We start from the raw sequence: 56,878 nt of genomic DNA, 5'->3' as shown, positions 1-56,878 counted from the left end.
CGACCACTAGGCTGGGGGGCCATGTATGCGCATCGCCCGAGCGTGCGCCAGAGCATCCAGTGCTGACATCCACCCCGGCATCGAGCAGGTCCGAAGGAGTTCTCCGTGGCAGAGTTCATTTACACGATGAAGAAGGTGCGCAAGGCGCACGGTGACAAGGTCATCCTCGACGACGTCACCATGTCCTTCTACCCGGGCGCCAAGATCGGCGTCGTCGGTCCCAACGGTGCGGGTAAGTCGTCGATCCTGAAGATCATGGCGGGCCTCGACCAGCCGTCGAACGGCGAGGCCTTCCTCGACCCCGACGCCACCGTCGGCATCCTCCTGCAGGAGCCCCCTCTCAACGAGGAGAAGACGGTCAAGGAGAACGTCGAAGAGGGTATGGGCGACATCAAGGTCAAGCTCGACCGCTTCAACGAGATCGCCGAACTGCTCGCCACCGACTACTCCGACGAGTTGATGGAGGAGATGGGCAAGCTCCAGGAAGACCTGGACAACAACGACGCCTGGGACCTCGACTCACAGCTCGAGCAGGCGATGGACGCGCTGCGCTGCCCGCCCGCGGACTCCCCGGTCACGCATCTCTCCGGCGGTGAGCGTCGCCGCGTCGCGCTGTGCAAGCTGCTGCTGCAGAAGCCCGACCTGCTGCTCCTCGACGAGCCCACCAACCACCTCGACGCCGAGTCGGTGCTGTGGCTCGAGCAGTTCCTCGCGAGCTACCCGGGCGCCGTCCTGGCCGTGACCCACGACCGGTACTTCCTCGATCACGTCGCGCAGTGGATCTGTGAGGTCGACCGCGGCAAGCTGCACCCCTACGAGGGCAACTACTCCACCTACCTGGAGAAGAAGGCCGAGCGGCTCGAGGTCCAGGGCAAGAAGGACCAGAAGCTGCAGCGCCGCCTGAAGGAAGAGCTCGCCTGGGTTCGTTCCGGTTCCAAGGCGCGCCAGACCAAGAACAAGGCCCGCCTGTCCCGCTACGAGGAGATGGTCGCCGAGGCGGAGAAGACGCGCAAGCTCGACTTCGAGGAGATCCAGATCCCGACGCCGCCGCGTCTCGGCGACGTGGTGGTCGAGGTCTCCCACCTCGACAAGGGCTTCGAGGGCCGCGTCCTCATCAAGGACCTGTCCTTCACCCTGCCGCGTAACGGCATCGTCGGCGTCATCGGCCCCAACGGCGTCGGTAAGACCACGCTGTTCAAGACCATCGTCGGTCTCGAGCAACCCGACTCGGGCACCGTGAAGGTCGGCGAGACGGTCAAGCTGAGCTACGTCGACCAGACGCGCGCCAACATCGACCCCAAGAAGAACGTCTGGGAGGTCGTCTCCGACGGACTCGACTACATCGAGGTCGGCCAGAACGAGATGCCGTCGCGCGCCTACGTCAGTGCCTTCGGCTTCAAGGGGCCGGATCAGCAGAAGAAGGCGGAGGTCCTCTCCGGTGGTGAGCGCAACCGTCTCAACCTCGCGCTCACCCTGAAAGAGGGCGGCAACCTGATCCTCCTCGACGAGCCGACCAACGACCTCGACGTCGAAACCCTGGGTTCGCTTGAGAACGCCCTCGAGAACTTCCCCGGCTGCGCCGTGGTCATCAGCCACGACCGCTGGTTCCTCGACCGCACCTGTACCCACATCCTGGCGTGGGAGGGCAACGTCGAAGAAGGACAGTGGTTCTGGTTCGAGGGCAACTTCGAGGCGTATGAGGCCAACAAGGTGGAGCGCCTCGGCGCCGACGCGGCCCGTCCGCACCGGGTGACCCACCGCAAACTCACTCGCGATTAATCCCATCCCCGTCCGGCACGGGTGACTAGCATCGGCGATGTGACGTCACTCGTGCCGGACGCGGTGAACCACTACTTCAAGTCGCGGGCCGACGGCTCGGCGACGGACAGTGCCGAGCAGGTGGTGCGTCACCTTGACGTCGCGACTCGGCGCGACCCCGGCGAGGCTCTCGTCGAAGTCGCCGTCGACGCCGGCGGCGCGGTCGAGATCGTCGTCGTCAACGACGACATGCCCCTGCTGGTCGAGGCGGTGCTCGCCACCGTCGAGGCGCATGACCTCGCCATCGGGAAGATGGATCACCCGGTGATGCCGGTCCGGCGCGACGCCGACGGCGGACTCGAGGCGATCGACGACGTACCCGGCGCCCGCTGGGAGTCGTGGATCTTCGTCGGCGGACTCGCCGGGCATCCCGATGTCGATCCGCAGGCGCTCCGTTCCGATCTCCTCGAGGTCGTGTCCCGGGTGGGCGACGTCGATCACGACGCCACCCGGATGAGGTCGCGGATGACGTCGTGCGCGGCAGATCTGTCGGTCGCCCCGCTGGGCGGGTCGACCGGCATCTCCGACTCGGATCGTTTCGAATACTCGAAGCTCCTCGAGTGGTTCTCCGGGAACCACTTCCACCCGCTCGGTTACACGCGGGTGGGAACCGACGGTCTCGCCGACGCCGATGAACGACTCGGCGTGTGGCGTACCGACTCGATCACTCGCGACTTCCCGTCGGTCACCGCGCGACCGTTGCTGCCGCAAGCGAGTCGTGTCTACGTCGCCACCGGCATCCAGCGGTCAAATTTTCCTGTGCTGCTCCAGGTCCCGGCGTTCGATCGGCAGGGAAACCACGACGGCGAACACCGCTTCCTCGGCACGCTCACCTCGTCCGGCCTGCACCAGACCGTGCTCGACGTCCCGGTGCTGCGCACCAAGGTGCACGACGTCCTCGCAGGTGCCGGGGTCGACGAGGATTCCTTCGCCGGCCAGTCCATGATCGAGCTGCTGCAGAACTATCCGCTGGTGGAGATGTTCGCCTCCACCACCGAGGAGCTCACCAGACGCGTCACCGAGATGCTCGACGCGGTCGCGACCCGGTCGTTGCGGCTGTTCGTGCGCACGAGCGTCGACGGTAAGACCGCGGTGGCCCTCGTCTACCTGCCGCGAGACCGGTACAACACGCAGAGCCGACTGGCCCTCGAACGGGCCCTGATGGACGAATTGCACGGCAGCGCACTGGAATACACCGCTCGAGTGAGTGAGATGCCACTCGCGCTCCTGCAGGTGCTGGTGTGTATCGAGCCGGCCACCGCGTCCGAGCTCGGTTCGGTCGACACCGGATCACCGGCGCACGCCCGTATGCAGGCGGCGCTCGCGACGGCGATCCGCGGATGGGACGAACGTGTCCGTGAACTGGCCGCGGACCTCGGCGGCCGCTTGGAAAACCTCGGCGGCGGCCCCGAACTCGTTCTGCGACAATTGCCCTCGCTCTCCGACGATTACAAGGAACTCCGTGAACCGCACGATGCCCTCGAGGACCTGATACGAGTCGTCGCACTCGAACCGGGAGCACTGGCGGTGACGCTCGACGCCACCGAGGAGCGCGGGCCGAACGGCCATGCCCGTTGGCGGTTCACCCTCTATCTGTGTGGGGAGTCGGCGACCCTCACCGACGTCCTACCGGTGCTGCACAGTCTCGGCCTCGACGTTCTCGAAGAGCATCCGTACGAGATCCGCCGGGCCGACGGCACCGTCTGCTGGGCGTACGAGTTCATCGTGGAACTGGCTGCCGGGATGTCGGTGGACCTCCATCACGCCGACGACCTCGAGGAGCGTTTCACCGAGGCGTTCCGTCAGATCTGGCTCGCCGCCGCGGAAGTCGACGACTACAACGAACTGATCATCCGGTGCGGATTGGACTGGCGTTCGGCGGCGATGCTGCGCGCATACGGTCAGTACCTGAGGCAGTGTGGATTCTCCTACAGCACAGCCCATGTCGCGAACGTGCTGGGTCGTAACCGGCGGATCACGCGCGGGCTGGTCGAGTTGTTCGTGGCCTCCTTCGATCCGTCCGCCGCCGACCGTGAACGCCGGGAACGGGTGAGTGAACAACTCCGTGCGGACATCGGCACCGTGCTGAGTCTCGACGCCGACCGCGTCGTGTCGGCCTTCGCCGCCGTCATGAGTGCAACATCACGGACGAACTACTTCGTCACGGTCGGCGATCGGGATGGCGGTGACCGGGATTCCGGCGACGGCCGACCAGGCGAGTACTGCCCGGTCATCTCGTTCAAGCTGCGGCCGCGCGAGATCCCGCAGACCCCCGAACCCCGTCCGCTGCACGAGATCTTCGTGTACTCGCCCCGGGTCGAAGGCGTCCACCTGCGGTTCGGCGCAGTGGCCCGCGGCGGCCTGCGCTGGTCGGACCGCAGAGAGGACTTCCGCACCGAGATCCTCGGGCTGGTCAAGGCGCAGGCGGTGAAGAACGCCGTCATCGTCCCGCTCGGCGCGAAAGGCGGTTTCGTCGTCAAACGGCTGCCGGCACCGACCGGGGACGCCGCCGTGGACCGGGATGCGCAGCGCGACGAAGGGATCGCCTGCTATCGCCAGTTCATCGCGGGTCTGCTCGACATCACCGACAACATCGATCGCTCGACCGGGGAGGTCATCCCGGCGCGCGGTGTGGTCCGCCTCGACGAGGACGACACCTACCTGGTCGTCGCGGCCGACAAGGGCACCGCGGCGTTCTCCGACATCGCCAACGAGGTGTCGCGGTCCTACGGCTTCTGGCTCGGTGACGCGTTCGCCTCGGGCGGGTCGGCCGGCTACGACCACAAGGCCATGGGCATCACCGCGCGTGGTGCCTGGGAGTCGGTGAAACGGCATTTCCGCGAGATGGGCTTCGACACCCAGTCGCAGGACTTCACCGTCGTCGGCATCGGCGACATGAGCGGGGACGTGTTCGGCAACGGGATGTTGCTCAGCGAGCACATACGCCTCGTCGCCGCCTTCGACCACCGGCATATCTTCGTCGACCCGGACCCGGTCGCGGACCGGTCCTTCACCGAACGCCGCAGACTGTTCGACCTGCCACGGTCGTCGTGGGCGGACTACGACACCGGCCTGATCAGTGCGGGCGGCGGGGTGTGGTCCCGTGACCGCAAGTCGATACCCGTCAGTGCGGAGATGGCGGTCGCGCTCGGCATCGAGGAGGGCATCGACGAGCTCCCACCGCCCGAACTGATCCGCGCGATCCTGCTCGCGCCGGTCGACCTGCTGTGGAACGGCGGGATCGGCACCTACGTCAAGGCGTCGACGGAGTCCCATGGGAGCGTCGGTGACAAGTCGAACGACGCGATCCGCGTCGACGGTGATCAGGTGCGGGCCAAGGTGATCGGGGAGGGCGGCAACCTCGGGGTCACCGAGCGCGGCCGGATCGAGTTCGATCTCGCGGGCGGCCGGATCAACACCGACGCGCTCGACAACTCGGCAGGCGTCGACTGCTCGGACCACGAGGTCAACATCAAGATCCTGCTCGACTCTGCGGTGTCGAGCGGTGTGCTCGAGCCCGACGACCGGGACCCGCTGCTCGAGTCGATGACCGACGACGTCGCCGATCTCGTTCTCGCCGACAACATCTCACAGAACTCGGAGTTGGGGTTCTGCCGCACCTTCGAGCTGACCCGGGTGGAGGTTCACGCGCGGATGCTCGACCAGCTCTCGCGTGAACGCGGCGTCGACCTGCGGCTCGAAGCCCTCCCACAAGCGCGCGAGCTCCGTAAACGGTTCGACGGGGAGTTGCATCGCGGACTCACCTCACCCGAGTTCGCGACCTTGATGGCGCACGTCAAACTCGAGGCGAAATCGGATCTGCTGGACAGCGACCTCCCCGACAACGATGTCTTCGCCGCACGAGTGGCCCGCTATTTTCCAGAGGCGTTGCGCGAGAAGTTCGGCGAGCAGATCAACTCGCATCGATTGCGCCGCCAGATCGTCACGACCACCCTCGTCAACGACGTCATCGATCACGCCGGGATGACCCATCTGTTCCGGCTCGGCGAGGGCACCGGATGCACCACGGAGGAAGGGGTCCGCGCGTACGTCGTCTCCAACGAGGTCTTCGGTATGCGCGAGGTGTTCGAGAGTGTCAGGCACGCACCGGCGCCGGCGGCGGTCGTCGACGAGATGATGCTGTACGTCCGCCGGCTGCTGTTCCGGTCGTCGCGGTGGCTGCTCGCGTTCCGCCCGCAGCCGCTCGCCATGGCCGCCGAGATCAAGCGCTATTCCGGCCGGATCACGCAGCTGTCCGCGCTGATCGACGGCTGGCTGGGGGAGAGCTCGTTGCGCGAGATCTCCGACCGGGTGGACACATACGTCGACAAGGGCGTCCCCGCCGACCTCGCGCAGGCCGTCGCGGTCAGCCTTCACCGGTTCTGCCTGCTCGACATCATCGACGCGGCCGAGATCTCCGACCGCGGCCTCGAGGAGGTCGGTGAGCTCTACTTCGCCGTGATGGAACACTTCGGCCTCGAGGAACTGCTCACCGCGGTGTCCCGACTCGACTACGGCGACCGTTGGCATGCGCTCGCCCGGCTGGCGTTGCGCGACGACATGCACGGCGCGCTGCGTGCCCTCACGCTCAAGATCCTGGAGGTCAGCGAACCCGACGAACCGAGCGCCGACAAGATCGCGGAATGGGAGTCCTCCCAGTCGAACCGGCTGAGCCGTGTCCGCAGCATCCTGGCGGAGATCGAGGAGACCGGGACGCTCGACCTCGCGACGCTGTCGGTCGCCGCGCGGCAGCTTCGCAGTGTGATCAGGTGAGCGGCTTCGCAGTGTGATCAGGTGAGCGGCTTCGCCGCGGTGATTCGCTGATCCGTTTCGCCCCCGCCGACCCGATCTCCGGGCCTAGCCTGGGCACATGACGCGCACGGCACCGCGAATCTGTCCGCTCTGCGAGGCGACCTGCGGGTTGACCCTCGTGGTCGATTCCCACCACCATCCCGGTGACGGCGGCGAGGAGTTCGTCACCGGTGCCCGCGGAGACGCCGACGACGTGTTCAGCCACGGCTACATCTGTCCGAAGGGGGCGAGCTTCCCGCAGCTCGACAACGACCCCGACCGCCTCCGGAACCCGCTCGTCAAACGCGATGGACGATTCGTCGAAGTCGGCTGGGACGAGGCGCTCGAGCTCGCGGTCGAGCGCCTCGGGCGGGTCATCGCCGATCACGGGGGATCGTCGGTCGGCTTCTACCTCGGCAATCCGTCGGCCCACACGATCGCGGGCACGCTGTACGCGCCCCTGCTGGTCCGGGCGCTGCGCACCCGCAACGTGTTCAGCGCCGGCACGCTCGACCAGATGCCCAAACAGGCCGCCTCGGGCTACCTCTTCGGTCACGCCGGGACCTTCGCCGTCCCCGACCTCGACCGCACCGACCATCTGGTGATCATCGGCGCGAATCCCGTTGTCTCCAACGGCAGTATGACCACCGCCGCGAACTTCCCGGGCAAGCTGGACGCCCTGCGGCACCGCGGGGGTCGTCTCACGGTGATCGACCCGGCGCGGACCCGCACGGCCCGGCTCGCCGACACCCATCTGGCACCTCGACCGGGTACCGACGCCGCGCTGCTGGCCGGTGTCGTCACGTGCCTGTTCGACGAGGGACTCGTCGCCGACGACCTCGGCGGCATCGGGCCCCATGTGCAGGGTGTCGACGAACTGCGCAGGGAGATCGGTGATCTCACACCCGAGCGGGTCGCGCCGTACTGCGACGTGCCGGCGGAGGACATCCGCGGGCTCGCCCGCGCGATCGCGGCGTCGTCGTCGGCCGCGGTCTACGGGCGCCTGGGTACCACGGCGGTCGAATTCGGCACTCTCGGAAGCTGGCTCATCGACGTCGTGAACGTCCTCACCGGCAACCTCGACCGACCGGGCGGTGTTCTGTTCCCGATGGCGCCGACCGCGCCGGCACCCCGTCCGGCACACCCGGGTCGGGGCTTCCGGACCGGACGCTGGCGCAGCCGGGTGTCGGGACATCCCGAGGTGGCGGGGGAATTGCCCGCGGTCGCGATGGCCGAGGAGTTCGAGATACCCGGCGAGGGACGGCTACGAGCACTGGTGACGGTGGCGGGCAATCCCGTGCTGTCCGCGCCCGACGGGGGCCGGCTGGCGACCGCACTCGACGCCGCCGACGTCGTCGTGTGCGTCGACCCGTATCTGAACGAGACCACCCGGCACGCCGACATCATCCTGCCGCCCCCGCGCCCCTCGCAGACGCCGCACTTCGATGCGATCCTCAACAACCTGGCCGTGCGGGCCACCGTCCGCTACTCGCTGCCGGTGCTGCCGCTTCCCGACGGGCGGCCCGACGAGATCGAGATCGTCTGCCGTCTGATCCTGGGCCTGTCCGGAGTCGGCGTCGACGCCGATCCGGGTCTGGTCGACGAGCAGGTCATCGCCGCCACCCTGGCCAAGGAGGTGACCGATCCGCATTCGCCGGTCGCCGGTCGCGACGTGGAGTCGCTGGTGGCGATGCTGCCCGACGCCCCGGGCCACCAGCGCCGCCTGGACATGATGCTGCGCATCGGCGCCTACGGGGACGGGTTCGGCGCCCGGGAGGGCCTCACGTTCGCCGACGTCCTGGCGGCTCCGCACGGCATCGACCTCGGACCCATGCGGCCGCGTCTGCTCACCGTGCTCCGCACCGCCTCGGGGAAGGTCGAGTTGGCGCCGGACCCGCTGATCGCCGATCTCGCCCGGCTGCGCGCCGCCGTCGACGCCGAGAACCCGGCGGACAGCGACCCTGCGTCGCTCCTCCTCGTCGGACGCCGGCACCTGCGGTCCAACAACAGCTGGATGCACAACCTGCCCGCGCTCACCGGCGGCACCAATCGGTGCACGCTGCAGATCCACCCGGACGATGCGTCACGGCTGGGCATCGACGGGCTCGCGACGGTCCGCGGAGCAGGCGGATCACTCACCGTCCCGGTCGAGATCACCACCGACATCAAACCCGGCGTGGCGTCGATGCCGCACGGCTGGGGGCATGACGATGCCGGGTCCCGTCTCCAGGTGGCAGCCGTGGAGCCCGGCGTCAACGTGAACAACCTCAACGACGGCACACGACTCGATCCGCTGTCGGGAACCGCCGTCCTCAACGGCCTGCGGGTCGAGATCGGTCCGGCCTGAGCCGGCGGCGTCCGGCCGCCCATCGGCGAGCGCCGCGGGACGGCGTGCGTAGGGTTGAATCCGCGGCGCCCGGCGGCGTCGTACCAGGAGATCTCGGACCGAACAGGGGATGACGCACGTGCTCAACGAGGACTCGGGAACCGCGACGGCCGACGGCTACGTGGTGAAGGTCCCGGTGCGATGGTCGGACATGGACGTCTACCAGCACATCAACCATGCCCGGATGGTCACGCTGCTCGAGGAGGCGCGCATCCCGTGGCTGTTCCTCGACGGCCGCCCCACCGCGTCACTGCGTGACGGCTGCCTCGTGGCCGACCTGCACGTGAGGTATCAGGCACAGTTGCGGCACTCCGAGGGGCCGATCGAGGTCACCATGTACGTCCAGCGCCTGCGCGCCGTCGACTTCACCGTCGGTTATGAGGTCCGTCCCGCCGGTGCCGACCCCGAATCGAAACCGGCAGTCGTCGCCAGTACCCAACTCGTCGCGTTCGACGTCGGCGCGCAGCGCGTCGCACGGCTCACCCCGGAGCAGAAGGACTATCTAGACCGGTTCCGGCGCGCCGACGACACGTCAGCGACGCCGCGCTGATGGAACGTTTCATCCAGATCGCGGAATCGGATCGGTCCAACGCATCGGCGTTCCTCGCGCATGCCCGAAGGCTCGACGACGCCGCCGTGGTGCGGGTCGTGGCGCGCTCCGACGGCCTGGTCGGCCTGTGGACCCACACGGGGTTCGAGGTACTCGCGACCCGCGCGGTCTCGGGACGCGTGGCGCCGGCCGACATCGTCTGCGACGCCGCGTCGTTGCACTCGGCGCTCGTCGCCGCACCCGCGGGCGCGCAGATCGATCCCGGGTTCTCCCTCGACAGTGCCTGGCGCGGTGCACTTCCCGTATCCGCCGGCTACCGGCACGTCGACGACGTGCCCGCGCGCAGCATCGTCGGTCTGGCACGTGACGGTGCCCGCGTGGCGCGCGACGAGGGCAGCGCTCATGGACCCGCCACGGGATTGCTCGACCAGGACGTGCTCGAGGTCTCGACCGAGGACGGCGCGTTACACGCGGCGGTCACCATGCGGTCGCTCTTCGCCCTGACCGGGATGGGGTTCATCCGTGACCGCGATGGGCGCGCGGTCACCGAGACCTCGCCCGTCGAGGACATCGATGCTGCTGAGCCGGTCCGGATCCGATTGTCGGCGGCGTGGATCCGGATAGACGCCCGGTACGGCTCGGTGTACCAGCGTCGTCATCGCGACCTGTCGGTCACGGTTCTCTGACCGGTCCTCAGACCAGCCAGGCGGCGGCGTCGGGTGCCAGCATGCCGTCCACCAGCGGCGAACTGATCAGCAGCAGTTCACCCGGTGGCAGCGGCACCGGCACCTCGCCCGCGTTCAAGGCGCAGATCAGGAATCCCTCGGACCGCCGGAATGCCAGGCAACCCTCCGGGGCCTCGTACCATTCGATCGATTCGCCGGCGAATTCCGCTCGATCGTAACGCAATTCGATGGCTGCCCGGTACAGCGACAGCATCGAGCCGACATCCTCGAGCTGTGCCTCGGCGGTCAGCGACTGCCACGACTCCGGCATCGGCAGCCAGGTGTCGGCCGACGAGCTGAAGCCGAACGGTGGCTCGGTGCCCTGCCACGGCAACGGGACACGGCATCCGTCGCGGCCGCGTTCGGTGTGACCCGACCGCTCCCACACCGGATCCTGGAGGACCTCCTCGGGTAGGTCGTCGACGTTGGGGAGACCGAGTTCGGAGCCGTTGTAGAGGAAGATCGTTCCGGGCAGGGCCATCTCGACGACGAGCATCGCCCGCGCACGACGCGTCCCGCGTGCGAGGTCGGGTTCACCGGTCTCCGGGTCGACGGGGGCGTAGCGCGTCACCTCTCGTTCCACGTCGTGGTTGGACAGCGTCCACGTCGGGGTGCCGGACACCGAGAGGACGGCGTCGAGCGAGTTCTCGATGGCCTCGCGGATGGCGCCGGACTCGAAGGGCGCCTTGGCGAGTCGGAAGTTGAAACCGAGATGCAGTTCGTCGGGACGGAGGTACTCCGCGAATCGTTCGTTGTCGTTGACCCAGATCTCGCCGACGTTCGCGGCACCCGGGTACTCGTCGAGCACCTTTCGGATCTTGCGGTGGATGTCGTGTACCGCATAGTTGTTGAACCGCGGATCGTCGTCGTCGTTGGTGAGCAGAGCGGTGGTGGTGAGATCCATGTCGGGCAGATCCGCGGGCTTTGCCATCCCGTGCGCCACGTCGATCCGGAAGCCGTCGACGCCGCGATCCAGCCAGAACCGCAGCGTCTTCTCGAGATCCTCGAAGACCTCGGGATTCTCCCAGTTCAGGTCGGGCTGTTCGGCGGCGAAGATGTGGAGGTACCACTGTCCGGGGCTGCCGTCGGCCTCGGTGATCCGGGTCCATGCCGGCCCGCCGAAGATGCTGTGCCAGTTGTTCGGTGGCTCATCGCCGTTCTCTCCGCGACCGTCCCGGAAGATGTAGCGGGCGCGCTCCGGACTGCCCGGACCGGCGGCCAGTGCTGCGCGGAACCACTCGTGCTGATCGCTGGTGTGGTTCGGGACGAGGTCCATGGTGACTCGGATGTCGCGCTCGTGGGCCTCGGCGATGAGCGAGTCGAACGTCGCGAGATCGCCGAAGAGCGGGTCGATGTCGCGCGGATCGGCGACGTCGTACCCGTGGTCGGCCATCGGCGAGGTCATGATGGGACTCAGCCAGATCGCGTCGATGCCCAGCAGCTCGAGATATCCGAGTTTGCCGATGACACCGGCCAGATCGCCCACGCCGTCGCCGTTCGCGTCGCAGAACGACCGCGGGTAGATCTGGTAGAAGACCGCGGACTTCCACCAGGTGGTGTCGGTCGGATCCAGCTGCGGCACGATCGCCGGCGCCAAGTCCTCTTGTGGGTCCGCGGATTCCGCGGGCTCGGTCTCGAACGGTCCGGCTGCCGCGTCGGTTTCGGCGTCGGGATCGAGTTCGGCGTCGGCCTCGGCCTCGATGGCCTCCTCGTCGAGGGCCTCGGGATCGGTCGTCGCGGGATCGATCACCTCGACACCGGCCACGGCATCCGGTGCGTCTCCGGCGATCTCGGGGGTGTCGTCCGACGAGTCACTCACGTTGCCCTCGGTACCCGAGGTCTCCGGTACGACGGTGTGTGCGCCGTCGGGCTGACCCCCGTCAGATGGCTCGGCGGGGACAACATCTGGTGTCTCATCGCTCACCGTGGTCATTCTGCCTTACCTGAGTTTTCGGCGAGAAATCCAGGTCAATCGGCGCGTCGTCGGCGTGTCGAGAGTACGGGTGGCGAACGGCAGAAGGTTTCTGCGAGACCTCAGATCGGCGAGTTCATCATCGACTGGGCGGCCATCTCCATGTAGTCGACGAGCGCCTGCCGATGCGGCGGGTCGAGGGTCTCGTCGTCGATGGCGGCGATCGCGGTGTGCATGCACCGCAGCCAGGCGTCGCGCTCGATCGGGCCGACGCGATAAGGGTTGTGGCGCATGCGCAGCCTCGGATGGCCGCGTTCGTCGGAGTAGGTCCGGGGGCCGCCCCAGTACTGCTCGAGGAACATCCGGAGCCGTCGCTCGGCGGGTCCGAGGTCCTCTTCGGGGTACAGCGGGCGCAACACCTCGTCCTTCGCCACCTCGGTGTAGAAGACCTCGGTGAGCCGTCGGAACGTCTCCGAGCCGCCGATCTCCTCGTAGAAGCTGCGCGGGGACGGGTCGGGGGAGTTGCCGGATTCGCCAGTCACAGCCGCCATTGTCCCCACGACCGCGGAGTGCCTCAACGTGACGCGCTGCCGGCCTGGTCCCCGGCGGGCCGTCTTGCGTCGGATTTTCCCTGCACGACGTCGGCGTCCGTGGTGAACTGTGCAGGTCAACCTGTTCACGCGGGCCTGGCGGGAGGTCGAATGACGCACAGGTCACATTCCACGACGACCGAGGTGACGAGGCTCCACGGCGGACCGGCCTCGCAGGCGGCCGGGTCACGAACGTGGACACGCCGCCGGGTGCTGCTGCTCAACGCCACGTACGAGCCGCTCAGCGCGGTCACCGTCCGCCGCGCCGTCGTCCTGATCCTGCGTGGACGTGCCGACACGGTCCACGCCGACGAGTCCGGGGGAGCGTTCCACTCGCCCGCGACGGCGGTGCCGGTGCCGACGGTGATCCGGCTGCGGACCTATGTGCGGGTCCCGTACCGCGCGACGGTGCCGTTGACCCGCTCCGCGCTGATGCACCGTGACCGGTTCCGCTGCGGATACTGCGGCAGACCCGCGACCACCATCGATCACGTCGTCCCACGTAGCCGGGGCGGCGCGCACAACTGGGAGAACTGCGTCGCCTGCTGTGCGTCGTGCAATCACCTCAAGGCGGACCGGTTGCTCGGCGAACTGGGCTGGTCGTTGCGGACGCGGCCGATCGCCCCGAGAGGCCGGCACTGGGGCCTCATCGCCGCGGTCAAGGACATCCATCCGGCGTGGATGCAGTACATCGACGCGGGTGCCGCGTGATGCGGGGGGAAGCCACTCGAAACGCCGGCCGGAATGTCGCCGGGAAGTGTCTACGACGCGCTGTAGGGGCCCCTGCACCGGTCGGTCTGATGTGGGCTAGATTGATCACCGATGACCTGTGCCGACAACCGGCCGGGTCCGGCGCGACCATCGAAAGGGTGACATGGACAGCCTGATCGTCCCCATCGGAGTGCCAGTCACGATCGTGACGGTGCTCTTCGTCGTGCTCTGCGTTGTCGCGATGGTGTTCTCCGGCGGGGTCAAGTACCCGAAGGTCAAGGAGTACACCCTCGATCAGCAATGGGAGCATGCACCGCTTCTCTTCAGTGCCACCGACATCGAACCGATGGCACTTCCGCGGCACGCGGAACCCGGCGACGTTGATGGGAGCTCGGCAAGTGGCAAGTGGTGAGGTTTCGCACGCGAAAGTGAGTGCAGAGGTCGCGGCCCGGTCGGCGGCGGAACTTCCGCTGGGCGCCGTGGTCACCAACAGCGGACGCATCTCGGCGGCCCGCTACCCGGGTGATGCGCCGTCGACGCCGCCCTTCAGCAAGAAGGACCTGATCGCTCTCGACGACACCCTGAAGGCCGCGAGCGAGAAGGCCCTCGTGCGTTTCTCGGTCTACGTCGGGGACCTCGACGGTGACCTCGACGCGAGTGCCCGGGCCATCCTTGCAAAGTCGCCCGAACCCGCGCACGGAACGCTCATCGCGGTGTCGCCGAACACGCGCGACGTCGTCATCGTCTCGGGTCGCGAGGTGTCGAGCCGCGTCAACGACCGCGTCGCCGCACTCGGTGTGACCGCTGCGGTCACCGGCTTCCGTCAGGGCAACCTGATCGACGGCCTGATCGCGTCGCTGCGTGTGATGGCGACCGCCGCCGCAGCCGGCTGATCCGGCCACCGGAACCACGCACGAGGCCGCCCCACTTCCGGTGGGGCGGCCTCGTGCGTCTGTCTGTGCGGACGCGTCGGTGACGCGTTCGGTGCGGGTCAGCGGTACATACGGACCAGCGGGCAGGTGAAGGGGTCACGGTCGCTGAGCCCGACCTGGTTGAGGTAACGGATCACGATCCCGTAGGACGCGATCAGTGAGGTCTCGGTGTACTGGACGCCGTGACGCTCGCAGTGGGCACGAACGAGCGGTTGCACCTTGATGAGGTTGGGTCGAGGCATGCTGGGGAACAGATGGTGTTCGATCTGGTAGTTCAATCCGCCCATCATGAAGTCGGTGAACCGTCCTCCCCGGATGTTGCGCGACATCAGGACCTGCCGGCGTAGGAAGTCGACGCGCATGTCCTTGGGCACCAGCGGCATGCCCTTGTGGTTCGGGGCGAACGACCCGCCGAGCAGGAGTCCGAACACCGCGAGCTGTACCGCGATGAAGGCGATGGCCTGCGCCGGGGTCATCACGATGAACGGGACCGCGACACCGAGGGCGAGCCGGAGCACGATCAGCGAGATCTCGACGGCACGGTGGGGAACGGCGTTTCGTGCGGCGAGACCCTGAAGACTCGCAACGTGGAGCGCGGCCCCTTCGAGCGTCAGCAGCGGGACGAAGAACCAACCCTGCCGGCGGGTGAACCAGCCGTACAGACCCGACCGCTGCCCGGCGATCTCCGGCACGAAGGCGATGGGGCCGTCGGCGATGTCGGGGTCGACGCCCACCTGGTTCGGGGCCTTGTGATGGCGGTTGTGTTTGTTCTTCCACCAGTGGAACGACAATCCGGCTCCGGCGGCGGCGAGGACCCGTGCGCTCCACTCGTTGGCACCGGCCGAGGCGAACATCTGACGGTGGGCGCCGTCGTGGCCGAGGAAGCCGAACTGGGTGCTCACCACGGCGAGCACGGCGGCGGGTACGAGCTGCCACCACGTGTCGCCGAGTGCGACCACCACGGCCCACACGCCGATGAAGGCGGCGACGGTCAACGCCATCCGGGTGATGTAGAAACCGCGGCGACGGTCCAGTAGCCCCGATGCGCGGACCTCCGCCGCCAGTTCTGTGTAGGAACTGACGAACTTCGTGTCGCGGGCAGGTGACACCGATGAAAGGGACAAGAGTGCGTACCTCTGGCCTTCTGATTGTTGCCAGGTACGCCGGAGAGATCAGCTTTCGGAACTGAGGCGCGTCACGAGAGACATGAACCGGAATTGCGATGCATCAAGGGGCGAGTCCCATCATGCCATGCTTCCGGGCGAGAAGTCCGGCCCGCGCCGATCGCGCGCGGGCCGGAATCGGCTCACGGCCGCGTCGCGGTTCCCTCGAGCACCTTGTCGTCGGCACCGGTCCCGGCGTGGTCGAGTTCGTCGTCGACCATGTTGGTCTCGTCGAACGGGGCACGCCCCGAGAGCACCTCGTCGATCTGGTGCTTGTCCATGGTGTGCGTCCACGAGCCGACGAGCAGGGTGGCGACTGCATTGCCCGAGAAGTTGGTGACCGCGCGCGCCTCGGACATGAACCGGTCGATCCCGACGATCACCCCGACACCGTCGAGCATCTCGGGGCGATGTGCCTGGAGTCCGCCAGCGAGGGTGGCCAGTCCGGCACCGCTGACGCCTGCCGCCCCCTTCGACGCGATGATCATGAACGCGAGCAGGCCGATCTGTTCGCCGACCGAGAGCGGATCGCCCATCGCGTCGGCGATGAAGATCGACGCCATCGTCAGGTAGATCGCGGTGCCGTCCAGGTTGAACGAGTAGCCGGTGGGCACCACTACACCGACGGTCGTCTTCTCCACGCCCAGGTGCTCCATCTTCGCGATCAGGCGGGGCAGTGCCGACTCCGACGACGACGTCGCGAAGATCAGCAGGTACTCGCGGGCCAGGTAGCGGACGAGACGGAAGATCGACACGCCCGCGATCGTCCGGAGCATCACCCCCAGAACACCGAAGACGAACACCACACAGGTCAGGTAGAAGGCGAGCATCAGGGTCAGCAATTGCTGTACGGCAGCCCAGCCGGTCTGTCCGACGACGTTCGCGATGGCACCGAAAGCACCGATCGGCGCCACCCACAGCACCATCGTCAAGACCTTGAAGACCAGCTTCTGGAAGTACGAGACCGCCGTCAGGATCGGTTCTCCGGTACGTCCCATCGCCTGGATCGCGAACCCGACCAGCAGCGCGACGAACAGTGCCTGCAGGACGCTGCCGTCGGTCAGTGCGGACAGCATGGATTCCGGGATGATGCCCTGGATGAAGTCGATGGTTCCGCCGGACTCGTGGGCCTCTTTGGCCAGTTCCTCGCCCTTGCCCGACATCGACGAGATGTTGAGGCCCTCACCGGGTTGGATGAGATTGCCGACGACCAGCCCGATCGCGAGCGCCACCGTCGACATCACGAGGAAGTAGACGAAGGCGAGGCCGCCGACCTTGCCCACCGTCGCCGCTTTACGGACCGATCCGATGCCCAGCACGATGGTGCAGAAGATCACCGGCGCGATCATCATCTTGATCAGGCTGACGAACATGGTCCCGAGCACGCCGAGTTCCTTGCCGACCGACGGTGCGACGAGTCCGACGACGACGCCGGCCACCACCGCGACGATGACCGCGATGTAGAGCCAGTGCGTGCGATCGCGTTTGACCGGCGGTGCGGTCTTCGTGGCGTCACCCGCCGCCCGGTCGTCACCGGCCGGACCGTCACCGGCGTTCTGATCTGTGTTCATCGGCAGTTCTCTCCTCGTTTGCCGGGGACTTCGGTGGTTAGGATTGTGAACCGGTGTGGTGACGCCGGTCACGATTCTGTTCATTACGTTCAGACGATCCGGCGAGGGATATCCCCGAACGGGGTCTGACGAAACACGTCTGAGGAAACGAGGGCCGGGCATGCGGTGGTATCCGCGAACGCTGGCCGGTCAGGTGGCGGCGCTCGCGCTGATCGTCGTGGCCGTGGTGGTCGTCGGGGGCAGCGTCCTGGCCGCGGTCGATGCGCGTGTCGACGGGGATCGCGCTGCGCGTGCCGAGGTCACCGCCGTGGCCGTGAGCCTCGCGGAGTCACCGTCGACGGTGTCCGCACTGACCTCGCCGGACCCGAGTGCGATCCTGCAGCCGGTCACCGACCGAATCCGGAATGCGACCGGTATCGCGTTCATCACGGTGCTCGGTCCGGACCGCACCCGCTACACCCACACCGACCCGGCCCTGATCGGCGCGCCCTACATCGGCAGCATCGACGCGGCCCTCCGCGGCGAGACGATGACCGAGACGTATACCGGGACCCTGGGCCCCTCCATCCGCACCATCGCGCCGGTGCAGACGGCCGACGGTCGGGTCGTCGGCATGGTCGCGGCGGGCATCACCCAGCGTTCCCTCACGTCGACGTGGCGCGGGGAACTGCCGCTGATCGCGGTCACCGCGTTCGCAGCACTGATGACTGCCGTCGTCGGGGTCTGGTGGATCCGGCGGCGCCTCCTGAGACAGACCGGTGGGCTGGCACCGGACGAACTCCGGCTCATGTACGACCATCACGATGCGGTGTTGCGCGCGGTCCGCGAGGGGCTGATCGTCGTCGAGGACGGCCGACCGGTTCTGGTCAACGACGAGGCGCGGCGTCTGCTCGGGGTCGGGACCCACACGCCCGCAACCGATCTGCCCTCCTTCCTGACCGGCGCGGACGGTGCGGCCACCGACGAGCTCTATGCCGAGGGCGGGCGGGTCCTACTGGTCAGCAGGTCGCCGGTGTCCGGGCGACGCCGCTCGTCGGTCATCACGATCCGCGACCGGACCGAATTGGCCGAGACCATAGGCGAACTGGACTCGATGACACGATTCGCCGAGGCCCTCCGCTCTCAGGCACACGAGGCCGCCAACCGACTCCACACGTTGGTCGCGCTGGTCGAGATGGGACGTCCGGCGGAGGCGATCCGGCTGGCGACGACGGAACTCGAACTGTCGCAACAGCTCATCGACCGGATGACCCAGGCGGTGGCCGAACCGGCGCTCGTGGCGCTGCTCCTGGGCAAGAGTGCGCAGGCGGCCGAACGGGGAATCGCGTTCTCGCTCACCGAGGATTCCCAGATGAGTGACGACACCACCCAGATCTTGTCGCCGGGCGAGATGATCACCGTCGTGGGCAACCTCGTCGACAACGCCCTCGATGCGTGCGATCCGGCCGACCCGTGGGTGGAGGTCGGTGTCGTCGGGGACCAGCACGCGCTCGAGATCGTCGTCGCCGACAGTGGTTCCGGGATGGACGACGACCTCTGCCGCCGGGCGACGGCCCGGGGATACTCCACCAAGTCCGGTGGCGACGAGGCAGGCCGCGGACTGGGTCTGGCACTGGTCGCCCAGGTGGTCGCGCGACATCATGGGACGCTGACCGCGGAGAACACCTACGGGTCCGTGGTCACGGTGCGGATAGGGGCGGTGCCGTCAGGTGCGGGGGTGACGCGGTGATCCGCGTGCTGATCGTGGAGGACGAATCGCTCATCGCCGCGGCGCACCGGGACTATCTCGGCCGCATCGGCGGATTCGAGGTCGTCGGTGCGGTGACCACCGCCCAAGAGGCGTTGCGCACCACGAAGACCCATGCCGTCGACCTGGTGCTCCTCGATCTCGGTCTGCCCGACGCCCGGGGCACCGACCTCGCCTCCGCACTGGCCGGGGTGCGCCCGGCGCCCGACATCATCGCGATCACCGCACAACGCGACCTGCAGACCGTGCGCACCGCGATGTCCAGTGGGGTGTTGCTCTACTTGCTGAAACCCTTCACCTTTGCGGCTTTCCGCGAGAAGATCGAGCAGTATCTGCGGTACCGGGAAGCGCTGGCCGGGGACACCGATGCGGTCAGCCAGCGCGACGTCGACCGGGCATTGGCGCAGCTCCGAGCCGTGGACCCCCGACGCTCGGCGAAGAAGGGAGCCGCGCCGCAGACCGAGGATGCGGTCTGCCGCGCGGTGCGTGACAGTGTCGACGGACTCACCGCCTCGGAGGTGGCCCGCGCGCTCGGTTCGTCGCGGGTCACCGCATGGCGATACCTCGAGCGGCTCGCCGACGACGGTGTGCTCAATCGCGACACCCAGTACGGTTCGGCCGGCCGACCACGGGTCCGGTACCGGTGGCCGGCCCGACGGTGATCGGCATCGATGAACCCGCAGGTGACGGGGGTGCTGGACGGGCGGAGTAGACTGGACCTCACCGGATCGCACGTTGAAGGAGTCACCGTCGGCGGCGCCGGGTCACCGCGGCCGCATCCAGACGGCGACCGAGTCAGGCGCACGCCATGATCACCACGACCCGAATTCTCGATGCACTTCCACGAAGTCGCCTGTTCGGACGCATGCGCGATTATCACCGCGCACGCCCTGGTCACTCCTCTAGACCACAGACGATCGTGAGCGGAATCCAGGAACAAGACCCTCGCGACGTACCGGGCGACATCCTCGCCGAATGGGACGTCCAGTTCCACGCCGCCACCCGTGCCGATCCGAATGAGGTCATCGGTGATGTCCTCGCGTGCCGGGTCCTCCGCCGAGCACGACACTCACGGACGACGGTTCTCGATCCCGACTCGCACCCGGTGATCCTGCTCGCCGACGATGTACCCAGAGACCATGCCGGAGACGTCTGGGAGAAAGTCATGAGGACTGTCCAGGGGGGCGGAACCCTGTCAGATGTCCTGTTCGAAAACCAGAGACGGGAACCCTGATGTCTACACGCCTCGATCTACCTCCCATCGCCCGCCGGCTCAACGAGCGACTACTCGCGTCCAAGCAGGCTTACCGAACCGATGACGACACCGCCGCCATGGTCGGTGACCTGCGTTCGCTGATCGTCGATGCGGTGACCGAACTGGAGAATGACGTGATCATCAACAACAACCGATCTCACAGTGCCGCAACGCAATCGATCGGCCTTGCGACCCCCTCCACCTCGGAAGCCGGAACCACCTGGCGGGCCGGGATCGAAGAAGGGCTGGAGTCATGACCGTCATCATCGGGCTCATCCTTCTCGTCGCCGCGGTGATCGCGACGGCGGCGGGCTTCTTCGCCAACAACGGCGCCGCAAACGAACTGCCTTCGGACAGCTTCGCCGTTTTCGGTTACCACGTGACCGGAACGACTGGCGCCCTCTTACTACACGGCGTCGCCTTGGGTGCTCTCGCCATGCTCGGACTGGCGTTGATCCTGGCCGGGGCGCGACGGTCCTCGCGCCGCGGACATGCGGCACGACGCGACCTCCAACGATCGGAACGGCGTGTCGCGGCCGCGGGCCAGGAGGGGGTCGCGGACCACACGAGGGGCGCCGTCGCCGCAACGTCGTCGAACGGGTCGCGTCACGGGCCGCGAACTTGGCGCCATCCGTTGGGTAGCAGGGCATGAACGCGCCGACCGCGCACCCGCCGCGCCAGTAGCGGTTGCGGCTCAAGCCGGCCGATTCGGTCCGGGGATCGGTCGACGGCGCGTGGTGGCCGCGGACACGCGACCTGGTGACCGAGCTCCCGGACATCGCCCAGGCGATGGACTTCCGGTTGCCCCACCTCGAACGCGTGGGTTATCAGATCGCCGACTGGGATGTCCCAGCCGGCAGAAAGATCCCGGCCTGGGACACCCATGAGACGCCATCACCGATCGGCTGATCGGGCGGAGGCGTGAGGTGAGCCGATGGGGCGAGGCCGATCGCTTGTTCCTCAGCCCTGCGCGTCGAACTCGCGTGCCCGCAGCGAACGCGCCACGCCGTCACGGCCTTCGGAGATCAGCCGCTTGAGGGCGGGCGGATGATCACCGGCCAGGAACTCCTCCGCGAGATCGAGGGCCCGCTGGCTCATCGCCCAGCTCGGGTACAGGCCGATGACGACGGTCTGGGCGACCTCGCTCGAGCGTCGGGCCCACACCTGCGGGACCGCCTCGAAGTACTTCTCGACATACGGCTCGAGCAGCTCTCCCTGGCCCGGACGCGCGAAACCCTCGATCATGGTGCGGGTGTAGATGTTCGACAGCGAGTCGTCGTCGATCGCCTGCAACCATGCGTCGGCCTTGGCCTCGGGAAGAGGGCGCGCCGCGCGTGCCGCAGCGGCCTGCCTGGTGCCGGTGGCGGTGTTGTCGCGCTGAGCCTCGGCGTCGATGATCGGCGCCGAACCGGCTTCGGGGTCGATCGCGCCAGCGGTCGCCAACGCGCGCACCAGTTTCCAGCGGAGGTCGGTGTCCACGGCCAGCCCGTCGAGACCGTGTTCGGCCGGGTCCGCCCCGGCTAGGAGGGCACCTGCCACGTCGGTCTGGTCGTCGTTGAGCTTGCCGGCCAGCCAGGTGTTGACGAAGGCGAGCTGATGGTCGGATCCGGCATCGGCACCCCGGGCCAGTTCCAGCAGGCGGGCGCTGAACGCGGGCCGGCCGGTCGTGGCCGCCCAGTCGGGATCGGCGTAGGACTCGATGGCGGTGGTCGCCTGCATCAGAACACGCTGCACCACGCCGATCTCGGTCTCGGAAGCGATACCGCGCTGCACGAGTTCGACGAAGTCGCGGGCACGCATCTCGGCCTGTCGGGTCATCTCCCAGGCCGCCGACCACACCAGGGTGCGCGGCATCGAGTCGGTGATGTCGCCGATGCGGGCGGTCGCGGTGGCCAGCGACTCGGGATCGAGCCGGATCGAGGCGTAGGTGAGGTCACCGTCGTTGAGCAGCACCAGATCTCCGCGGTTCACGCCGATCAGGCCGGGCACGTCGGTGCGCTCGCCGTCGACGTCGAGTTCGACGCTGTGGGTCTGTTCGATCGCACCCGAACCGTTGTCGGCGTAGACGCCCACGCGCAACCGGTGCACGCGGGTCTCGCCCGCGCCCGGGGCGGCGCCGTCCTGGACGATGGTGAACCGGGTAAACGCCCCGGACCCGTCGACCTCGAAGTCGGGACGCATGACGTTGATGCCCGTGGTGCGCAGCCACTGGTCGCCCCAGTCCGACAGGTCGCGACCGGACGAGCGCTCCAGTGCGCCCAGCAGATCCGAGAAGGTTGCGTTGCCGAACTTGTGGGCGGCGAAGTAGTCGCGCAGGCCGGCGAGGAAGTCCTCCACGCCGACGTAGGCGACGAGCTGCTTGAGCACCGAGGCGCCCTTGGCGTAGGTGATGCCGTCGAAGTTGACCTCGACGGCGGCGATGTCGGGGATGTCGGCGGCGACCGGGTGGGTCGAGGGCAGCTGATCCTGCCGGTAGGCCCACGACTTCTCGACGTTCGCGAACGTCGTCCAGGCGTTGGTGTACTCGGTGGCCTCCGACTGGCAGAGCACCGAGGCGAAGGTGGCGAAGGATTCGTTGAGCCACAGGTCATCCCACCACTGCATGGTGACCAGGTCGCCGAACCACATGTGCGCCATCTCGTGCAGTACGGTCTCGGCGCGACGTTCGTAGAGGTACTTGGTGACGCGTGACCGGAAGACGTAGTCCTCCAGGAAGGTCACCGCGCCGGCATTCTCCATCGCGCCCGCGTTGAACTCGGGTACGAAGAGCTGGTCGTACTTCCCGAAGGCGTAGGGGATGCCGAAGTTCTTGTGGTAGAAGGCGAATCCCTGCTTGGTCTCGGTGAACAACCGGTCGGCGTCCATGTGCTCGGCGAGCGAGGCACGGCAGTAGATGCCCAGCGGGATGTCGCCGTGGTCGTCGGAGTAGACGTCGGTCCACTCGGCGTACGGTCCGGCGATCAGCGCGACGAGGTAGGTGCTCATCGGTGCGGTCTCGCGGAAGCGATGGATTCCCGGTTCGGCGGCGACGGTCTCCACATGTGCGGCGTTGGAGATGACCTTCCAGTCCTCCGGGGCCGTGACCGTGAGCGTGTAGGTCGCCTTCAGGTCGGGCTGGTCGAAACAGGCGAACATGCGCTTGGCGTCGGCGGTTTCGAACTGGGAGTACAGGTACACCGAGTCGTCGGACTGATCGACGAAGCGGTGCAGTCCCTCACCGGTGTTGGAGTAGGCGCAGTCGGCGACCACGGTGAGGGTGTTCTCCGCGGCCAGGCCGGGCAGCACGATGCCGACGGATTCGTCGAAGTCGGAGACGTCGAGCTCGACGCCGTTGAGGGTCGCCGAGTGCAGCGTGGATGCGACGAGGTCGATGAAGGTCTCGGCGCCCTCGGTCGCGGTGAACGTGACCGTGGAGGTGGAACGGAACGTCTCGGTGCCGGGCGCACCCATCCCGTCGGTGAGGTCGAGTTCGATCCGGTAATTCGACACGTCGACGATCGCGGCGCGTTCGCGGGCCTGGTCTCTGGTGAGGTTCGGAGCAGTCACATCGGCCAGCTTATCGAGACCGACGGTGCTCAGCCGTTCGACAGCAGACCGACAGGCTGCAGGATCGTCTTCGACAGCGTGGCGAGGTCGTCGGTGATCCCGGGCCGCGCGCGTAGATCCGGGGCCTGGACGATGTCGCCGGCCACTCCGATGAACGCCCGGGTGAGGGCTGCGGCGTCGGCCTCGGACAGTTCCGGCGTCCGGGCACGGATCGCGGCGACCCATTCGGCGATGTACGCGCGCTGGGCCGAACGCAACGCATCCTGGTCCGCCTCGGGGAGGTAGACGATGTCGCGGGTCAAGACGGGGATGGTCCGCCCGTGGACACCGAGTGCCTGCTCGACGTGGATCGAGATCAGCACGTCGAGGGCGTCCCCGGGATCGACGCCGGTGAGGGCGTGGGTCGTCAGGTAGAGCATGCCCTCGACTCCCCGGACCAGGACGGCCCGCAGGATCTCGGTCTTGCCCGGGACCTGCTGGTAGAAGGTGGCGACGGAGATGTCGGCCGCCCGCGCGATGTCGTCGATCCGGACGTCGTGGAAACCACGCTCGGCGAACAGATCCGTCGCCGCGTCGAGGATGCGTTCGTGCCGGCCGGCCGGACGCCGCGTGATCGGAACCGCCGGAGTGGCGTCCGGTTTCGTCTCGGGCAGTGAGCAGTCGACGATCGAACGCGCGACGGCGCGCTGGATCTGCATCACATGTACAGGGGCCATCGTCCCGCGGATGACGGAGGTGTTGGAGTACAGGCTCAGGACGGCGAAACCGAGTAGCCGTCCGTCGTCGAACGACAGATCCGGCCGCGCGGCGGCGACCTTGTCGGCGATGTAGTCGCTGAACCTCGTGAAGTAGCTCCGCATCTGCTCGAGCTGGGTGGGGTGGAGGTGGCGTTGCTCCCGGCGCCAGAGGATGGACACGTCGTGGTTGGCAGTCAGATCGCCGAGGCGATCGAGAAAGCGCCACAGTTGGGGCTCGGGTGCGCCGGCATACTCGTCGGCCTCGCGCACGAGTTCATCCATCAGGTCGACCTGGGTGAGCAGCGCCTGCACGAGGATGTCGTGTTTGCCGGGGAAGTGGCGGTACACCGCGGGTCCGGTCAGACCGACGGCGGCACCGATCTGTTCGATGCTGACATTGCGGTACCCAGCGTCCTGGAAGAGGACCGTCGCAGCCCGGATGATCTGTTCCGCCCGCGGACCCCGGGGACTGGAATGCCCGCTCGCCGGCCCGGGACCGGAGTCCGGATCGAGCGGCGGCGGCGACATGGACGTTTCCTCTCCGAGAACGATGGCAAAATCGTCCCCCGAGAAAACCGTAACCGGATTCGTCGCGAATTTTCGCCGCACACATCACAAACGGGGAACAGCCGGGCCCGTATGGATGTTGAGCCGGGTTGGCGGTGCCGCCGGTACGGTCCAGATCGACCACAACTTCTGAGAGGACGCCGAGGATGTCAGAGCAGACGATGTCAGAGCAGGCCCAGTCCACCACCGATCGTGTCGATTTCTGGTTCGACCCGCTCTGTCCGTGGTGCTGGATCACTTCCCGGTGGATTCTCGAGGCCGAGAAGGTCCGGCCGATCGACGTGAACTTCCACATCATGAGCCTTGCGGTTCTCAACGAGGGCAAGGACATCCCCGAGGAGTATCGCGAGGCGCTCAAGGGTGCGTGGCGCCCGGTCCGCGTCATCGCGGCCGCCGCGGCACACAAGGGCGACGAGATCCTCGCCCCGCTCTACACCGCGATGGGCACACGAATCCACAACCAGGGGATCAAGGACTTCGACGAGGTCATCGCAGGCGCGCTCGCCGAGCTCGGACTCGACGCCTCGCTGGCGCAGGCCGCCGACTCCGAGGAGTTCGACGACGCCATCCGCAAGAGCCACCACGAGGGCATGGACAAGGTCGGCGACGACGTCGGCACACCGACGATCCACGTGAACGGCGTCGCCTTCTTCGGCCCGGTGCTCTCCCGCATCCCACGTGGAGAGGACGCCGGCAAGGTGTGGGACGGTGCGCTCGCACTCGCCTCCTACCCGCACTTCTACGAAATCAAGCGCAGCCGCACCGAGGGTCCCGAGTTCGACTGACACACGACAGCCCAACCGACTGACAACCGATTGGGCCCGGTTGGCGCAAAACTGGAACCGGGGTGGCGGGAGGGTATGAGCACCCGGTCCCGCCACCCCAGAGTTTCTTCTGGCGCCGGTCCTCAGGCCTTGGCGGCCTCGGCGTAGATCGGCAGGAGCACTGCGGCCGCGTCGACCATCATCTTGGGATCGACCAGCAGGTGCTGGGTGGCCACGTGCATGTCACGGACGTAGCGACCGAGCTCGCTGGTGCGTCCGATGCTGCGGCTGCCGCCCCAGCGGTGCGCGAAGGCCACGACCTGGTCGGTGACCTCGTGAATCCACGCGAGCATTTGGCTGCCCCGCGCGAGGTCTTCCGGCGTGACCGAGCCGCCGACGAACTCGTTGGACAGCTTGTACATGATGTCCGAGCGGGTCGGGGTGCCCCCGAAGGTCGGGATCGTGTACTCGGCCGGAACGAAGTTCTCCGAGATGGAGTAGTCGTGGCTACCGGTTCCGGCGAGGCCCCAGACGTCCCAGTTGTACTTCAGGTCGACCTGGTCCTTGGGCATCATCGCGACGCGTGCCTGCGGCTGGCCGTTCTCGCCGAGGATCGGGTTGCCGTCGGCGTCGGCGACGAAGAAGCCGGCACCCATCCAGTTGGCGTGATCGGAACCGCTGGCGAAGGAGAAGTCGCCGTTGATGATGTACCCGCCGTCGACCTGGACACCGGGATGCCGCGGCAGGAGCTGACCGGCCATGATGAAACCGCCCGGCTGCGCCAGCAGCTTCTCGATGACGGTCGGCTCGAGGTAGCCGAGCACCTCTGCGGTGGCCCAGGACGACGCCATGTACGCCCATGCGGTCGAGGCGTCGGCCTTGGCCATCTCCTCGTAGAGATGCATGCCCTGGCTCGGGCTCAGGCCGCCTCCGCCGAGATCGGTGGGCACGAGCGCCATGTGGAGCTGCTTGTCCTCGAAGGCCTGGGCGACCGCGGGGGTGAGCTTGCGCTCGCGCTCCATCGTCTCGGCCTCGGCGCGGATCAGCGGGGTGATCTCGCGAACCCGTGCGAGGTAGTCGGCCGCGTTCGCCTCGGAAGTCTCGCCGGTGGTGGTTTCCCGGCTCAGGGTCTGGGTCATGACAATGCCTTTCGGAAGTGGGGGGTCGAGGTGGGGGTCACTCGTTGGCGCCGGCGGTCATCTGACCGAAACGCACCATGTCGGCGACGAACGGCTGGTGGGCGAGCAGGCCGCCGTCGACGCGGATCGCCTCGCCGTTGATCCCGCGCGAGTCGTCCGACGCCAGGAACAGGTACGCCTTGGCCAGCTCGGTGGGGCCGTTGAGGTCCGGGTTGGGGGTGTGGCTGATGTAGATGTCCTTGATCACCTGCGGGAGCTGTTGTGCCGGAGGAGTTGTCGTGGTTCCCGGCAGGATCGCGTTGCAGCGCACGCCCTCCTTGCCGTACTGGGTGGCGGTGAACTTGGTCAGCGCGATCAGTGCGGCCTTGCTCGCGCCGTAACCGGTGAGGCTGCTGTCGCCGGCCATGGCGTGCGTGGACGAGGTGTTGATGACCGAGCCGCCGTTCTTGCGCAGGTGCGGCAGGGCGTGCTTGGTCATCAGCATCGCGGCCCGAACGTTGACGGCCATGACGTTGTCCCACGCCTCGATGGTCATGTTCGCCACGTCGACGTCGTCACCGGGAAAGATGCCCGCGTTGTTGACGACGACGTCGATCGTCCCGAAGGTCGAGACGGTCTGGGCGATCAGGGCCTCGATCTCGGACTCGTTGCGGAGGTCGAGTCCGTAAGGGAGAACGGTGTTCTCGCCGAACTTGTCGTTGAGGATCTTCGCGAGTGCCTCGGCGCCCGCGACGTTGATGTCGGCGACGACGACCTTCGCACCCTCGGCGGCGAGCTCGGTGGCGGTGGCACCTCCGATGTTCAGACCGCCCGCGTCGACATACGTCGCGCCGGTGACGATCGCGACCTTCCCCTGCACACGTCCCATGGTGATTCTCCTTCGGATGGTTGTTCTCTGTGGTGGCGGTCCGGCCCGGTGTCCGGGTCCGGAGGTCCGGTTTTCAGTGGTCCGGCGTCACAGGTCGATGACCAGACGGTCTCCGACACAGCGTGATACGCAGATGAGCATGAACTCGTTGGTGGCCCGCTCCTCGAGGGTGAGGATCGAGTCACGGTGATCGGGGATGCCGTCGAGGACATCGACCTCGCACCGTCCGCACATGCCCTGGTGGCAGGAGGACAGGGCGTCGATCCCGTTGGACTCCAGGGTGCCGAGGATGCTCTCGCCGGGTTTGATGGTGAAGCTCTTGCCCTGCCTGGCGAGTACCACCTCGAACTCGTGGTCGTCTGCCGACGATGCGTTGCCGCCGGCGAACCGTTCGGTGTGCAGCGACGCGACGACACCGTCCTTGTGAAGACGCTCGATCGCCTCCAGCAATCCCGCGGGCCCGCAGCAGTAGACGGCGGTGCCGTCCGCGAGGCCGGTGAGCTCACGCTCGAGATCGATCGGTCCGTCGCCGTCGTCGGTGTAGATCGCGACCTTCGGGCCGTACACCTCGAGCTCGTCGCGGAACGCCATGGTCTCGGCGCTCCGGCCGCCGTAGACCAGTCGCCAGGGGACCCCGCGCCGCTGTGCATCGGCGATCATCGGCAGGATCGGTGTGATCCCGATCCCGCCCGCGACGAAGACGAACGCCGGCGCATCGACGAGCTCGAAATTGTTGCGCGGCAACCCGACCCGTAGTTCGTTGCCGGTGTGGACGTCGGTGTGGATGTACTCCGAGCCGCCGCGGCCGCGGCCGATGGCCTCCCGGAGCACCGCGATGCGCCACGAGTGGTTGTCTTCGGGGTCGCCGCACAGCGAGTACTGACGCACGGCTCCCGACGGAAGGATGACGTCGACATGGGCGCCCGGCTGCCACGCGGGCAGCGGAGCCCCGTCGGCGGACTGCAGGGTCAGTGCCTTGATGTCCTTGGCGACGGTGATGGACTGTGCCACGACGACGTCGAGGTCGTCGGCGAGGTCCTCACCGAGACGGGTTCCGCCCGTGCGGGTTCCATCCGCCCGTGTCACATCATGCCTTTCGTCGAAATCCGTTGTCTTCTCAGGTGATCAGCGCGACCGGTGGCGCGGTGATCAGGCTCGATCCCAGGTGACCGGCACCGAGTGGGCACCTCGGATCCGCGCGTCGCCCTTGATCTGGACCTGATCGGCGGGAACCGCCAGGCGCAGCGTCGGGATGCGCTCGAGGAGCGTCGTGAAGACGACGTCGAGCTCGAGGCGGGCCAGCGGCGCGCCGAGGCAGGTGTGGATTCCGTGACCGAAGGTCAGGTGCCGGCTGGCGTCGCGGTGGATGTCGAAACGGTCCGGGTCCTCGAAGACCGCGGGGTCGCGGTTGCCGGCCTCGGTGGAGACCATCACCAGCGAACCGGCGGGAACGGTCTGTCCTTCGATCTCGATGTCCTCGGTCGCCATCCGCGGGAGGTTGCTGATGATGTCGAGGTGACGCAGCAGTTCCTCGATGGCCTGCGGCATCAGGGACGGGTCCTCGCGCAGTGCAGCCAGCTGGTCAGGGTGTTCGAGCAGCGCGAAGGTGCCCAGGCCGATCATGTTCGCGGTGGTCTCGTGGCCGGCCATGAGCAGCAGGCTCGCCATGCCGACGACGTCGGGCACGGAGACGGCGCCGGACTCGATGTGCTTGGTGAGCAGGCTCAACAGGTCGTCACCGGGCTCGGTCATCTTGATGGTGACGAGCTCACCGAGGTAGCCCATGACGGCACCGATCGCGGCGGCGATGTCCTCGGGGGTGCTGCCGCTGGCGAGGACCGCGCGGGTCTGCTCCTGGAAGAAGTCGTGCTTGTCGTAGGGGACGCCGAGCAGCTCACAGATGACCAGTGACGGCAGCGGAAGAGCAAGGGATTCCACCAGATCGACCGGTTCGGTCGAGGTGAGCATCTCGTCGATGAGCTCGTTGGCGATCCGCTCGACGTTCTCGCGCATGGCCTTCATGCGGCGGGGGGTGAACTCGCGGGCCAGGACCCGGCGGAGATCGTCGTGCTCCGGCGGGTCCATGGCGACGAAGAAGCCCGGCACTGCCGCTTCGCCGGCATCGCCGCGCGAGGCGTCGTCGATGCCGCGCACGCTCATGCGGGGGTCGCCCAGAACCGAGCGGACGTTGTTGTAGCCGGTGACGAGAGTGGCAGGGGTGCCGTTGAAGTCGACCTTGCGGAGGCGATCATCGGAGAAGTCCTGGTACTCCTCGGCGAGGCTGAACGGACACTTCTTGCGGCCGAACGGGTACGAGGGGAGTTCGCCGGATTCGTCGGGGGCGTACACGGTCTCGGGCTGAGTCGTCATGAGTTCTCCTGAATCGGGATGGGGACGTCGTCGTATCGACGGAGGTCCGTGAGAGGACCTGGAACTGACTGCAGTCGACTCACGGGGGAGTAGCTCACCCTCGTGATCTGCTGTGCGATGGGTCACACGTTGTGTTAACGGTCATATCGTCGCATGCTCGACGTGGATCGTCAATGAGTTTGGGCCATCTTGATTGCTGAGATTTGCGGCGCCGGTGTGTCGCACGGTCGGTACGGAAGCAGAAAAATGCGTCTGAACTTGGTTAACGGAAGTTTGTGCACGTTGCGGACGGGGCGATTCGGGCTGTCACGACCCGGCCCCGTGGACCGCCGGAGACGTTTGGAGAGGCGCTGAAGTTAGTAACAATTGTGAAAGTGTGCGGGGATGGGTGCCGCGGCCGTGCGGCCGGAGCCGGGAGCGCGGGCGAGTCGACCAGGTACGACGAAATGCCCGTCACACCCACCTCGGTGCCGTGGCCGGCCTGCCGGCCGTCGTGGAGGACGCCGCGAGTGGGGACGGGCGAAGCAACCCGACCCTTCGACGAGGTGCGAGTGCAGCAGGGGTTGGCCGTGCCGGTTCTCTCGGATCAGGGTGGGGCGGAACGGGTCCGGATGCGGCCGCCGTCAGACGGCGGCGCGGGTGAGGTGACCGAGGAGGTCGGGATAACACTTCAGATGTGCGCCACCGTTGAGATCGAGGGTGACGCCGGTGAGCCACGATGCGCCGGCCACATAAACCGCGGCCTCGGCGATGTCCTCCGGCGTGCCGGGGCGGCCGAGGGGCGTGTTGTCGAGGTAATCCTCTTCGAGTCCGGGGACGGACATGGAGGGGTTGGTCAGCGGTGTGTGGACGAGTCCCGGAGCGATTGCGTTGACACGGATTCCGCGCTCGGCGAGCTCGAGCGCGGCGATCTCGGTGAGCATCCCGAGGCCGGCCTTCGCGGAGCCGTACGCGGCCATCCCGGTGGCTGGCTGCCGCGCGTTCAGCGACGACAGCGAGATGATCGACCCGCCCTCGTCGAGGACCCGCCCGGCGTGCTTGATGACGAGGAAGGCGCCGTTCAGGCAGACGTCGACGACACGACGGAAGCGCTCGGCGTCGAGGTCGGTGACGGCGCCCGCCGCGGTGATGCCGGCGCTGTTCACCACTATGTCGAGACGTCCGTGGGATTCGCGCGCGGTCTCGAGGAGCGCGGCGACCGAGGCCTCGTCGGTGACGTTCACCGCGGCGGCATCATGAAGAGGTCCGAGATCGGAGGCGACCTCTTGCGCCAGAGCGGAATTGCGGTCGGCGACGGTGACGCTGACGCCGATCGAGGCGAACGCGCGGGCGATCGCGGCGCCGATTCCCGACGCTCCGCCGATGACAACCGCGTGGCGTCCGTCGCTCCGGTGGCGTCCTTCGTCGAGTGACATCTGTCAGTACCCTTCTATGTCTGTGTCCTGCTCATGAATCGATGAGTTCGGTCGGTAGTGCGATGGCATGCGCGAGGGCGACGAGCTCGTCGCCGATTCCCGGTCGTGCACGGAGATCCGGTGCCTGGGTGACATCGGTCAGGACGCCGATGACGGCGTGGGCCAGGGCTCTGGCCTCCGGTCCCGAGAGATTTCCCGAGAGCGTCCGGATGGCATCCACCCATTCGGCGACGTACTCGCGCTGCGTCTCGCGGAGAGAGACCTGCTCGTCCTCGGAGAGGTAGAGCAGGTCGCGTGTCAGGATGTGCATGATCCGTCCGTGGATGCCGAGTGCCTGCCGGACGTACACGCGGATGAGTGCGTCGAGTGCCTCGTGTGCATTCCCCGCCATCGCCAGTGCATCGGCCGAGACGTACAGCAGGCCTTCGGCTCCGCGCTCGAGGATGGCGCGAAGGACCTGTGCCTTGCCCGACACGTGCTGGTACAGGGTGGCCACCGACATCTCCGCGGCCCGGGCGATGTCGTCGATGCGGACATCGTAGAAGCCGCGCTCGTCGAACAACTGCGTCGAGACCTCGATGATCCTCTCCCGCCGCCCGGCCGGTCGCCAGGGGACCGGTTTCCGCTCCGGCTGCGCGTCCGGAGCGGGCTCGGGCAACGGGCAGGAGATGATCGCGTGGAAGACCGCCTTCTGCAATTGGATCAGTCTGTCCGGCTGGAGATTTCCGCGGATCGTCGACGTATTGGAGAACACCGTCAGGACCGCGAAACCGAGTAGCTCGGCGCGATCGGGGGTGACGGTGGGATCCGCGGCGACGATCTTGCCGGCGATGTAGTCGCGGAATCCGCGGAAGTAGTCGACCATCTCGTGTTGCTCGGCGACCTCCAGATGGCGTTGCTCGCGGCGCCACAGCGTCGACTCGTCGCCGTTGGCGGTGATGTCGGCGAGTCCGTCCAGGAACAGCTCGAGTTGCTGTGCGGGGGTCTCCCCGGTGGTGTCGGCGTGCAACGTCAACTGCTCCACCAGGTCGACCTGATCGCGCAGTGCGCGTACGAGGATTCCGTACTTGCCCTTGAAATGGCGGTACACCGCAGGCCCGGTCAACCCGACCGCGGCACCGATCTGGTCGATGCTCACGTTCTGGTATCCGGTCTCCTGGAAGAGGAACGCCGCGGCCCGGACGATCTGTTCGGACCGCTGCTGACCACGCGTGGTGGTGGGAACGGGGATCGTCCCTCCTCTGTTCGGCCGTGAGGTCACGGTTGCTCTGTCTGTTCCGTCATGCGGGCTCGCCATGTGTCAAGTCTCGCATCCGGAGGTACGGGCCGGGCACAACGAGGTCTAACAATCGGCCCTCACAGTGCGACGACCGCGGTGCCCTTGAGCGTCGTCGTCCCATCGGCGAGTTCGACCTCGAGGTCGAGCCGGGCACGTTCCTGGCCGTCGACGACCTCGGTGTCCCGGATCTCGGCGCGCAGGACCGGCTCGGCGTGGACCGGGGTGATCGCGGTGAACCTGGTGGTCAGCTCCAGAATCCGGGACTGCGGGATCCAGTCGGTGAGGAGCCGGCCGAGGTAGGCCATCGAGAGCATCCCGTGTGCGAACACATCGTCCATCCCCGATGCCTTCGCGGAGTCGATGTCGATGTGGATCGGGTTGTGGTCCCCAGAGGCGCCCGCGAACAGCGCGAGAGTGGTCCGGGTGATGGCACCCGGCCGCAGCTCGCTGATCGACGAGGGAACACTTGTCGGTGCGTTCATGAGGGACTCCCGGGATTCTTGATGACGCTGACGCTTTCGAGCTCCGCGACGACGTCGTCGCCGCGCGACACCGTCGTGCGACGCACCAGGAAGTCCAGTGCGCCACCGGCCTTGGAGTAGGCATCGACGTAGGCGGTCTCGAAGCGCACCCGGTCGCCGGCATGCACCGGCGCGAAGTACCGGAAACGCTGCTCGCCGTGGAGAACGTTGCCCAGGTCGACGCCGTGCGCGGCGAGATCGCCGAAGACGTCGGAATTCTCGAGTTCGAGGCCGAAGAGGAAGGTCGGCGGTGCGAGGACGTCCGGATGGCCGGCGGCGATCGCCGCCTCGCGGTCGGAGTAGATCGGGTTCGTCTCGCCGATCGCGTGTGCGAACTGCCGGATACGTCCGCGCTCCACGTCGACGGTGGCAACGGGAGGGGTCAGATCGAGGATGGCGTGGTCGAGTCCCATCACGACACCTTCTCGTACATGGTGACCACGCAGGCGCCGCCGAGTCCGAGATTGTGCTGCAACGCGATTCGGGCGTCGGTGACCTGGCGGTCGCCGGCCTGGCCGCGCAGCTGCCAGACCAGTTCGGCGCACTGTGCCAGACCGGTGGCGCCGAGCGGATGTCCCTTGGACAGCAGACCGCCGGAGGGGTTGGTCACCACACGTCCGCCGTAGGTGTTGTCGCCGTCGAGGATGAACTTCTCGGCCGTGCCCTCGGGGGTGAGGCCCAGCCCCTCGTAGGTGATGACCTCGTTGGTGCTGAAGCAGTCGTGCAGTTCGACCACGGGGATGTCGGTGGGCTCGACGCCGGACTGCTCGTAGACCTCCGCGGCGGCCTTGGCCGTCATGTCGTAGCCGGCGACACGCATCATGTCGGTGGTGTCGTAGGTGCCGGGCAGATCGGTGACCAGCGACTGGGCGCGGATACGAATGGTGGAGTCGATGCCGCGCGCACGTGCGAACTCTTCGCTGCACACGATCGCGGCGGCGGCGCCGTTGGTCGGCGGGCAGCACATGAGGAGGGTGAGCGGGCCCCAGATCTGCTTGGAGTTCATCACCGTGTCGAGATCGATGGGGTCACGGAACACCGCGTGCGGGTTGCGGCCGGCGTGCGTGCGGGCCTTCACCGACACCCGGCCGAAGATCTCGTTGGTGACGCCGTAACGGGACATGTACTCCACGCCCGCCCCACCGAACATCTTTGCGGCCATCGGAGCAGGCTGGTCACCGTTCGGGCGGGAGGCGGCGATGTTCTCCCCGCGTTCGGTGGGACTGGGCCGGTCGCCGTAACCGTTGACGAGGGCGCCGGGCTGCATCTGTTCGAAACCGAGGGCCAGCACGCAGTCGGCCTGACCGGAGGCGACTGCCTGCCGTGCGAGCCAGAGCGCCGAGGAACCCGTCGAACAGTTGTTGTTGACGTTCACGACCGGGATGCCGGTCATGCCGACCTCGTAGAGGGCGTTCTGGCCCGACGTCGAGTCGCCGTACACGTAGCCGACGTAGGCCTGCTGCACGTCGGAGTAGTCCAGGCCGGCGTCGGCCAAGGCCGATCTGGTTGCCGCAGCACCCATCTCGTTGTACGTGCCGCTCTTGCCGGGCTTGGTGAACGGGACCATCCCGACACCGCTGATGCAGACGTTTGCCATGGGCGTTCGTCCTTCCTGTGTGAGACTCAGAAGAGTGTGATGTGGAGCCTACTATAACGACGACTAACAAACGAGCGGATATCGCGACTAAAACTGGGGACTGACTCCAGATTTGCTTGTAGTTAGTATTCACCACGATTGTGACTCACGTCGCAGCAAGTCATGTAGGGCGGTGTCGCACACGCGAGCCCCGCCGGCGACGACCATCGCCGGCGCATCCACCATCCATCGATCAACGCCCGGCCGTTCGCCGAACGGGATCGATCAATCACGAGGAGAAACACGTGAACCAGCCGAAACTGCAGAACAAGGTGGCACTGGTGTCGGGATCCGGACGCGGGATCGGCCGGGCCGTCGCGCTGAAGCTGGCCTCGGAAGGCGCGAAGGTCGTCGTCAACGATCTCGATCCAGAGCCCGCCAAAGAGGTCATCGCCGAGATCGAGGCGCTCGGCGGACAGGCGGTGTCCTGCATCGGCAGCGTGACCGACGCGGATTTCGCCCAGCGGTTCGTCACCACTGCGACCGACAACTTCGGCGGTATCGACATCATCGTCAACAACGCCGGGTACACGTGGGACAACGTCATCCAGAAGATGACCGACCAGCAGTGGGAGGACATCATCGACGTCCACCTCACCGCACCGTTCCGCATCCTCCGCGCGGCCCAGCCGGTCATCAGTGCGGCGGTCAAGCGCGAGCGCGAGCAGGGTGCCGTCCCGTGCCGCAAGGTCGTCAACATCTCGTCGACCTCGGGCCTGCAGGGCAACCCCGGCCAGGCCAACTACTCGTCGGCCAAGGCCGGCATGATCGGCCTGACCAAGACGATCGCCAAGGAGTGGGGTCGCTACAACGTCACCGTCAACGCCGTGGCCTACGGCGTCATCAACACCCGGCTGACGTCGGTCACCACCCCGGCCAAGACCATCAAGGTCGAGGACCGCGACATCAAGGTCGGCGTCAACCCGGCGGTCATGGAGGCGGCGACCAAGCAGATCGCGCTCGGCCGGGCCGGCACCGTCGAGGAAGCGGCCGGCGCCGTCTACCTGCTCTGCAGCCCCGAGTCGAGCTACATCACCGGCGAGACGATCGTCTGCGGCGGCGGGCTGTGACCACGAGCGTGCACACCCGGCACGCGGGGCAGGAGTACATCGAGATCTCCTACGAGGCGGCCGACGGTGTCGCGGTCATCACTCTCGACGCGCCGGACCGGATGAATGCCTTCCGGGTGCCGATGCTGGTGGACCTGCTGCGTGCGCTCGCAGTCGCCGAAGAGGATCCGGACGTGCGGGCAGTCATCGTCACCGGCGCGGGCAGGGCCTTCTCCGTGGGGGCCGCACTCGACGGTCCCGACACGCTGACCAAGGCGCTCGCCGAGGATGTCGACGGGCACACCCCGACGGGTTACCGCGAACCCGCGGGCCGGATCAGCGAGTTCCTCTTCACCATGCGCAGCCGGTCATCGCCGCGTTCAACGGGCACGCGATCGGCGGCGGCGCGACCATCGCCGCGGCGATGGACATCCGGATCGCCAGTGAGAAGGCGCGTTTCGGGTTCGTCTTCAATCGTCGCGGGGTGGTCCCCGAAGGCGGATCGTCGTGGTTCCTGCCCCGTCTGGTCGGGATCGGACGCGCCACCGACTGGATCCTGTCCGGTCGGGTGTTCGGAGCCGACGAGGCCCTCGCGGCCGGATTCCTCACCAAGGTGGTGCCCGCGGATCAGGTGCTGGCCGCGGCCCACGAATACGCCCAGCAGTTCGTGCGGGACACCTCGCCGACGTCGGTGGCTCTGGCCAAGCACCTCATCGCCAACAGCTGGCGTCACGACCATCCGGCGGCGGCCGCGGCCGACGAGTCCCGTGCGTACGCCGCACGTGTCGAATCCGTGGATGCCGGCGAGGGGATCATGTCGTTCATCGAGCATCGCGATGCGACCTTCCCCGCGCTGGATGCCGAGGCCTACCAGTCGATCCTGGATCTCAACGACGCTCATCGAGGAGCATCATCATGACGACCGACTTCACCGTCTGCAAGTACGGCGCCGACGCCGAGGGCACACACGAGTACGCCGGGGTCCACAACTTCAACGAGAGTGTGTACTTCAATTTCGTCGATCCCATCTCGCAACTCGGCGGACTGGTCCGCATCGGCAATCGCCCCGGACTGGGCTACAGCGAGACGTCGGTCCAGCTGACCCTGCCGGGCGGGGCGATCGCGTTCCGTGCGGGACGGATCAAGCGGGAGGACAACGACGATTTCCGCGGTGGGCAGGGGCTCGACATCGTCATCACCGAGCCCACCCGCAAGGCCGAGATCACCTAGCGCAATTCTGTTGCGCGGGTGGTTCATCCGTCGCTGATGGCCGAGAACGGCCGGATCGCCCTGAAGAACGCACCGGCCGAGGAATGCGAGATCTCGCTGTCCTATGAGGCGTCGACCCCGATGTTCACGATCCGCGGCGACGGCGACTGCACCCCGGGCAGTTCCACGATCGCCAGTGACCACTACGAGCAGTTCGGCCACCTGTCGGGGAGTATCCGCGTCGGCGGCCGCACCTGGGTGCTGGACAAGGTGACCTCGTTCCGGGACCACTCCTGGGGTCCTCGCGAGTGGGCTTCCTACACAGGCCCTCGCCGAGATCGGCGCCGGACGTGTGGTCGTCCTCGCCGACCCGCCCAGCGGACGGTCGTATCTGCTCCTCGCCGGCGAGGTGGCGACCACCGAATCGCTGGCATTCGTCATCCGGCACGGTTCCGGTCTGGTGCAGGTGGCGATGGCGTTCGAGGATTGCGTCCGACTGCAGCTTCCGCCGATGTGGCCGCTCGCCGAGCAGCCGGGTGGAGCGTTCCAGACGGTCGCGGTCGACGCCGCGACGGGCATCGGGACCGGCATCTCCGCGGCGGATCGGGCGCACACGGTCCGCACGCTCGCCGACCCCACGACCACGGCGTCGGATCTGACGCGGCCGGGTCATGTCGTCCCGCTGCTGGTCCGATCCGATGTACCGGGCCCGGAAGCAGCGGCCCTCCGGTTCGCGGCCACGGCCGGTGTCCGCCCTGCGATGGCGTTGTGTGAACTGGTCTCTCACGTCGACGAGACCGCGATGGCCGGCGTCGACGAGGCACTGGTCTTCGCCCGGGATTTCGCGCTGAGCGCGGTGTTCACCTCCGACCTCGAGGAGGTCCTGCTGCGGGCGTCGTGACCCCTCGGCGCTTCAGAACCGGGGCGGGAGTTCGAGACCGTTCGGGAGCGAACCGGGCGGCACCGAGGCCGGGTGCGGTGGCGGCGGCACGGCCACGACGTTCCCGCTGCCGACGCCGCGGACGATCCGGCGCGGCCGGAGCAGCATCGCTCCGGCCCGGGTGCGGTCACGAAGAGCCGCGGCGCGCCAGGTGAGGACCGGATGAGTCGAGACCGCGTTGACCAGATGCACGAAGAATCCGCGTTCGTGGGTGGCGCGGTCGGCGAACTGGTCGAAATCGACCGCGGACAGCATGTACTTTCCGGCGGCCAGGACACCGATCGCCCCCGGTGCGCCCACCGGTTTCGCGTAGTAGCCGTAGTTGTCGGCGCTGTACTCCTGTGCTCGCGAGAGGGCACCGCCGAGCAGCGGGATGCTCGTCCCGAGGACCGTCGCCAACTGACGCCAGTACGACGTGTGACCGGCCGCGATGTGCCCGATCTCGTGGCCGATGATGAACTCCAGCGCCTCCGGGCTGCGGGCGGCACCGCCGACCTCGAACAGGTCGGAGTAGACCACGACGAATCGCCGGAACCCGTGGCCGGACGCGAAGGCATTGATCTGCCCGTTGCCGAGTACGACGTAGGCGTCCGGCACGTACTCCAGACCGAAGCGGGCGGCGGCCTCGACCACCATCCGATAGCCCTCCGGGAACTGGGTGGGCGTCATCTGCACACCGTTCACCCGCGGCGTCGCATAGGTGAGACCGCGGATCACGAACAGCACCAACGGAAAGGCCAACGCGCCCAACAGGATCTGGTTCACCATGCCGAGTGCGACGAGGATGATGATCGCCGCGTAGAGCACCGTCGTGGTCAGGATGACGAGGATCAGGACGGGGATCTCCCAGGGATGCAGTTGCGGACGCACGGCGAAGCGGGCCGCTCGCAGCCAGTGTCGTGACGGATCGGGGGCTGTTTCCGGGAGGGGATCGACGACCCCGGGCACGTTCGGGATCGGGTTCATCGACGCTCGGGGGATGGGCGCAGGCGTGTCCACGCCCTCAATCTATAGTGGCGCCATGCGTGTCTATCTCGGTGCCGACCATGCCGGATTCGAACTCAAGAACCAGATCGCCGACCATCTGAAGGCGAACGGCCACGAGGTGGTGGACTGCGGCGCCCACGTCTACGACGCCCTCGACGACTATCCGGCCTTCTGCATCGACGCCGCGGCTCGGACCGTGGCCGATCCCGGCAGCCTGGGCATCGTGCTCGGCGGAAGCGGCAACGGCGAGCAGATCGCGGCCAACAAGGTGCCCGGCGCCCGCTGCGCATTGGCCTGGAGCGTGGAGACCGCGCAGCTCGCCCGCCAGCACAACAACGCCCAGCTGATCGGCATCGGAGGGCGCATGCACTCGACCGAGGAAGCCCTCGCCATCGTCGACGCCTTCCTGGCCACTTCGTGGTCGGAGGAGCCCCGTCACCAGCGCCGCATCGACATCCTCGCCGAGTACGAGCGCACCGGCGTGGCTCCCGAGGTCCCGCGGCCGCCGGCCTGACCGGTGCCCGAGGGCCACACCCTGCACCGGCTCGCCCGCCGGCAGCAGCGACTCTTCGGAGGTCGCCGGGTCCGGGTGAGCAGCCCTCAGGGGCGATTCGCCGACGGCGCGGCCGCCGTGGACGGGATGACCTTCCACGCTGCGGAGGCGTGGGGCAAACACCTGCTGCACCGCTATCGCGACGGTCGGACCGAGCGGATGGTGCACATCCACCTCGGCCTCTACGGTGCCTTCACCGAGCTGACCGCACCGTTGCCCGAACCGGTCGGACAGGTTCGGCTGCGCATCGAGAGCGAGGAGACCGGTACCGATCTGCGCGGTCCGACGGCGTGTGAGCTCTACCACCCCACCGACCTCGACGCTCTGATCGCGAGGCTGGGTCCGGATCCTCTCCGCCGTGACGCCGACCCGGAACGGGCGTGGGCGGCCATCTCCCGGTCGTCGCGCCCGATCGGTGCGCTGCTGATGGACCAGAAAGTCATCGCGGGCATCGGGAACGTGTATCGCGCCGAAGTGCTCTTCCGCGCCGGGATCGATCCCATGCGTCCCGGAAATCGGCTTCTCCGAAGCGAATTCGACGAGATGTGGCACGACCTCGTGGCGTTGATGAAGGTTGGCGTGCGTCGGGGACGTATCCATGTGGTCCGTCCTGAGGACGACCACGGAGCGCCGTCGTATGCGGCGAACCGTCCCCGGACCTATGTCTATCGCCGGGCGGGGGAGCCGTGTCGCATCTGCGGTACACCGGTCCTGCTCGCCGAACTCGATGCGCGCAAGATCTATTGGTGCCCCGTCTGCCAGACGTGACGCGACGCCGAGTAGAAAGGCTAGGCAAACCTCAGTAATATCTCGGGAGGATCGGGGCAGGGCGCCCCATGCCGAGACTGGGGGAAGTGTGTCGATAGCCGAGGACTCCCGTGTCCACGCGGGTCTGATCTCACGCGGTGAGATCTCGCCACTGAAGGACGTGCCGTTTCACGGCGCGTCCGAAGCGCCGGTCACCCGACGCGTGCTCGCCGGGGGCGATCTGTTCCCCGAAGCCGAGAAGCGCGTCGTCGCCCACGAGATGCGGGCCGTGTCGGCCGGGAACCGGGATTACTGCGAACCGCACGTGCACGACTGTCCCGAGATCAACATCCTCCTGTCCCTCGATCATCTGGTGTACGAGATCACCTTGGGCGACGAGTCGTATGTGGTGGAGGCGCCGGCGAGCATCTACATCCCGGCCGGACTGGTCCACAGCGCGAACGTGATCGAGGGGAGCGGATTCTTCATCGCGATCATCGAGACGGCCGACTACGTCGCCAAGCCGCCACCCGGCGGCATGCTCTGATCCTCCCCGTCGGGGGACGCGCTCGCGGATCTCAGCGAACCCACAGCGTCGTCTGACGTCCGCTCACATGTGCGGCCGCCACGATGGATGGGGTGTACAGCGACGATCAGACCCGCGATCACGTCGTCGATGACGCCGCGCCGGCGGGTATCACGGTGTTCGTGGTGGGCGGAACCGGTGAGTCGTACCCCGGCGATGTCCGTACCGAGGTCACCGGTCTCCTCTCGGCGGTGACCGATGAACTCGACGAACGATTCGACTCCCGCTGGGTCGCCTACCCGGCGAGCTACGGTCCGGCACCCCACCCCGGCGGCATGAGCTTCGCCGACAGCGTGGCGATCGGCGCCCGACGACTGTCCGGGCTGCTCGAGCGGACCGCGGGACCGGTTGCCCTGCTGGGCTATTCGCAGGGCGCCGTGGTGATCCGGGCTGCGCTCGCCGGGTTGTGGACGCGGGGTGATCCCGTCGTCACGCGTCTTCTCGGCGTCGGACTCGTCGCGGACCCGCACCAGCCGCCCGGTGCGGTACCCGGCTGCGACGGATGGGGTGTCGCGGGTCCCGGTGCGGAACTGCCGCCAGGACTCCCGGTGATGTGGGTGGGCGCTCCCGACGACGTGATCTGCAACGCGCGTGCCGACTCACTCGTCCGTGACTTCGCCGACCTGACGCGGGCGATGACCTTCGCCGCACTGGGCCGGTGGGGATGCAATGCGTGGGAGGTGCTGCGTCGCAATGCTTTCCAGAACGCGCGCCGCACCGCGGTGCGCCCGTCGCAGTGGCGGCGCGACGTTCACCGACTGGCCTCGGCTTGGTGGGAGATCCGCTGCTATCTGCCGTCGATGATGCGCATTCTCGGGATCGTGCTGACGAACTCGCCGGGCGGACGCCACACCTCGTACCAGTACGAGCCGTACCGTCGCGGATCCGTCACCGATCCCGCCTCGACCGGATGCCAGGTGATCGCGGGTTGGCTCCAGGTGCAGGCGACCTTCGCCGATGAGGTCCCCGCTGTTTCCCCGGGCCCCGTCCGGGCCGCATGAGGAATCCATACGACGACGAGGGCCGGTCACCGTGTCGGTGACCGGCCCTCGTCGGAGTCGGATGCGGGGGAGAGGGTCAGTCGCCCTGGTACTGGCCGCCGACGGTGTTGCGCACCACGATCGGGGTCCCGCGCGGGACGTTGTCGTAAACCCACTTGCCGTACTCGGTCGTGACGTTGATGCAGCCGTGGCTCACATTGCTGTTGCCCTGCTGTGCGACCGACCACGGTGCGGCATGGATGAAGATGCCGTCCCAGGACATGCGGGTCGCGTACTCGACGTAGGTGCGGTAGCCCTCGGCGGAGTCGACCGGCACGCCGTACGTGGACGAGTCCATGTACATGTCGCGGTACTTCTCCTTGGTGTGGTAGACGCCGTTCGGGGTGGGGTGTTTGTCCGAACCCATCGAGATCGGCATCTTCTTCACGACCTCGCCGTTCTTCCACCAGGTGATGGTGTGGGTCTTGTCGTCGGCGAGTGCGATGTAGCCGGTCGGGGTCTTCACGTTCGGGATCGCCGGGTCGGCCGGCTTCTCCGGAGTGGTGCTGCTCGACGGCGGTTCCGGAGCCTTCGGGGCGCTCGGTGCCGGCGGAGTGGGCAGACCGGGGATCGCCGGGATCTCCACCGGGGGCAGACCCGGGATCACGGTGACTGGTGCAGCGTTCGCGACGCCGGGGAGGGCGAGAGCCATGGCGAGGACGCCGACGGCGATCCCGGTGAGGCGTCGAGTCGAGCGTCGACGAGACCGCGTGATCGGCACTGTATTGGTCTGCACTAGTCGTACCTTCGGTTCGATGAATGTCTCGCGCATAACATCTGAAAGCGCGAATCCATCGTTACACAACCGTTGTCGGGCGGCCAAAGAATGCCGACGCCGCACGGGTGCCGCGATCGCAAACAGTGGGTGCGGGCTGGCAATAACCCGTGGTGAGCGCATCGACCGTGCTGCGTGTGACGGTCGTCACAAATCGGCGGCAGGTTGAACCGATCATCTCGACGACCTACATCATCGTCCCTGTCGCGATGGTGTCAACCCGATCGCTTGTCCCAGAGCGGCGTCGGAGGGTCAGGCGGGTTGCGTGTGCTCGGTGCGCAGGTGGCGGACCGGCTCGGTACATGCCTCGTCGCGACAGACGAGCATGACGTCGACCCGGCTGACGCCGGTCTCGGATTCGGTGATGTCCCTGCGTAGATACAGCGGCGCCCCGCAGGTCGGACACTTTCGCTGGGTTTTGGTGTGTGAAGAGGACATGGCCCCACCTTACGCGGAATGTGTCGTGGGTCACAGCCTGGTTTCAGGTTCGCGAACGTTGCCCGATCTCGCGGCCCGGGGGAGCAACGTATATGACGGCACTCGGGAAGGACGGGGCGCGTGAACGGGGGAGGCACGCAGGTCGGGAGACATTTCCGCGCGGAGGGGGGTGCTGAGCTTCGATGAGAGATCAGACCCATGAACCGAGCTTTGATGGGGTCGACCGTCACTCTTGCTGCCTTCGCCGGCGTCCTCGTCATGGGCGCCGGATATGCAGGAGCGGAAGACAAGCCCTGCCAGATGTACATCGAGAACGGTCAGTACGCGCCGTGTCCTCCGCCGGTCATTTCGACGGGCCCCGGTGACGATTCGCCGGATTCGAACCCTGAGGTGGAACGATCCCGTCCGCAGGACTACGAGTACCCGTGGGACTACTACCGTCCGTACCCGTATTGGTACGAATGGGAGTTTCACGACTACCAGTACTGAACGCACCCGACGGATCGGCGAGTGCACGCTGACTCAGGCGGTCGGCGTGCACTCTCGTCGAGGCCGCCGGAGCCGGCGTGGGCTCGTTGTGGAGCGGGTGACGGGAATCGAACCCGCGTAGCTAGTTTGGAAGACTAGGGCTCTACCATTGAGCTACACCCGCGTGCTCGCGATCACCGGTAACCCGGTACGCCGCGTGCGATGAGTGAGTGTACCTGGCGGCGCGCCGGATCTGGAAATCGGGGTGGGCGTCGGTGCGGTGGGCACCCGTTGGTCGTGGCGCTGGAGGCGCCCCGTACTATCTTCTGTTGGCCCTGATGCGCGGTCGGCCATGAGGCCTACACCGCGACCACGGACCGCGGGATGTGGCGCAGCTTGGTAGCGCATCCGCTTTGGGAGCGGAGGGTCGCAGGTTCAAATCCTGTCATCCCGACTTGTCGATGTGACCGCGTAGGTCGCGGCGGCACAACCGCCGAACCGAACTTTCATCACCACCGCAGATATAAGGAGCACCAGGCGTGAAGAGCACTGTCGAGCAACTCACCCCGACCCGAGTGAAGCTCAACGTCGAGGTCCCGTTCGAGGAGCTGTCCGCAGACTTCGACCGGGCATACCGGTCGTTGGCCCAGCAGATCCGGATTCCCGGCTTCCGTCCGGGCAAGGCGCCCGCCAAGCTGATCGAGGCCCGCGTCGGTCGCGACTCGATCCTGGCGCAGGTCGTCAACGACGCCATCCCTGCGAAGTACTCGGAGGCCGTCGCCGAGACCGAGACCAAGGCCATCGGCCAGCCGGAGATCGATCTGTCGGAGCTGAAGTACGGCGAGTCCGTCACCTTCAGCGCCGAGGTCGACGTACGCCCGGAGATCACCCTGCCCGACTACTCGACCCTCTCGGTCGAGGTCGACGCCATCGAGATCGACGACGCCGCCGTCGACGAGCAGCTCGAGGGCCTGCGCGCCCGCTTCGGCACCCTCAAGGGTGTCGAGCGCGGCATCGAGAACGGTGACTTCGTCTCGATCGATCTCGAGGCCACCGTCGACGGCGAGGCTGTCGAGGAGGCGACCACCGAGGGGCTTTCTCACGAGGTCGGCTCCGGTCAGCTCATCGACGGACTCGACGACGCCCTCATCGGTCTGAAGGCCGGCGAGAGCAAGGAATTCACCACCAAGCTCGTCGCCGGCGACCACGCCGGTGAGGAGGCTTTGGTGAAGGTCACCGTGCAGTCGGTCAAGGAGCGCGAGCTCCCCGAGGTCGACGACGAGTTCGCCCAGATGGCCAGCGAGTTCGACACCGTCGAGGAGCTGCGTGCGAGCCTGGCGGAGCGCGTCGAGCAGTCGGCGAAGCTCGAGCAGGCCAACAAGATCCGCGACGCCGTGCTCGAGAAGCTGATCGAGACCGTCGAGGTCCCGTTGCCGGAGAAGGTCGTCGAGGAAGAGATCGAGGGCCAGCAGCACCAGATCGTCCACGCTCTCGGCCATGACGACGAGCAGGTCGCGAAGTTCCTCGAGGCGCAGGGCAAGACCCGCGAGGAGTGGGACGCCGAGGCCCGCGAGGAGGCCGAGAAGTCGGTCAAGCAGCAGCTGCTCCTCGACGCGATCGCCGACCAGCAGGAGACCGAGGTCAGCCAGGACGAGCTGACCCAGCAGATCATCTTCACCGCGCAGCGCTACGGCATGCAGCCGCAGGAGTTCATCCAGCAGCTGACGCAGGCCAACCAGGTGGGCGCGGTCTACGCCGACGTCCGTCGCGGCAAGTCGCTGGCGGGCATCGTCGGCGAGTTCACCGTCACCGACAGCAAGGGCGCGACCGTCGACACCTCCGAGTTCTTCGGGGGCAAGGACGAGGACGGCGATTCGGACGAAGCCGCCGACACCGACAACTGAGTCGGCCGGAGCCTCCACTCCCACCACCGATCGCCGGTCCCCGTTCGCGGGGGCCGGCGATCGTCGTCGAATCCGTCGAACTGCATTCGCCATTCATTGTGATGGCCCGTTCTGCTCTCAGCGAATAGACGTGTCCTCGGGAGTGCCGGGGGGTGTGGATTGGTTAGTGTCGGTGAGGACGTCATCAGACAGATCGGAACGTGTGCGACGCCCGAGACGGCGCGCACAGGTCATGACAACAAGGCAAAGGTAGGAACCCGTGAGTGAGCCGACCATCCACACACCCTCGATGAGTTCGGGTGTGGCTGGGTTGAACCTGACCGATTCGGTGTTCGAGCGTCTGCTGCGCGAACGCATCATCTTCCTGGGCACCCAGGTGGACGACGACATCGCCAACCGGCTGTGCGCGCAGATCCTGCTGCTCGCCGCCGAGGACCCGACCAAGGACATCCACCTCTACATCAACTCGCCCGGTGGCTCGGTCACCGCGGGCATGGCCATCTTCGACACCATGCAGCTCGCCGAGTGCGACGTCGCCACCTACGCGATGGGCATGGCGGCATCGATGGGGCAGTTCCTCCTCGCGGCCGGCGCCAAGGGCAAGCGCCACGCCCTGCCCCACGCGCGGATCATGATGCACCAGCCGTCGGCCGGTATCGGTGGTACCGCCGCCGACATCGCCATCCAGGCCGAGCAGTTCGCGCTCACCAAGAAGGAGATGAACCGGCTCAACGCCGAGTTCAGTGGTCAGCCGCTCGAGAAGATCGAGGCCGACGCGGATCGCGACAAGTGGTTCACCGCCGAGGAGGCCAAAGAGTACGGCTTCGTCGACAAGGTGATCTCGCGTCCGGGGCAGTGATCCGGCCCCGAGCATCCAGCCACCTCCGAGCCACACCTACTCATTGGAGCAACAGATGACCAACTCCCTTTCCCTGGACGGCATGCCCGCCGAGGTCGCCGCCGGAATCCCCGCGTCGGCGTTGGCGCTCAAGAACATCGAGGCGCGCTACATCCTGCCGCAGTTCATCGAGCACACCCCGAACGGTCAGCGTCAGTACGACCCCTACGCCAAGCTGTTCGAGGAGCGCATCGTCTTCGTCGGCACCCCGATCGACCAGGTCGTGTCCAACGACGTGATGGCCCAGCTGCTCGTCCTCGAGTCGCAGGACCCCGATCGCGACATCACGATGTACATCAACTCGCCCGGCGGCAGCGTGCCCGACATGCTCGCCATCTACGACACGATGCAGTACGTCCACTGCGACATCGTGACGGTGTGCCTGGGTGAGGCCGCCTCGGCCGCGGCGATCCTGCTCGCGGGTGGCACCCCGGGCAAGCGCGCCGCGCTGCCCAACGCGACCGTCCTGATCCACCAGCCGCGCACCGGCGGCGCCTACCAGGGCCAGGTCTCCGACCTCGAGATCCAGGCCGCCGAGATCGAGCGCATCCGCGACCGGCTCGACGAGATCCTGGCCGGCCACACCGGGCAGGACAAGGAGAAGATCCGCAAGGACACCGACCGCGACAACATCCTGACCGCCGCGGCGGCCAAGGAATACGGAATCATCGACGAGGTCTTCGAATACCGCAAGAAGTCGATGAAGAAGTCCTAGCGGCAACGCAACCAGCACAGGAGTCGCGGGATTTTCTGTCGCGACATTTGGCCTTATCGGTCGAAGTTCGAGCGGTGCGCGGGTACCGTCGGGTTACTGGGCATTCGGATGTCGTTCAGATGACCCGTGCCCGGCTGCGTGCGACGCGACGGACCATGACGACAGTCCGGCAACGAGGAAGTAGGTACTACGCGAGATGGCACGAATCGGAGACGGCGGCGACCTGCTGAAGTGCTCTTTCTGCGGGAAGAGTCAGAAGCAGGTGAAGAAGCTCATCGCCGGTCCCGGCGTGTACATCTGCGATGAGTGCATCGACCTCTGCAACGAGATCATCGAGGAGGAGCTCGCCGAGAACGGCGACGTGAAACTCGACGAACTCCCGAAGCCCGCGGAGATCCGCGACTTCCTCGAGAAGTACGTCATCGGTCAGGACACCGCCAAGCGCACGCTCGCGGTGGCCGTCTACAACCACTACAAGCGCATCCAGGCGGGGGAGAAGAAGGACTCCCGCACGGGTGAGACCGTCGAGCTGATGAAGTCGAACATCCTGATGCTCGGCCCGACCGGATGTGGCAAGACGTACCTCGCGCAGACACTGGCCAAGATGCTGAACGTGCCGTTCGCCATCGCCGACGCGACCGCCCTCACCGAGGCCGGTTATGTCGGTGAGGATGTCGAGAACATCCTGCTGAAGCTGATCCAGGCCGCCGACTACGACGTCAAGCGCGCCGAGACCGGCATCATCTACATCGACGAGGTCGACAAGATCGCCCGCAAGAGCGAGAACCCGTCGATCACCCGCGATGTGTCCGGCGAGGGCGTTCAGCAGGCTCTGCTGAAGATCCTCGAGGGCACTCAGGCGTCGGTGCCGCCCCAGGGTGGGCGCAAGCATCCCCATCAGGAGTTCATCCAGATCGACACAACCAACGTGTTGTTCATCGTCGCGGGTGCGTTCGCGGGTCTCGAGAAGATCGTGTCCGAGCGAATCGGCAAGCGGGGCTTGGGCTTCGGCAACGACGTGGCGAGCAAGGACGACGTCGACACGACCGATCAGTTCGCCGACGTCATGCCCGAGGACCTGATCAAGTTCGGTCTGATCCCGGAGTTCATCGGCCGTCTGCCGGTCGTCGCGTCGGTGACCAACCTCGACAAGGCCTCGCTGGTGAGCATCCTGTCGGAGCCGAAGAACGCACTGGTGAAGCAGTACACCCGACTGTTCGAGATGGACAACGTCGAACTCGAGTTCACGCAGGACGCTCTCGAGGCCGTCGCCGACCAGGCGATCCATCGGGGCACCGGTGCTCGTGGTCTGCGCGCCATCATGGAAGAGGTGCTGCTCCCGGTGATGTACGACATCCCGAGCCGCGACGACGTCGAGAAGGTCGTCGTCACCGGTGAGACGGTGCGCGACAACGTGTTGCCGACGATCGTGCCGCGCAAGGCGTCGAGCGACGAGCGTCGCGACAAGAGCGCCTGACGCACAGGCTTCGTCGAAGACGACAATCCCCGCCCGGTGGCCCGGGCGGGGATTCTTCGTCGTGGGGCATGATGACCATCTCGCCTCGCCGCGGTGACGGATCACGCACACTGGGAGCTGTGACTCAAGACACGGGATCAGACGGTTCGAAACTCGCGGCGATCGTGCTGGCCGGCGGGCGCTCACGGCGGATGGGCAGCGACAAGGCGGCATTGGACTGGGAAGGCGAGCCGATGCTCGCCCGCGTCGTGCGGGTCGTCGCGCAGCGGTGCGACCCGGTGCTGGTGGTGGCCGGCGAGACGTCCGCGGCCTTCCGCAGCATCGACGACATCCGCGACCGCGCCGCCCCTGGCATCGACCGGTCCAAGGTGCACTGGGTGACCGACGAACAGGAGGGGACCGGCCCTCTGGGTGGCCTGGTCGCGGGCCTGGCCAAGGCCGCCGCGGCAGGCGCCGACCTCGCCTTCGTGTGCGCCACCGACATGCCGCTCATCGCCCCCGAACTCATCGACGAACTACGGCGGGGGCTGACCGGCTCGACCCAGGCGGTGATCGCCCGCGACGCACAGCGCGACCATCCGATGGCCGGGATCTACCGGACCGACGCGGGCCCGGTGATCGCCGATCTCGTGGCCGGCGGCGAACGCCGGATGCTCGGTGCGATCGACGCCCTCAACGCCCATCGGGTGGGCGTCTCCGACGCCGACTGGCTCGTGAACGTGAACGCGCCGGAGGACGTGCACCGGCTGCGTGTGTCGACGAGTTGACGGCGTGGCCGAGTCCGATCGAGGACTCAGTCGTGGGTGGTCGTCCCCGACCCGGTCGTGGCGTATCGGGCGACGGTGGTGCGGACGGCCTCGTCGACCACCTCTGCGACGCGTTCGGCGCTGACCTCCCATCCAGGAACCAGGAGTGTCGGCCAGAAGACGTAATTGGAGATCATCCCCAGGAACTGGGTGGCTGCGAGCTCCACGTCCTCGACCCGTACCGTTCCCGCCTCGTGTTCGGCCAGGAGGTAGGTGCGCACGGACTCGAAGTAGGGCATCTTTCCGTGCGCGAACTGCGCGTCGGCCAACTCGGGGAACCGCGGGAGCTCGGAGATGACGATCCGGAACAGGTCGGTCATCCGCGGACGGCGCAGCAGTTCGGCGTAACGGCGACCGATGGTGCTCAGCCCGTCGATGATGTCGCCCGCCGGGGGAGTGTCCTCCTCGCTGGCGGTCGACCAGGATTCGGTCACCATGGCGTCGAACAGGGCGGCCTTGCTCGGGAACTGTTTGAACAGCGTGGCCCGTGAGACGCCTGAGCGTTCCGCGATTCGCGCCAGCGACGTTCGGTCGTAGCCCAGCTCGAGGAACAGCGCGTTCGCGGCCGTCAGGATCAGCGCGCGCTTCTCCTGTGCGATGCGCTGGTGATAGGTCGTCCCGGCTCCGGTCATGATCAGAGCATATGAGGTGAGTGGCTTGACTCACCATTCACACGGGCCTAGCGTCAATGGTGAGTTAGTCAACTCACCATCGACCGCGGACCGTCATCGCCGATGTCCCCGGTCGCCGCCCAGTGACCGGAGGAACCTCAGATGCGCCGATTCGACGACCAGACCGTGCTCGTGACCGGTGGGACCGGTGGACAGGGAGCGAGCCATGTACGCGCTTTTCACGCGGAGGGGGCGAACGTGGTGATCGGCGCGCGCGACGCCGAGCGCGGCGCGGCTCTCGCCGACGAGCTCGGGGCCAGGGCCTGCGCGATCCCCCTCGACGTCACAGACGAGAGCTCGTGGTCGAGCGCCCTTCAGGCCGCCGAGAACGCGTTCGGCGGCCTGAACGTGCTCGTCAACAACGCGGGCGTCCAGAACCCGCCTGCGTTGCTCGAGGACACGGACGAGGCCACGTGGTCGCGCATTCTCGGCACCAACTTGACCGGGACCTTCTTGGGCATCAGGGCCGCCGTACCGGCGCTGCGCCGCGCGGGAGGTGGAGCGATCGTCAACATCGGCTCGACAATGGGACTGGGCGGCACTGCGCTCTACGCGCCATACGTCGCCGGCAAGTGGGCCGTTCGTGGTCTCACCCGAACGGCAGCGCTCGAGCTCGGCCGCGACCGTATCCGCGTGAACGCCATCCACCCCGGCGTGATCGCGACGTCATTCATCCGAGAGCCGGCAGCCGGTGCCACGGCGGCGATCGCCGATTCCTACTCACCTGAGCCGTTCGCCTCCCGCGACTCGGCGAACCGACCGACGTGACCCGGCTTCTCCTGTTCCTCACGTCGTCAGACGCGTCGTTCATCACGGGATCGGAGTACGTCATCGACGGCGGACTTCTCCTCGGGCCGGCCCTTCCGGCCGAGACCGCATGAACCGACGCGCCGCTGCCGGGTACTGACGTGAGGTCCGGGGCGAGGTCACACCCGGCGGAAACATAGAATGGCGGCCGTGACATCACTCGACCCCACATCCGCGCCGCCCGAGAACGAGTTGCCGAAATCCTGGGACCCCGCCCAGCACGAGGCGACGCTCTACCAGGGCTGGGTCGATGCCGGCTACTTCACCGCCGACGCCAAGAGTGACAAGCCCCCGTTCTCCATCGTGATCCCGCCGCCCAACGTCAACGGGTCGCTGCACATGGGTCACGCGTATGAGCACGTCCTCATGGACGCGTTGTCGCGCCGTCGCCGGATGCAGGGCTACGAGGTGCTGTGGCTGCCCGGCATGGACCACGCGGCGATCGCGATGCAGACGATGGTCGAGCGCAAGCTGGCCACCGAGGGCAAAACCCGCGACGACCTGGGCCGCGACGCCTTCATCGAGCGCGTCTGGGCCGAGAAGGCCGAGATCGGCGGCAACATCGGCGAGCAGATGCGTCGCCTCGGTGACGGCGTGGACTGGTCGCGCGAGCGCTTCACGATGGACGAGGGTCTGTCGCGCGCGGTGCACACCGTCTTCAAGAAGATGTTCGACGACGGGCTGATCTACCAGGCCGAGCGTCTGGTCAACTGGTCTCCGGTCCTCAAGACCGCGGTCAGTGACATCGAGGTCAGCTACGCCGACGTCGAGGGTGAACTCGTCAGCTTCCGCTACGGCTCCCTCGACGACTCCGAACCCCACATCGTGGTGGCCACGACGCGTCTGGAGACGATGCTCGGCGACACCGCGATCGCCGTGCACCCCGACGACGAGCGCTATGCGCATCTGATCGGCACCGAACTGCCACACCCTTTCCTCGATCGGAAGATCCCGGTCGTCGCCGACGACTACGTCGACCCCGAATTCGGCAGCGGCGCAGTGAAGATCACCCCGGCGCACGACCCCAACGACTTCGCGCTCGGCCAGCGGCACAACTTGCCGATGCCGACGATCATGGACGAATCGGCCCGAATCGCCGACACGGGAACGCAATTCGACGGCATGGACCGTTTCGAGGCGCGGGTCAAGGTCCGCGAGGCCCTCGCCGAGCAGGGGCGCATCGTCAAGGAGGTGCGTCCGTACCTGCACAGCGTCGGACACTCCGAGCGCACCGGTGAGCCGATCGAACCCCGACTGTCGATGCAGTGGTGGGTCGACGTCTCGTCGCTGGCGCAGGCCGCCGGCGACGCCGTCCGGGACGGGTCCACGGTGATCCACCCGAAGTCGATGGAGCCGCGCTGGTTCGGCTGGGTCGACGACATGCACGACTGGTGCATCTCGCGTCAGCTGTGGTGGGGACATCGCATCCCGATCTGGTACGGCCCGGACGGCGAGGTCGTGTGCGTCGGACCCGATGAGGAGGCCCCGGAGGGGTACGTCCAGGAAACCGACGTCCTCGACACCTGGTTCTCCTCGGGCCTGTGGCCGTTCTCCACCATGGGCTGGCCGGAGAAGACCGACGACCTCGAGAAGTTCTATCCCACCTCGGTTCTCGTCACCGGATACGACATCCTGTTCTTCTGGGTGGCGCGGATGATGATGTTCGGGACCTACGTCGGCAAGGATCTGGGTCCGGGTAACGAGATACCGTTCCACAATTTGTTCCTGCACGGCCTGGTCCGCGACGAGCACGGCCGCAAGATGTCGAAGTCGAAGGGCAACGGCATCGATCCGCTCGACTGGGTCGAGCGCTTCGGGGCCGACGCGCTGCGCTTCACCCTGGCTCGCGGTGCCAACCCGGGCGCGGACATCTCGGTGGGCGAGGATCACGCCCAGTCGTCGCGCAACTTCGCGACCAAGCTGTACAACGCGACCAAGTTCGCGCTGATGAACGGCGCCAAGGTCGCCGAGCTCCCCGATGCGTCGGCCCTGACCGACGCCGACCGGTGGATTCTCGGCCGTCTCGACGAGGTGCTCGCCGAGGTCGACGCCGGCTTCGAGTCCTACGAGTTCTCCAAGGCCTGTGAGTCGCTCTATCACTTCGCCTGGGACGAGGTGTGCGACTGGTACCTCGAGCTGGCCAAGGTCCAGTTCGCCGAGAATGACGAGAAGCGTTCGGAGACAACATCTGTCGTGCTCGGTGCGGTTCTCGAACCGCTGCTGCGCGCGCTGTCGCCGGTGATGCCCTTCGTCACCGAGGTGCTGTGGAAGACGCTCACCGGGGGCGAATCGCTCGTCATCGCCGAGTGGCCGACCCCGTCGGGACGCGACTGGTCGAGCGATTCGGCGGCTCGCATCGCCGATCTGCAGCGCCTCATCACCGAGGTGCGCCGCTTCCGCAGCGACCAGGGACTGCGTCCGGGGCAGCGGGTCGCCGCCCAGTTCGACGGACTGGGGGAGTCCGGCCTCGAGCCGTTGCTGCCCTACGTGCAGTCGCTGGCGCGTCTCGATGCCGCCGGACCCGGCTTCGGGGCCACCGCGACCATCGAGGTCCGCCTGTCCGTCGCAACCGTCACCGTCGCCATCGACACCTCCGGAACCGTGGACGTCGAAGCCGAACGGAAGCGTCTCACCAAGGACCTGGCGGTCGCCGAGAAGGAACTGGCGACCACCTCGGCCAAACTCGGCAACGAGCAGTTCCTGTCCAAGGCTCCCGACCAGGTGGTGAGCAAGATCCGGAACCGCCAGCGGATCGCCACCGAAGAGGTCGAGCGGCTGAACGCGAAGCTGGCGAGTCTGGCCGGCGGCGCGTGAGCGACGAGACCGGCTTCCCGGAAGAGGATCCCGCCGTCGTCGGCGAGGACCCGCTGGGATTGTCGGAGCTGCTCGACGCCGAGGAACGAGCGGCAGACGCCGAGACCGACCGGCCGCCGCTGACCGTCCACGACAGTGCAGACGATCTCGCCGAACTCGCCGAGGTCGAGGCCGAACTCGACACCCGCTGGCCCGAGACCAGGATCGAACCGTCGCTGACGCGCATCGCGGCCCTGATGGACCTGCTCGGGTCGCCCCAGCACAGCTACCCGGCGATCCACGTCGCGGGTACCAACGGCAAGACGTCGGTGACGCGGATGATCGATGCGCTGATGACCGCTCTGCACCGCCGGACCGGCCGGATCACGAGCCCGCACCTGCAGCGGGTCACCGAGCGGATCTCGGTCGACGGCAAGCCGATCCGCGCGCGGACCTACATCGACACCTACCGCGAGCTCGAGCCGTACATCACGATGGTCGACGACAGCTCGACCGCCGCGGGCGGCCCGCGGATGAGCAAGTTCGAGGTGCTGACCGCGATGGCCTACGCGGTCTTCGCCGAGGCCCCGGTCGACGTCGCGGTGGTCGAGACCGGCATGGGTGGACGCTGGGACGCCACCAACGTCATCGACGGAATCGTTTCGGTCATCACGCCGATCGCGATGGACCACGCCGACTACCTCGGCGACACGCTCACCGCCATCGCGGGGGAGAAGGCAGGGATCATCAAACCCGGCGAGCCCGGCGCACTCGGCGCCGTCGACCCGGTCACGATCATCGCCGAGCAGAGCCCCGAGGTGATGGACGTGCTGCTGCGCGCTGCCGTCGAGGCGGGCACGGTCGTCGCCCGTCAGGGTTCGGAGTTCGCGGTTCTCGACTCCGCCACCGCCGTCGGCGGCCAGATGCTGAGAATCCAGGGACTCGGCGGCGTCTACGACGAGGTCTTCCTGCCGTTGCACGGCGCCCACCAGGCCGCCAACGCATCTCTGGCCCTCGCCGCGGTGGAGGCGTTCTTCGGGGCCGGCCCCGATCGCCAGCTCGACATCGACGCGATCCGGAGCGGGTTCGCCGCCGTCGGCAACCCCGGACGGCTCGAGCGGCTGCGCAGTGCACCGACGGTCTTCGCCGACGCCGCACACAACCCGCACGGTGCGACCGCATTGGCTCAGGCGCTGGCCGAGGAATTCGACTTCCGCCGCCTCATCGGCGTCATCGGAGTGCTCGGCGACAAGGACGCCCGAGGACTACTCGAGGCTCTCGAGCCCGTGTTCGACGCCGTCGTCATCACCAACAACGGCTCGCCGCGTGCCCTCGACGCCGAGACGCTCGCAGAGTACGCACACGAGGTGTTCGGCGAGGAACGGGTCGTCGTCAAGCCGTTCCTGCCCGACGCCGTCGAAGAAGCCATCGCCCTCGCGGAGGACTCCGAAGGTCAGCGTGTCTCGGGTGCGGGAGTCGTCATCACCGGGTCGGTCGTGACCGCCGGCGCCGCCCGCACCCTGTTCGGTAAGGAACCCTCATGACCCGGTACACGCCGCCCACCAACGACCCGTGGAAGGGCCTGCGCGGGGTGATGGCCGGCACGATGATCCTCGAGGTCATCGTGATCATCCTGGCGTTCCCGATCGTCTGGCGACTCGGCGGCGGCCTGACCTGGCTGTCCGGCGGCTACCTGACCCTCCTCGTGCTCGCGATGATCGCGGCCGCAGGGATGCAGGGCCGCCCGTACGCGCTGAAGCTCGACCTCGGCCTGCAGGTGGCGGTGATCGTCGGTGGCATCTTCCACTGGTCCATCGCCGTCGTCGGTGTGGTCTTCGGATCGGTCTGGCTCTACATCGTCTACATCAAGCGAGATGTGGAGAAACGCGTCGAACTGGGCATGCTCCCCGGTCAGGAACCGATCGACTGACGCGCGTTCCACCTGGGGAGTCAACGCTGTCCCGACGGCGGTTTGGTGGTCGCAAGACCTGTGTCCGGACCGTTATCGGCGAACGGGAGCGGACCGGGAGGGTTGCTGCAACAATGGCGCAAGCCGTGGGGAGCCGGCGAGTTCCCGCCTGGCTTCATCCCACCGCAACCCGCCATCGTGACGACATCCAACGTGAGGACGTACGTGCAGTTCCTGTTTTCCCGGACCCCCGCCGGTTCTGATCGCCCCCGCACCTCCGCTCGAATCGGCCGCTCGGCCGGAATGGCCCTCGTCGGTGCGGCGGCATTCGCTCTGACCGCGCCCGCCGTCGCCTCGGCGGCACCCGCACCAGAGCAGACGCCGCCGGCCCTGGAAGCGTTCGCGGTACCCGAGGCAGGCGCTCCGGTGCCCGTTTCGCAGGGTGAGTTCAGCTACCTTGCGACCCACTCCGTCACCAAGCGCGCGGCCGGCATGAAGGCGCCCGAGGCCATCGCGACGTTGCCGGTGCCCGCCCAGTACCGTCCGGCGAATCTCGCTCTCGCGCAACAATTCGACCTCGCTCTCGCCGGTGCGTTGGCCTCGCCCGGTGGGTGTCTCCAGGTCGTCGTCGACCCGCAGTCGCGGTCGGGCAGCCTGTTCAACTACGGCTTCTTCCCGGTCGCCGGTGAGTACTGCTCCTGACCGTCGGAATCCGGTCGCCGGTCGTTAAGGTGTGAGTCGTGACTGAACGCACTCTCGTACTCATCAAGCCGGACGGCGTCCAACGCTTGCTCGTCGGCGACATCATCAGCCGCATCGAGCGCAAGGGGCTCACTCTTGTGGCTCTCGAGCTCAAGACCGCAAGCGACGAGGTCGCCCGCGGCCACTACGCGGAACACGAGGGCAAGCCCTTCTACCCCTCGTTGCTGGAGTTCATCACCTCCGGCCCGCTGGTCGCGGCCGTCCTCGAGGGGCCGCGCGCCGTCGCGGCCTTCCGGCAGATCGCCGGCGGCACCGATCCCGTCGAGAAGGCGGTGCCCGGCACCATCCGCGCGGACTACGCCCTGAACACCCAGTACAACCTGGTCCACGGCTCGGACTCGCCGGAATCGG

General features: G+C 67.2%; 55 protein-coding genes, 2 tRNA genes and 2 pseudogenes (1 of these 59 only partly in view). 39 read left to right on the top strand and 20 right to left on the bottom strand.

All coding sequences use genetic code 11. The features are described 5' to 3' along the window. The first annotated feature begins 105 nt into the window (after window positions 1–105). The 5 genes from ettA to IHQ52_RS17930 all read left to right on the top strand — a co-directional run bounded on the left by ettA (window position 106) and on the right by IHQ52_RS17930 (window position 10,231). Window positions 106–1,779 (top strand): energy-dependent translational throttle protein EttA, encoded by a 1,674-nt coding sequence (ettA, locus tag IHQ52_RS17950; protein WP_006437151.1) that lies wholly within the window; start codon window positions 106–108, stop codon window positions 1,777–1,779. A gap of 39 nt (window positions 1,780–1,818) precedes the next feature. Then, entirely contained in the window at window positions 1,819–6,591 is a 4,773-nt protein-coding gene (locus IHQ52_RS17945; RefSeq protein WP_040004837.1) for an NAD-glutamate dehydrogenase, read from the top strand. A 97-nt stretch (window positions 6,592–6,688) separates the two neighbouring features. After that, window positions 6,689–8,956 (top strand): molybdopterin-dependent oxidoreductase, encoded by a 2,268-nt coding sequence (locus tag IHQ52_RS17940; RefSeq protein ID WP_006437153.1) that lies wholly within the window; start codon window positions 6,689–6,691, stop codon window positions 8,954–8,956. A gap of 109 nt (window positions 8,957–9,065) precedes the next feature. Then, window positions 9,066–9,545: an acyl-CoA thioesterase gene (locus IHQ52_RS17935; RefSeq protein WP_006437154.1), complete on the top strand. Its 480-nt coding sequence runs from the start codon at window positions 9,066–9,068 to the stop codon at window positions 9,543–9,545. After that, on the top strand, window positions 9,545–10,231 hold the full coding sequence (locus IHQ52_RS17930) for a DUF8010 domain-containing protein (RefSeq protein ID WP_006437155.1): 687 nt from the start codon (window positions 9,545–9,547) through the stop codon (window positions 10,229–10,231). The genes IHQ52_RS17935 and IHQ52_RS17930 overlap by 1 nt, the downstream gene beginning before the upstream one ends. A gap of 7 nt (window positions 10,232–10,238) precedes the next feature. On the opposite strand, the gene IHQ52_RS17925 is transcribed toward IHQ52_RS17930, so the two are convergent. Together IHQ52_RS17925 and IHQ52_RS17920 are read right to left on the bottom strand one after the other, a co-directional pair. Next, the gene (locus IHQ52_RS17925) at window positions 10,239–12,203 is read right to left on the bottom strand and encodes a glycoside hydrolase family 13 protein (RefSeq protein ID WP_006437156.1); all 1,965 of its coding nucleotides are present in this window, start codon (window positions 12,201–12,203) and stop codon (window positions 10,239–10,241) included. Between the two features lie 101 nt (window positions 12,204–12,304). Continuing rightward, window positions 12,305–12,733: a globin gene (locus IHQ52_RS17920; protein WP_006437157.1), complete on the bottom strand. Its 429-nt coding sequence runs from the start codon at window positions 12,731–12,733 to the stop codon at window positions 12,305–12,307. Between the two features lie 150 nt (window positions 12,734–12,883). On the opposite strand from IHQ52_RS17920, the gene IHQ52_RS17915 reads away from it, so the two are divergent. The 3 genes from IHQ52_RS17915 to IHQ52_RS17905 all read left to right on the top strand — a co-directional run bounded on the left by IHQ52_RS17915 (window position 12,884) and on the right by IHQ52_RS17905 (window position 14,376). Next, entirely contained in the window at window positions 12,884–13,483 is a 600-nt protein-coding gene (locus IHQ52_RS17915) for an HNH endonuclease (protein WP_040004838.1), read from the top strand. A gap of 163 nt (window positions 13,484–13,646) precedes the next feature. Next, complete coding sequence (gene ctaJ, locus IHQ52_RS17910; protein ID WP_006437159.1) at window positions 13,647–13,895, top strand: aa3-type cytochrome oxidase subunit CtaJ; 249 nt, start codon at window positions 13,647–13,649, stop codon at window positions 13,893–13,895. Further along, the gene (locus IHQ52_RS17905; RefSeq protein ID WP_006437160.1) at window positions 13,882–14,376 is read left to right on the top strand and encodes a DUF5130 family protein; all 495 of its coding nucleotides are present in this window, start codon (window positions 13,882–13,884) and stop codon (window positions 14,374–14,376) included. Before ctaJ ends, IHQ52_RS17905 begins: the two co-directional genes overlap by 14 nt. Before the next feature lie 98 nt (window positions 14,377–14,474). Here the strand turns inward: IHQ52_RS17905 and IHQ52_RS17900 are convergent, their stop codons facing one another. Continuing rightward, entirely contained in the window at window positions 14,475–15,539 is a 1,065-nt protein-coding gene (locus IHQ52_RS17900; RefSeq protein WP_006437161.1) for a fatty acid desaturase family protein, read from the bottom strand. Between the two features lie 182 nt (window positions 15,540–15,721). Next, window positions 15,722–17,149, bottom strand: coding sequence for a C4-dicarboxylate transporter DctA (locus IHQ52_RS17895; RefSeq protein ID WP_006437162.1), 1,428 nt, complete (start codon window positions 17,147–17,149; stop codon window positions 15,722–15,724). A 160-nt stretch (window positions 17,150–17,309) separates the two neighbouring features. Here IHQ52_RS17895 and IHQ52_RS17890 point away from each other — a divergent pair, with 160 nt between their 5' ends. The 6 genes from IHQ52_RS17890 to IHQ52_RS17865 all read left to right on the top strand — a co-directional run bounded on the left by IHQ52_RS17890 (window position 17,310) and on the right by IHQ52_RS17865 (window position 21,060). Next, on the top strand, window positions 17,310–18,878 hold the full coding sequence (locus IHQ52_RS17890; protein ID WP_006437163.1) for a sensor histidine kinase: 1,569 nt from the start codon (window positions 17,310–17,312) through the stop codon (window positions 18,876–18,878). Then, window positions 18,875–19,558, top strand: a complete 684-nt coding sequence (locus IHQ52_RS17885; RefSeq protein WP_006437164.1) for a response regulator — start codon at window positions 18,875–18,877, stop codon at window positions 19,556–19,558. The genes IHQ52_RS17890 and IHQ52_RS17885 overlap by 4 nt, the downstream gene beginning before the upstream one ends. Window positions 19,559–19,815: 257 nt before the next feature. Next, window positions 19,816–20,130, top strand: coding sequence for a hypothetical protein (locus IHQ52_RS17880; RefSeq protein WP_238063699.1), 315 nt, complete (start codon window positions 19,816–19,818; stop codon window positions 20,128–20,130). After that, a complete protein-coding gene (locus tag IHQ52_RS17875; protein ID WP_006437166.1) occupies window positions 20,130–20,408 on the top strand; it encodes a hypothetical protein in 279 nt (92 codons plus the stop codon). The genes IHQ52_RS17880 and IHQ52_RS17875 overlap by 1 nt, the downstream gene beginning before the upstream one ends. Further along, window positions 20,405–20,803 (top strand): hypothetical protein, encoded by a 399-nt coding sequence (locus IHQ52_RS17870; RefSeq protein ID WP_238063697.1) that lies wholly within the window; start codon window positions 20,405–20,407, stop codon window positions 20,801–20,803. The genes IHQ52_RS17875 and IHQ52_RS17870 overlap by 4 nt, the downstream gene beginning before the upstream one ends. A 35-nt stretch (window positions 20,804–20,838) precedes the next feature. After that, on the top strand, window positions 20,839–21,060 hold the full coding sequence (locus IHQ52_RS17865; protein ID WP_006437168.1) for a DUF5994 family protein: 222 nt from the start codon (window positions 20,839–20,841) through the stop codon (window positions 21,058–21,060). A 51-nt stretch (window positions 21,061–21,111) separates the two neighbouring features. On the opposite strand, the gene pepN is transcribed toward IHQ52_RS17865, so the two are convergent. Both pepN and IHQ52_RS17855 read right to left on the bottom strand, forming a co-directional pair. Further along, complete coding sequence (gene pepN / locus IHQ52_RS17860; RefSeq protein ID WP_006437169.1) at window positions 21,112–23,697, bottom strand: aminopeptidase N; 2,586 nt, start codon at window positions 23,695–23,697, stop codon at window positions 21,112–21,114. A gap of 29 nt (window positions 23,698–23,726) precedes the next feature. Beyond that, window positions 23,727–24,962: a TetR/AcrR family transcriptional regulator gene (locus IHQ52_RS17855; RefSeq protein ID WP_006437170.1), complete on the bottom strand. Its 1,236-nt coding sequence runs from the start codon at window positions 24,960–24,962 to the stop codon at window positions 23,727–23,729. Window positions 24,963–25,162: 200 nt separating this feature from the next. On the opposite strand from IHQ52_RS17855, the gene IHQ52_RS17850 reads away from it, so the two are divergent. Next, on the top strand, window positions 25,163–25,786 hold the full coding sequence (locus IHQ52_RS17850; protein ID WP_040004844.1) for a DsbA family oxidoreductase: 624 nt from the start codon (window positions 25,163–25,165) through the stop codon (window positions 25,784–25,786). A gap of 122 nt (window positions 25,787–25,908) precedes the next feature. On the opposite strand, the gene IHQ52_RS17845 is transcribed toward IHQ52_RS17850, so the two are convergent. From IHQ52_RS17845 to IHQ52_RS17805, 9 genes are all read right to left on the bottom strand, one after another. Continuing rightward, complete coding sequence (locus IHQ52_RS17845) at window positions 25,909–26,904, bottom strand: acyl-CoA dehydrogenase family protein (protein ID WP_006437172.1); 996 nt, start codon at window positions 26,902–26,904, stop codon at window positions 25,909–25,911. Between the two features lie 37 nt (window positions 26,905–26,941). Beyond that, window positions 26,942–27,772, bottom strand: coding sequence for an SDR family NAD(P)-dependent oxidoreductase (locus IHQ52_RS17840; protein ID WP_006437173.1), 831 nt, complete (start codon window positions 27,770–27,772; stop codon window positions 26,942–26,944). 87 nt (window positions 27,773–27,859) lie between these two features. Then, window positions 27,860–28,858 carry a PDR/VanB family oxidoreductase gene (locus IHQ52_RS17835; protein WP_006437174.1) on the bottom strand — a complete coding sequence of 333 codons (999 nt, stop codon included), beginning with the start codon at window positions 28,856–28,858 and terminating at the stop codon, window positions 27,860–27,862. 63 nt (window positions 28,859–28,921) lie between these two features. Further along, window positions 28,922–30,142, bottom strand: coding sequence for a cytochrome P450 (locus tag IHQ52_RS17830; RefSeq protein WP_006437175.1), 1,221 nt, complete (start codon window positions 30,140–30,142; stop codon window positions 28,922–28,924). A 623-nt stretch (window positions 30,143–30,765) separates the two neighbouring features. After that, window positions 30,766–31,557 (bottom strand): SDR family NAD(P)-dependent oxidoreductase, encoded by a 792-nt coding sequence (locus tag IHQ52_RS17825; protein ID WP_006437176.1) that lies wholly within the window; start codon window positions 31,555–31,557, stop codon window positions 30,766–30,768. A 31-nt stretch (window positions 31,558–31,588) separates the two neighbouring features. Continuing rightward, window positions 31,589–32,818 (bottom strand): TetR/AcrR family transcriptional regulator, encoded by a 1,230-nt coding sequence (locus IHQ52_RS17820; RefSeq protein ID WP_006437177.1) that lies wholly within the window; start codon window positions 32,816–32,818, stop codon window positions 31,589–31,591. A gap of 95 nt (window positions 32,819–32,913) precedes the next feature. Continuing rightward, window positions 32,914–33,318 carry a MaoC/PaaZ C-terminal domain-containing protein gene (locus IHQ52_RS17815; RefSeq protein WP_006437178.1) on the bottom strand — a complete coding sequence of 135 codons (405 nt, stop codon included), beginning with the start codon at window positions 33,316–33,318 and terminating at the stop codon, window positions 32,914–32,916. Beyond that, complete coding sequence (locus tag IHQ52_RS17810; RefSeq protein WP_006437179.1) at window positions 33,315–33,770, bottom strand: MaoC family dehydratase N-terminal domain-containing protein; 456 nt, start codon at window positions 33,768–33,770, stop codon at window positions 33,315–33,317. Before IHQ52_RS17810 ends, IHQ52_RS17815 begins: the two co-directional genes overlap by 4 nt. After that, window positions 33,770–34,954, bottom strand: a complete 1,185-nt coding sequence (locus IHQ52_RS17805; protein WP_006437180.1) for a lipid-transfer protein — start codon at window positions 34,952–34,954, stop codon at window positions 33,770–33,772. Before IHQ52_RS17805 ends, IHQ52_RS17810 begins: the two co-directional genes overlap by 1 nt. A gap of 284 nt (window positions 34,955–35,238) precedes the next feature. Here IHQ52_RS17805 and IHQ52_RS17800 point away from each other — a divergent pair, with 284 nt between their 5' ends. From IHQ52_RS17800 to IHQ52_RS17785, 6 genes and pseudogenes are all read left to right on the top strand, one after another. Next, the gene (locus IHQ52_RS17800; RefSeq protein WP_006437181.1) at window positions 35,239–36,063 is read left to right on the top strand and encodes an SDR family NAD(P)-dependent oxidoreductase; all 825 of its coding nucleotides are present in this window, start codon (window positions 35,239–35,241) and stop codon (window positions 36,061–36,063) included. Window positions 36,064–36,164: 101 nt separating this feature from the next. Next, window positions 36,165–36,236: pseudogene (locus IHQ52_RS23615) on the top strand (hypothetical protein); the annotation flags it as partial. Window positions 36,237–36,412: 176 nt separating this feature from the next. Next, a complete protein-coding gene (locus IHQ52_RS23610; RefSeq protein WP_312028952.1) occupies window positions 36,413–36,961 on the top strand; it encodes an enoyl-CoA hydratase-related protein in 549 nt (182 codons plus the stop codon). Further along, on the top strand, window positions 36,958–37,272 hold the full coding sequence (locus IHQ52_RS17790; RefSeq protein WP_006437184.1) for a hypothetical protein: 315 nt from the start codon (window positions 36,958–36,960) through the stop codon (window positions 37,270–37,272). The genes IHQ52_RS23610 and IHQ52_RS17790 overlap by 4 nt, the downstream gene beginning before the upstream one ends. 36 nt (window positions 37,273–37,308) lie before the next feature. Then, a pseudogene (locus IHQ52_RS23795) lies at window positions 37,309–37,497 on the top strand (DUF7065 domain-containing protein); the annotation flags it as partial. Window positions 37,498–37,603: 106 nt separating this feature from the next. Further along, complete coding sequence (locus tag IHQ52_RS17785) at window positions 37,604–38,152, top strand: 3,4-dihydroxy-2-butanone-4-phosphate synthase (protein ID WP_006437185.1); 549 nt, start codon at window positions 37,604–37,606, stop codon at window positions 38,150–38,152. A 12-nt stretch (window positions 38,153–38,164) separates the two neighbouring features. Here IHQ52_RS17785 and IHQ52_RS17780 read toward each other — a convergent pair whose 3' ends face one another. Then, the gene (locus IHQ52_RS17780; RefSeq protein ID WP_040004839.1) at window positions 38,165–39,190 is read right to left on the bottom strand and encodes a M48 family metallopeptidase; all 1,026 of its coding nucleotides are present in this window, start codon (window positions 39,188–39,190) and stop codon (window positions 38,165–38,167) included. A gap of 22 nt (window positions 39,191–39,212) precedes the next feature. Here IHQ52_RS17780 and IHQ52_RS17775 point away from each other — a divergent pair, with 22 nt between their 5' ends. The 4 genes from IHQ52_RS17775 (at window position 39,213) to IHQ52_RS17760 (ending at window position 42,065) form a co-directional block, all read left to right on the top strand. Further along, a complete protein-coding gene (locus tag IHQ52_RS17775; protein WP_006437187.1) occupies window positions 39,213–39,692 on the top strand; it encodes a ribose-5-phosphate isomerase in 480 nt (159 codons plus the stop codon). Window positions 39,693–39,695: 3 nt separating this feature from the next. Next, the gene (locus tag IHQ52_RS17770) at window positions 39,696–40,499 is read left to right on the top strand and encodes an Fpg/Nei family DNA glycosylase (protein ID WP_006437188.1); all 804 of its coding nucleotides are present in this window, start codon (window positions 39,696–39,698) and stop codon (window positions 40,497–40,499) included. Between the two features lie 88 nt (window positions 40,500–40,587). After that, entirely contained in the window at window positions 40,588–41,025 is a 438-nt protein-coding gene (locus IHQ52_RS17765) for a cupin domain-containing protein (RefSeq protein WP_006437189.1), read from the top strand. Between the two features lie 83 nt (window positions 41,026–41,108). Continuing rightward, complete coding sequence (locus IHQ52_RS17760; RefSeq protein WP_006437190.1) at window positions 41,109–42,065, top strand: PE-PPE domain-containing protein; 957 nt, start codon at window positions 41,109–41,111, stop codon at window positions 42,063–42,065. Window positions 42,066–42,141: 76 nt separating this feature from the next. Here the strand turns inward: IHQ52_RS17760 and IHQ52_RS17755 are convergent, their stop codons facing one another. Further along, a complete protein-coding gene (locus IHQ52_RS17755; protein WP_006437191.1) occupies window positions 42,142–42,876 on the bottom strand; it encodes a L,D-transpeptidase in 735 nt (244 codons plus the stop codon). Window positions 42,877–43,131: 255 nt separating this feature from the next. Continuing rightward, window positions 43,132–43,317, bottom strand: a complete 186-nt coding sequence (locus IHQ52_RS17750; RefSeq protein WP_006437192.1) for a hypothetical protein — start codon at window positions 43,315–43,317, stop codon at window positions 43,132–43,134. Between the two features lie 198 nt (window positions 43,318–43,515). Here IHQ52_RS17750 and IHQ52_RS17745 point away from each other — a divergent pair, with 198 nt between their 5' ends. Continuing rightward, on the top strand, window positions 43,516–43,806 hold the full coding sequence (locus tag IHQ52_RS17745) for a hypothetical protein (RefSeq protein WP_081598249.1): 291 nt from the start codon (window positions 43,516–43,518) through the stop codon (window positions 43,804–43,806). Between the two features lie 89 nt (window positions 43,807–43,895). On the opposite strand, the gene IHQ52_RS17740 is transcribed toward IHQ52_RS17745, so the two are convergent. Continuing rightward, window positions 43,896–43,969 (bottom strand) — tRNA-Gly (locus IHQ52_RS17740). Between the two features lie 196 nt (window positions 43,970–44,165). On the opposite strand from IHQ52_RS17740, the gene IHQ52_RS17735 reads away from it, so the two are divergent. The 6 genes from IHQ52_RS17735 (at window position 44,166) to mobA (ending at window position 49,546) form a co-directional block, all read left to right on the top strand. Then, a tRNA-Pro gene (locus IHQ52_RS17735) sits at window positions 44,166–44,239 on the top strand. Window positions 44,240–44,324: 85 nt separating this feature from the next. Then, complete coding sequence (gene tig / locus IHQ52_RS17730; protein WP_006437194.1) at window positions 44,325–45,689, top strand: trigger factor; 1,365 nt, start codon at window positions 44,325–44,327, stop codon at window positions 45,687–45,689. 259 nt (window positions 45,690–45,948) lie between these two features. Next, on the top strand, window positions 45,949–46,548 hold the full coding sequence (locus tag IHQ52_RS17725; protein WP_006437195.1) for an ATP-dependent Clp protease proteolytic subunit: 600 nt from the start codon (window positions 45,949–45,951) through the stop codon (window positions 46,546–46,548). Window positions 46,549–46,603: 55 nt separating this feature from the next. Next, window positions 46,604–47,302 carry an ATP-dependent Clp protease proteolytic subunit gene (locus IHQ52_RS17720; protein WP_006437196.1) on the top strand — a complete coding sequence of 233 codons (699 nt, stop codon included), beginning with the start codon at window positions 46,604–46,606 and terminating at the stop codon, window positions 47,300–47,302. A 196-nt stretch (window positions 47,303–47,498) separates the two neighbouring features. Further along, window positions 47,499–48,779: an ATP-dependent Clp protease ATP-binding subunit ClpX gene (gene clpX, locus IHQ52_RS17715; RefSeq protein WP_006437197.1), complete on the top strand. Its 1,281-nt coding sequence runs from the start codon at window positions 47,499–47,501 to the stop codon at window positions 48,777–48,779. A 119-nt stretch (window positions 48,780–48,898) separates the two neighbouring features. Then, entirely contained in the window at window positions 48,899–49,546 is a 648-nt protein-coding gene (gene mobA / locus IHQ52_RS17710) for a molybdenum cofactor guanylyltransferase (RefSeq protein WP_006437198.1), read from the top strand. Window positions 49,547–49,572: 26 nt separating this feature from the next. Here mobA and IHQ52_RS17705 read toward each other — a convergent pair whose 3' ends face one another. Continuing rightward, window positions 49,573–50,217, bottom strand: coding sequence for a TetR/AcrR family transcriptional regulator (locus IHQ52_RS17705; RefSeq protein WP_006437199.1), 645 nt, complete (start codon window positions 50,215–50,217; stop codon window positions 49,573–49,575). A 141-nt stretch (window positions 50,218–50,358) separates the two neighbouring features. Here IHQ52_RS17705 and IHQ52_RS17700 point away from each other — a divergent pair, with 141 nt between their 5' ends. From IHQ52_RS17700 to ndk, 7 genes are all read left to right on the top strand, one after another. Next, the gene (locus IHQ52_RS17700) at window positions 50,359–51,024 is read left to right on the top strand and encodes an SDR family NAD(P)-dependent oxidoreductase (protein WP_006437200.1); all 666 of its coding nucleotides are present in this window, start codon (window positions 50,359–50,361) and stop codon (window positions 51,022–51,024) included. Continuing rightward, window positions 51,021–51,137: a hypothetical protein gene (locus IHQ52_RS23605; protein WP_217996149.1), complete on the top strand. Its 117-nt coding sequence runs from the start codon at window positions 51,021–51,023 to the stop codon at window positions 51,135–51,137. The genes IHQ52_RS17700 and IHQ52_RS23605 overlap by 4 nt, the downstream gene beginning before the upstream one ends. Before the next feature lie 67 nt (window positions 51,138–51,204). After that, window positions 51,205–53,877: a valine--tRNA ligase gene (locus tag IHQ52_RS17695; RefSeq protein ID WP_006437201.1), complete on the top strand. Its 2,673-nt coding sequence runs from the start codon at window positions 51,205–51,207 to the stop codon at window positions 53,875–53,877. Then, window positions 53,874–55,400, top strand: coding sequence for a bifunctional tetrahydrofolate synthase/dihydrofolate synthase (gene folC, locus IHQ52_RS17690; RefSeq protein ID WP_006437202.1), 1,527 nt, complete (start codon window positions 53,874–53,876; stop codon window positions 55,398–55,400). Before IHQ52_RS17695 ends, folC begins: the two co-directional genes overlap by 4 nt. Further along, on the top strand, window positions 55,397–55,786 hold the full coding sequence (locus IHQ52_RS17685) for a DUF4233 domain-containing protein (RefSeq protein WP_006437203.1): 390 nt from the start codon (window positions 55,397–55,399) through the stop codon (window positions 55,784–55,786). Before folC ends, IHQ52_RS17685 begins: the two co-directional genes overlap by 4 nt. Before the next feature lie 204 nt (window positions 55,787–55,990). Then, complete coding sequence (locus tag IHQ52_RS17680; RefSeq protein WP_051995420.1) at window positions 55,991–56,467, top strand: hypothetical protein; 477 nt, start codon at window positions 55,991–55,993, stop codon at window positions 56,465–56,467. A gap of 38 nt (window positions 56,468–56,505) precedes the next feature. Further along, window positions 56,506–56,878 carry the 5' portion of a nucleoside-diphosphate kinase gene (gene ndk / locus IHQ52_RS17675; protein ID WP_006437205.1) on the top strand. The gene runs 44 nt beyond the window's last position, so only the first 373 of its 417 coding nucleotides appear in the window; the start codon lies at window positions 56,506–56,508; its stop codon lies beyond the right edge, outside the window.

Origin of the sequence: Gordonia amicalis (genome assembly GCF_022059885.1) — a bacterium.
In the GTDB taxonomy this organism is placed as follows: domain Bacteria; phylum Actinomycetota; class Actinomycetes; order Mycobacteriales; family Mycobacteriaceae; genus Gordonia; species Gordonia amicalis.
Note: the sequence above shows the minus strand (reverse complement) of the source record. Positions and strands in the feature narration are given on the sequence as shown.

Excerpts from the sequence above, each read along its gene's own strand:
- IHQ52_RS17940 (WP_006437153.1), top strand. The coding sequence starts at position 6,689 with ATGACGCGCACGGCACCGCGAATCTGTCCGCTCTGCGAGGCGACCTGC.
- IHQ52_RS17935 (WP_006437154.1), top strand. The coding sequence starts at position 9,066 with ATGACGCACGTGCTCAACGAGGACTCGGGAACCGCGACGGCCGACGGC.
- IHQ52_RS17930 (WP_006437155.1), top strand. The coding sequence starts at position 9,545 with ATGGAACGTTTCATCCAGATCGCGGAATCGGATCGGTCCAACGCATCG.
- IHQ52_RS17925 (WP_006437156.1), bottom strand. The coding sequence starts at position 12,203 with ATGACCACGGTGAGCGATGAGACACCAGATGTTGTCCCCGCCGAGCCA.
- IHQ52_RS17920 (WP_006437157.1), bottom strand. The coding sequence starts at position 12,733 with ATGGCGGCTGTGACTGGCGAATCCGGCAACTCCCCCGACCCGTCCCCG.
- IHQ52_RS17915 (WP_040004838.1), top strand. The coding sequence starts at position 12,884 with ATGACGCACAGGTCACATTCCACGACGACCGAGGTGACGAGGCTCCAC.
- ctaJ (WP_006437159.1), top strand. The coding sequence starts at position 13,647 with ATGGACAGCCTGATCGTCCCCATCGGAGTGCCAGTCACGATCGTGACG.
- IHQ52_RS17895 (WP_006437162.1), bottom strand. The coding sequence starts at position 17,149 with ATGAACACAGATCAGAACGCCGGTGACGGTCCGGCCGGTGACGACCGG.
- IHQ52_RS17890 (WP_006437163.1), top strand. The coding sequence starts at position 17,310 with ATGCGGTGGTATCCGCGAACGCTGGCCGGTCAGGTGGCGGCGCTCGCG.
- IHQ52_RS17875 (WP_006437166.1), top strand. The coding sequence starts at position 20,130 with ATGTCTACACGCCTCGATCTACCTCCCATCGCCCGCCGGCTCAACGAG.
- IHQ52_RS17870 (WP_238063697.1), top strand. The coding sequence starts at position 20,405 with ATGACCGTCATCATCGGGCTCATCCTTCTCGTCGCCGCGGTGATCGCG.
- IHQ52_RS17855 (WP_006437170.1), bottom strand. The coding sequence starts at position 24,962 with ATGTCGCCGCCGCCGCTCGATCCGGACTCCGGTCCCGGGCCGGCGAGC.
- IHQ52_RS17850 (WP_040004844.1), top strand. The coding sequence starts at position 25,163 with ATGTCAGAGCAGGCCCAGTCCACCACCGATCGTGTCGATTTCTGGTTC.
- IHQ52_RS17845 (WP_006437172.1), bottom strand. The coding sequence starts at position 26,904 with ATGACCCAGACCCTGAGCCGGGAAACCACCACCGGCGAGACTTCCGAG.
- IHQ52_RS17840 (WP_006437173.1), bottom strand. The coding sequence starts at position 27,772 with ATGGGACGTGTGCAGGGGAAGGTCGCGATCGTCACCGGCGCGACGTAT.
- IHQ52_RS17830 (WP_006437175.1), bottom strand. The coding sequence starts at position 30,142 with ATGACGACTCAGCCCGAGACCGTGTACGCCCCCGACGAATCCGGCGAA.
- IHQ52_RS17825 (WP_006437176.1), bottom strand. The coding sequence starts at position 31,557 with ATGTCACTCGACGAAGGACGCCACCGGAGCGACGGACGCCACGCGGTT.
- IHQ52_RS17815 (WP_006437178.1), bottom strand. The coding sequence starts at position 33,318 with ATGAACGCACCGACAAGTGTTCCCTCGTCGATCAGCGAGCTGCGGCCG.
- IHQ52_RS17810 (WP_006437179.1), bottom strand. The coding sequence starts at position 33,770 with ATGGGACTCGACCACGCCATCCTCGATCTGACCCCTCCCGTTGCCACC.
- IHQ52_RS17805 (WP_006437180.1), bottom strand. The coding sequence starts at position 34,954 with ATGGCAAACGTCTGCATCAGCGGTGTCGGGATGGTCCCGTTCACCAAG.
- IHQ52_RS17790 (WP_006437184.1), top strand. The coding sequence starts at position 36,958 with ATGACGACCGACTTCACCGTCTGCAAGTACGGCGCCGACGCCGAGGGC.
- IHQ52_RS17775 (WP_006437187.1), top strand. The coding sequence starts at position 39,213 with ATGCGTGTCTATCTCGGTGCCGACCATGCCGGATTCGAACTCAAGAAC.
- IHQ52_RS17760 (WP_006437190.1), top strand. The coding sequence starts at position 41,109 with ATGGATGGGGTGTACAGCGACGATCAGACCCGCGATCACGTCGTCGAT.
- IHQ52_RS17755 (WP_006437191.1), bottom strand. The coding sequence starts at position 42,876 with ATGCGCGAGACATTCATCGAACCGAAGGTACGACTAGTGCAGACCAAT.
- IHQ52_RS17750 (WP_006437192.1), bottom strand. The coding sequence starts at position 43,317 with ATGTCCTCTTCACACACCAAAACCCAGCGAAAGTGTCCGACCTGCGGG.
- IHQ52_RS17745 (WP_081598249.1), top strand. The coding sequence starts at position 43,516 with ATGAACCGAGCTTTGATGGGGTCGACCGTCACTCTTGCTGCCTTCGCC.
- IHQ52_RS17720 (WP_006437196.1), top strand. The coding sequence starts at position 46,604 with ATGACCAACTCCCTTTCCCTGGACGGCATGCCCGCCGAGGTCGCCGCC.
- clpX (WP_006437197.1), top strand. The coding sequence starts at position 47,499 with ATGGCACGAATCGGAGACGGCGGCGACCTGCTGAAGTGCTCTTTCTGC.
- IHQ52_RS17705 (WP_006437199.1), bottom strand. The coding sequence starts at position 50,217 with ATGACCGGAGCCGGGACGACCTATCACCAGCGCATCGCACAGGAGAAG.
- IHQ52_RS17700 (WP_006437200.1), top strand. The coding sequence starts at position 50,359 with ATGCGCCGATTCGACGACCAGACCGTGCTCGTGACCGGTGGGACCGGT.
- IHQ52_RS17695 (WP_006437201.1), top strand. The coding sequence starts at position 51,205 with ATGGCGGCCGTGACATCACTCGACCCCACATCCGCGCCGCCCGAGAAC.
- IHQ52_RS17685 (WP_006437203.1), top strand. The coding sequence starts at position 55,397 with ATGACCCGGTACACGCCGCCCACCAACGACCCGTGGAAGGGCCTGCGC.